Origin of the sequence: Glycomyces sp. MUSA5-2 (assembly GCF_037034145.1) — a bacterium.
GTDB classification, from domain to species: Bacteria; Actinomycetota; Actinomycetes; order Mycobacteriales; family Micromonosporaceae; genus Glycomyces; species Glycomyces artemisiae.
Window position 1 is genome coordinate 111815 of record NZ_JBAGKG010000005.1, and the last position, 57087, is coordinate 168901.

Annotated in this window: 49 protein-coding genes, 1 tRNA gene and 1 pseudogene (2 of these 51 only partly in view); 31 read left to right on the top strand and 20 right to left on the bottom strand. The window is 71.6% G+C overall.

Going from position 1 to position 57087, the window contains the following annotated elements; all coding sequences use genetic code 11:
• From WA640_RS16925 to WA640_RS16935, 3 genes are all read right to left on the bottom strand, one after another.
• Nucleotides 1-937: the 5' portion of a LutB/LldF family L-lactate oxidation iron-sulfur protein gene (locus WA640_RS16925; RefSeq protein WP_335989090.1), read on the bottom strand. It extends 482 nt beyond the left edge of the window; 937 of the gene's 1419 nt are visible here — the first part of the coding sequence; its start codon is at nt 935-937; its stop codon lies off the left edge, out of view.
• Entirely contained in the window at nt 934-1629 is a 696-nt protein-coding gene (locus tag WA640_RS16930) for a (Fe-S)-binding protein (RefSeq protein ID WP_335989091.1), read from the bottom strand. Before WA640_RS16930 ends, WA640_RS16925 begins: the two co-directional genes overlap by 4 nt.
• A 68-nt stretch (nt 1630-1697) precedes the next feature.
• Nucleotides 1698-2423: a GntR family transcriptional regulator gene (locus tag WA640_RS16935; RefSeq protein ID WP_335989093.1), complete on the bottom strand. Its 726-nt coding sequence runs from the start codon at nt 2421-2423 to the stop codon at nt 1698-1700.
• A 104-nt stretch (nt 2424-2527) separates the two neighbouring features.
• Between WA640_RS16935 and WA640_RS16940 the strand changes: the two genes are divergently transcribed.
• The 7 genes from WA640_RS16940 (at nt 2528) to WA640_RS16970 (ending at nt 8615) form a co-directional block, all read left to right on the top strand.
• Complete coding sequence (locus tag WA640_RS16940) at nt 2528-3514, top strand: aldo/keto reductase (RefSeq protein ID WP_335989094.1); 987 nt, start codon at nt 2528-2530, stop codon at nt 3512-3514.
• Entirely contained in the window at nt 3511-4362 is an 852-nt protein-coding gene (locus WA640_RS16945; protein WP_335989095.1) for an amidohydrolase family protein, read from the top strand. The genes WA640_RS16940 and WA640_RS16945 overlap by 4 nt, the downstream gene beginning before the upstream one ends.
• A complete protein-coding gene (locus tag WA640_RS16950; RefSeq protein WP_335989096.1) occupies nt 4359-5189 on the top strand; it encodes a fumarylacetoacetate hydrolase family protein in 831 nt (276 codons plus the stop codon). Before WA640_RS16945 ends, WA640_RS16950 begins: the two co-directional genes overlap by 4 nt.
• The gene (locus WA640_RS16955) at nt 5186-6475 is read left to right on the top strand and encodes an enolase C-terminal domain-like protein (RefSeq protein ID WP_335989098.1); all 1290 of its coding nucleotides are present in this window, start codon (nt 5186-5188) and stop codon (nt 6473-6475) included. Before WA640_RS16950 ends, WA640_RS16955 begins: the two co-directional genes overlap by 4 nt.
• Nucleotides 6472-7212, top strand: coding sequence for an SDR family NAD(P)-dependent oxidoreductase (locus WA640_RS16960; protein ID WP_106362896.1), 741 nt, complete (start codon nt 6472-6474; stop codon nt 7210-7212). The genes WA640_RS16955 and WA640_RS16960 overlap by 4 nt, the downstream gene beginning before the upstream one ends.
• Before the next feature lie 66 nt (nt 7213-7278).
• Complete coding sequence (locus WA640_RS16965; protein WP_335989100.1) at nt 7279-7842, top strand: EF-hand domain-containing protein; 564 nt, start codon at nt 7279-7281, stop codon at nt 7840-7842.
• Nucleotides 7843-7892: 50 nt separating this feature from the next.
• Complete coding sequence (locus tag WA640_RS16970) at nt 7893-8615, top strand: maleylpyruvate isomerase family mycothiol-dependent enzyme (RefSeq protein WP_335989102.1); 723 nt, start codon at nt 7893-7895, stop codon at nt 8613-8615.
• On the opposite strand, the gene WA640_RS16975 is transcribed toward WA640_RS16970, so the two are convergent.
• Nucleotides 8593-9174: a TetR/AcrR family transcriptional regulator gene (locus WA640_RS16975; protein ID WP_335989103.1), complete on the bottom strand. Its 582-nt coding sequence runs from the start codon at nt 9172-9174 to the stop codon at nt 8593-8595. The two genes, WA640_RS16970 and WA640_RS16975, sit on opposite strands and share 23 nt — an antisense overlap.
• Nucleotides 9175-9290: 116 nt before the next feature.
• Here WA640_RS16975 and WA640_RS16980 point away from each other — a divergent pair, with 116 nt between their 5' ends.
• Together WA640_RS16980 and WA640_RS16985 are read left to right on the top strand one after the other, a co-directional pair.
• Nucleotides 9291-10205, top strand: a complete 915-nt coding sequence (locus tag WA640_RS16980; protein ID WP_335989104.1) for an oxidoreductase — start codon at nt 9291-9293, stop codon at nt 10203-10205.
• A gap of 165 nt (nt 10206-10370) precedes the next feature.
• The gene (locus WA640_RS16985) at nt 10371-11471 is read left to right on the top strand and encodes a phosphatase PAP2 family protein (protein ID WP_335989107.1); all 1101 of its coding nucleotides are present in this window, start codon (nt 10371-10373) and stop codon (nt 11469-11471) included.
• Here WA640_RS16985 and purM read toward each other — a convergent pair.
• From purM to WA640_RS17000, 3 genes are all read right to left on the bottom strand, one after another.
• Entirely contained in the window at nt 11437-12528 is a 1092-nt protein-coding gene (gene purM / locus WA640_RS16990) for a phosphoribosylformylglycinamidine cyclo-ligase (protein WP_106362890.1), read from the bottom strand. The genes WA640_RS16985 and purM overlap by 35 nt on opposite strands.
• Nucleotides 12525-14060, bottom strand: coding sequence for an amidophosphoribosyltransferase (gene purF / locus WA640_RS16995; RefSeq protein WP_106362889.1), 1536 nt, complete (start codon nt 14058-14060; stop codon nt 12525-12527). Before purF ends, purM begins: the two co-directional genes overlap by 4 nt.
• Nucleotides 14061-14476: 416 nt before the next feature.
• A complete protein-coding gene (locus WA640_RS17000; protein WP_335989109.1) occupies nt 14477-16540 on the bottom strand; it encodes a carboxypeptidase regulatory-like domain-containing protein in 2064 nt (687 codons plus the stop codon).
• Between the two features lie 233 nt (nt 16541-16773).
• Here WA640_RS17000 and WA640_RS17005 point away from each other — a divergent pair, with 233 nt between their 5' ends.
• Nucleotides 16774-17148, top strand: coding sequence for a sterol carrier family protein (locus tag WA640_RS17005; protein ID WP_442904779.1), 375 nt, complete (start codon nt 16774-16776; stop codon nt 17146-17148).
• 45 nt (nt 17149-17193) lie between these two features.
• Here WA640_RS17005 and purL read toward each other — a convergent pair whose 3' ends face one another.
• The 4 genes from purL to purB form a co-directional block, all read right to left on the bottom strand.
• On the bottom strand, nt 17194-19467 hold the full coding sequence (gene purL, locus WA640_RS17010) for a phosphoribosylformylglycinamidine synthase subunit PurL (RefSeq protein ID WP_335989114.1): 2274 nt from the start codon (nt 19465-19467) through the stop codon (nt 17194-17196).
• Nucleotides 19464-20147 (bottom strand): phosphoribosylformylglycinamidine synthase subunit PurQ, encoded by a 684-nt coding sequence (gene purQ / locus WA640_RS17015; RefSeq protein WP_106362885.1) that lies wholly within the window; start codon nt 20145-20147, stop codon nt 19464-19466. The genes purL and purQ overlap by 4 nt, the downstream gene beginning before the upstream one ends.
• Complete coding sequence (gene purS / locus WA640_RS17020; RefSeq protein WP_106362884.1) at nt 20144-20389, bottom strand: phosphoribosylformylglycinamidine synthase subunit PurS; 246 nt, start codon at nt 20387-20389, stop codon at nt 20144-20146. The genes purQ and purS overlap by 4 nt, the downstream gene beginning before the upstream one ends.
• 104 nt (nt 20390-20493) lie before the next feature.
• Nucleotides 20494-21939: an adenylosuccinate lyase gene (purB, locus tag WA640_RS17025; protein WP_442904769.1), complete on the bottom strand. Its 1446-nt coding sequence runs from the start codon at nt 21937-21939 to the stop codon at nt 20494-20496.
• 158 nt (nt 21940-22097) lie between these two features.
• On the opposite strand from purB, the gene purD reads away from it, so the two are divergent.
• The gene (purD, locus tag WA640_RS17030; RefSeq protein WP_106362882.1) at nt 22098-23318 is read left to right on the top strand and encodes a phosphoribosylamine--glycine ligase; all 1221 of its coding nucleotides are present in this window, start codon (nt 22098-22100) and stop codon (nt 23316-23318) included.
• A 151-nt stretch (nt 23319-23469) separates the two neighbouring features.
• Here the strand turns inward: purD and WA640_RS17035 are convergent, their stop codons facing one another.
• Nucleotides 23470-24684 carry an arginine deiminase gene (locus WA640_RS17035; RefSeq protein ID WP_106362881.1) on the bottom strand — a complete coding sequence of 405 codons (1215 nt, stop codon included), beginning with the start codon at nt 24682-24684 and terminating at the stop codon, nt 23470-23472.
• 91 nt (nt 24685-24775) lie between these two features.
• On the opposite strand from WA640_RS17035, the gene WA640_RS17040 reads away from it, so the two are divergent.
• Nucleotides 24776-25237 (top strand): hypothetical protein, encoded by a 462-nt coding sequence (locus WA640_RS17040; protein ID WP_335989119.1) that lies wholly within the window; start codon nt 24776-24778, stop codon nt 25235-25237.
• A 15-nt stretch (nt 25238-25252) separates the two neighbouring features.
• On the opposite strand, the gene WA640_RS17045 is transcribed toward WA640_RS17040, so the two are convergent.
• Nucleotides 25253-27142: a hypothetical protein gene (locus tag WA640_RS17045; RefSeq protein WP_335989120.1), complete on the bottom strand. Its 1890-nt coding sequence runs from the start codon at nt 27140-27142 to the stop codon at nt 25253-25255.
• 212 nt (nt 27143-27354) lie between these two features.
• Here WA640_RS17045 and WA640_RS17050 point away from each other — a divergent pair, with 212 nt between their 5' ends.
• The 3 genes from WA640_RS17050 to WA640_RS17060 all read left to right on the top strand — a co-directional run bounded on the left by WA640_RS17050 (nt 27355) and on the right by WA640_RS17060 (nt 31329).
• Nucleotides 27355-28263, top strand: coding sequence for a hypothetical protein (locus WA640_RS17050; RefSeq protein WP_106362878.1), 909 nt, complete (start codon nt 27355-27357; stop codon nt 28261-28263).
• A gap of 652 nt (nt 28264-28915) precedes the next feature.
• Nucleotides 28916-29887: a serine hydrolase gene (locus WA640_RS17055; RefSeq protein WP_335989123.1), complete on the top strand. Its 972-nt coding sequence runs from the start codon at nt 28916-28918 to the stop codon at nt 29885-29887.
• 83 nt (nt 29888-29970) lie between these two features.
• Nucleotides 29971-31329, top strand: coding sequence for an FAD-binding oxidoreductase (locus WA640_RS17060; RefSeq protein ID WP_335989124.1), 1359 nt, complete (start codon nt 29971-29973; stop codon nt 31327-31329).
• A gap of 380 nt (nt 31330-31709) precedes the next feature.
• On the opposite strand, the gene WA640_RS17065 is transcribed toward WA640_RS17060, so the two are convergent.
• Entirely contained in the window at nt 31710-32564 is an 855-nt protein-coding gene (locus tag WA640_RS17065; RefSeq protein ID WP_335989128.1) for an aminotransferase class IV, read from the bottom strand.
• 63 nt (nt 32565-32627) lie between these two features.
• On the opposite strand from WA640_RS17065, the gene WA640_RS17070 reads away from it, so the two are divergent.
• The 6 genes from WA640_RS17070 (at nt 32628) to WA640_RS17095 (ending at nt 36918) form a co-directional block, all read left to right on the top strand.
• A complete protein-coding gene (locus WA640_RS17070; RefSeq protein WP_106362874.1) occupies nt 32628-33068 on the top strand; it encodes a Fur family transcriptional regulator in 441 nt (146 codons plus the stop codon).
• Nucleotides 33065-34126 carry a CAF17-like 4Fe-4S cluster assembly/insertion protein YgfZ gene (gene ygfZ, locus WA640_RS17075; RefSeq protein WP_335989129.1) on the top strand — a complete coding sequence of 354 codons (1062 nt, stop codon included), beginning with the start codon at nt 33065-33067 and terminating at the stop codon, nt 34124-34126. The genes WA640_RS17070 and ygfZ overlap by 4 nt, the downstream gene beginning before the upstream one ends.
• Nucleotides 34127-34147: 21 nt before the next feature.
• On the top strand, nt 34148-35128 hold the full coding sequence (locus WA640_RS17080; protein WP_335989130.1) for an asparaginase: 981 nt from the start codon (nt 34148-34150) through the stop codon (nt 35126-35128).
• 84 nt (nt 35129-35212) lie between these two features.
• Nucleotides 35213-35295, top strand: a tRNA-Leu gene (locus WA640_RS17085).
• A gap of 150 nt (nt 35296-35445) precedes the next feature.
• On the top strand, nt 35446-36066 hold the full coding sequence (locus WA640_RS17090) for a bacterial proteasome activator family protein (RefSeq protein WP_335989132.1): 621 nt from the start codon (nt 35446-35448) through the stop codon (nt 36064-36066).
• A 168-nt stretch (nt 36067-36234) separates the two neighbouring features.
• A complete protein-coding gene (locus WA640_RS17095) occupies nt 36235-36918 on the top strand; it encodes a lysophospholipid acyltransferase family protein (protein ID WP_335989133.1) in 684 nt (227 codons plus the stop codon).
• A 6-nt stretch (nt 36919-36924) separates the two neighbouring features.
• Here WA640_RS17095 and WA640_RS17100 read toward each other — a convergent pair whose 3' ends face one another.
• The 4 genes from WA640_RS17100 to WA640_RS17115 all read right to left on the bottom strand — a co-directional run bounded on the left by WA640_RS17100 (nt 36925) and on the right by WA640_RS17115 (nt 40999).
• A complete protein-coding gene (locus WA640_RS17100) occupies nt 36925-37836 on the bottom strand; it encodes a peptidylprolyl isomerase (RefSeq protein ID WP_335989135.1) in 912 nt (303 codons plus the stop codon).
• On the bottom strand, nt 37785-39140 hold the full coding sequence (locus tag WA640_RS17105; RefSeq protein ID WP_335989138.1) for an MFS transporter: 1356 nt from the start codon (nt 39138-39140) through the stop codon (nt 37785-37787). The genes WA640_RS17100 and WA640_RS17105 overlap by 52 nt, the downstream gene beginning before the upstream one ends.
• A gap of 82 nt (nt 39141-39222) precedes the next feature.
• Nucleotides 39223-40293, bottom strand: coding sequence for an inositol-3-phosphate synthase (locus tag WA640_RS17110; RefSeq protein WP_106362868.1), 1071 nt, complete (start codon nt 40291-40293; stop codon nt 39223-39225).
• Nucleotides 40286-40999 (bottom strand): PadR family transcriptional regulator, encoded by a 714-nt coding sequence (locus tag WA640_RS17115; RefSeq protein WP_335989140.1) that lies wholly within the window; start codon nt 40997-40999, stop codon nt 40286-40288. The genes WA640_RS17110 and WA640_RS17115 overlap by 8 nt, the downstream gene beginning before the upstream one ends.
• A gap of 334 nt (nt 41000-41333) precedes the next feature.
• On the opposite strand from WA640_RS17115, the gene WA640_RS17120 reads away from it, so the two are divergent.
• Nucleotides 41334-44624, top strand: coding sequence for a transglycosylase domain-containing protein (locus WA640_RS17120; protein ID WP_335989142.1), 3291 nt, complete (start codon nt 41334-41336; stop codon nt 44622-44624).
• Between the two features lie 60 nt (nt 44625-44684).
• Complete coding sequence (locus tag WA640_RS17125) at nt 44685-46256, top strand: glycosyltransferase family 87 protein (protein ID WP_335989144.1); 1572 nt, start codon at nt 44685-44687, stop codon at nt 46254-46256.
• Here WA640_RS17125 and WA640_RS17130 read toward each other — a convergent pair.
• Nucleotides 46147-47580, bottom strand: a complete 1434-nt coding sequence (locus tag WA640_RS17130; RefSeq protein ID WP_335989146.1) for a CCA tRNA nucleotidyltransferase — start codon at nt 47578-47580, stop codon at nt 46147-46149. The two genes, WA640_RS17125 and WA640_RS17130, sit on opposite strands and share 110 nt — an antisense overlap.
• Nucleotides 47581-47610: 30 nt before the next feature.
• Here WA640_RS17130 and murJ point away from each other — a divergent pair, with 30 nt between their 5' ends.
• The 6 genes from murJ to trxA all read left to right on the top strand — a co-directional run bounded on the left by murJ (nt 47611) and on the right by trxA (nt 54130).
• Nucleotides 47611-49443, top strand: a complete 1833-nt coding sequence (gene murJ, locus WA640_RS17135) for a murein biosynthesis integral membrane protein MurJ (RefSeq protein WP_335989148.1) — start codon at nt 47611-47613, stop codon at nt 49441-49443.
• A gap of 158 nt (nt 49444-49601) precedes the next feature.
• The gene (locus tag WA640_RS17140) at nt 49602-51095 is read left to right on the top strand and encodes a protein kinase domain-containing protein (protein WP_335989149.1); all 1494 of its coding nucleotides are present in this window, start codon (nt 49602-49604) and stop codon (nt 51093-51095) included.
• Between the two features lie 5 nt (nt 51096-51100).
• Nucleotides 51101-51805 (top strand): RNA polymerase sigma factor SigM, encoded by a 705-nt coding sequence (gene sigM / locus WA640_RS17145; RefSeq protein WP_335989151.1) that lies wholly within the window; start codon nt 51101-51103, stop codon nt 51803-51805.
• Nucleotides 51802-52608 carry a hypothetical protein gene (locus tag WA640_RS17150; RefSeq protein ID WP_335989153.1) on the top strand — a complete coding sequence of 269 codons (807 nt, stop codon included), beginning with the start codon at nt 51802-51804 and terminating at the stop codon, nt 52606-52608. The genes sigM and WA640_RS17150 overlap by 4 nt, the downstream gene beginning before the upstream one ends.
• 216 nt (nt 52609-52824) lie before the next feature.
• Complete coding sequence (gene trxB / locus WA640_RS17155) at nt 52825-53772, top strand: thioredoxin-disulfide reductase (RefSeq protein WP_106362860.1); 948 nt, start codon at nt 52825-52827, stop codon at nt 53770-53772.
• A gap of 43 nt (nt 53773-53815) precedes the next feature.
• Nucleotides 53816-54130: a thioredoxin gene (gene trxA, locus WA640_RS17160; RefSeq protein ID WP_106362859.1), complete on the top strand. Its 315-nt coding sequence runs from the start codon at nt 53816-53818 to the stop codon at nt 54128-54130.
• 52 nt (nt 54131-54182) lie between these two features.
• On the opposite strand, the gene WA640_RS17165 is transcribed toward trxA, so the two are convergent.
• Entirely contained in the window at nt 54183-54875 is a 693-nt protein-coding gene (locus WA640_RS17165) for a GNAT family N-acetyltransferase (protein ID WP_442904770.1), read from the bottom strand.
• Between the two features lie 202 nt (nt 54876-55077).
• Here WA640_RS17165 and WA640_RS17170 point away from each other — a divergent pair.
• Together WA640_RS17170 and WA640_RS17175 are read left to right on the top strand one after the other, a co-directional pair.
• Nucleotides 55078-56362, top strand: a pseudogene (locus tag WA640_RS17170) (aminotransferase-like domain-containing protein); the annotation flags it as partial.
• Nucleotides 56363-56375: 13 nt separating this feature from the next.
• A protein-coding gene (locus WA640_RS17175; RefSeq protein WP_442904780.1) for a D-alanine--D-alanine ligase family protein crosses the window boundary here: on the top strand, nt 56376-57087 show its 5' portion. Its footprint extends 200 nt past the window's final position; 712 of the gene's 912 nt are visible here — the first part of the coding sequence; it begins with the start codon at nt 56376-56378; its stop codon lies beyond the right edge, outside the window.

Below are 57087 nucleotides of genomic sequence, written 5' to 3' on the forward strand. Positions count from 1 at the left end.
CCTCGTCGGCGAGGACCCCGGTGCGGCCGTTGTCGAGCAGGATGACGTGCACGTCCTGCGGGCCGTCGCCCTCGCGGACCCCGGTCCACACCGACGTGTACGGGTTCATGCGCTCCCCTGTGGACGAGCGCGGCAGCAGCTGCATGAACACTTCGAGGTCGCTGAAGCTCGGCAGCAGCTTCTCGATGCCGACGATGCTCACCAGCGTCCGCGGCATCGTCAGGCACATGCGGCCGTTGCCCTCCGACTCCACGACCACGAGCGACCCCGTCTCGGCCACCGCGAAGTTCGCACCCGAAACGGCCACAGTGGAGGAGAGGAACCGGCGCCGCAAGTGCAGCCGGGCGGCCTCGGCCAGCGCCGCCGGGTCGTCGGTCAACCCCGCTGGCGCGTCCCCCATCCTCTGTTCGAAGATGTCCCGGATCTGCGTGCGGTTGTAGTGGATCGCGGGCACCAGGATGTGGCTGGGCTTGTCCTCGGCGAGCTGCACGATGAGCTCGGCGAGGTCGGTCTCGAACGCCTTGAGCCCTTCGACCGCGAAATGCTCGTTGAGCTCGATCTCCTGCGTCGCCATGGACTTGACCTTGACGACCTCCTCGGCGCCCGCCTCGCGCACGATCCGCGCGGCGATCTCGTTGGCCTCCTTCGCGTCCCGCGCCCAGTGGACGGTGGCGCCCGCGGCGGTCGCGTTCTTTTCGAACTCGACGGCGAGTTCGGGGAGACGCCGCTGCACGTCGGCCTTCACGGCGGCCGCGGTGTCGCGCAGGCGCTCCCAGTCGTCGAGCTCCCCGGCGACCTTGGCGCGCTTGGCGCGGATGGTGCCGGTGGCGTGGGCGAGGTTGGCGCGCAGCTGCGGCATGCCGAGGGCGACCTTGGCGGCCTTGGGGAACGGCGCGTCGGCGGGGATGAGGGAGGCGGCGGGGACGATGTCGCTCATGCGGTGCTCGCGAGGATCTCGGCGTAGTGGATGGGCTTGGGCCCGCCGCTCCTTGAGATGCCGCCGCCGATGTGCGTCAGGCACGAGTTGTCTGCGGCCGCAAGGTATTCGGCGCCGGTGGCGGCCGCGTTGCGGCACTTGTCGGCGAGCATCGCGGAGGACACCTCCGAGTTCTTGAGGGCGAAGGTCCCGCCGAAGCCGCAGCACTGGTCGGCGGCGGGCAGGTCGACCAGGTCGATGCCGCCGACGGCCCGCAGGAGTCGCAGCGGCTTGTCGCCCAGGCCGAGCGCGCGGGTGCCGTGGCAGGTCGGGTGGTAGGTGACCGAGTGGGGGAAGTGCGCGCCGACGTCCTCGACCCCGGCGACGTCGACGAGGAACTCCGCCAGCTCGTGGACGCGCTGCCCGATGTCCGAGCCGGTGAGGTGCGGGTACTGGTCGCGGGCCATGGCGGCGCAGGAGCCGGAGGGGGTGACGATCGCGTCGTAGCCGCCGAAGACCTCGTCGAAGGACCGGGCGAGCCGGGCCGCGTCGTTCTTGTAGCCGGAGTTGGCGTGCATCTGGCCGCAGCAGGTCTGCGCGGCGGGGAAGTCGACCTCGTAGCCGAGCCGCTCCAGGATGCGCACGACCGCTTTCGGGGCTTCGGGGAAGAGGGCGTCGTTGACGCAGGTGATGAACAGCGCTACGCGCTTCATCGCGCGGTCACCTCTTCTCTTCGGCGCCGGGCCCGGCTCTCACTCCGGGACCGGCTGGTCGGCAGTCGTCATCGGTTCGCTTTGGCGCGCTTCGGGTTCGGCGCGGCGTCGGCTTCCGCCGCGGTGAAGGCGGCGGCGTGCCGCACTCTGGATCGCTCCAGGTGGCGGCGCATCGCCGCTTCTGCGGCAAGCGGTTGCTGAGCAATGATAGCCTCCGCGACCGCGAGGTGCTCGGCCTCGGTCTCGCCGATCGACTCGGGCTCCATGTACGCCCGGTGGAGGTGCAGGTGCGCGTCGAGCCGCCGGATCGCCTTGGCGAGGACGGGACTGCCGCTGCACTGCGCGACCGACGCGTGGAACTTCGCGTCCGCCTCGGTGAACGCCAGCTGGCTCAGCTTCGCGTCGGAGTGGTACTCGGGGGTGCGCGCCAGGGCGCGGAGCGCCTTTCCGTCGCCGACCATGTTGTGCGGGTTCGCGACGCGCTCCGCCGCCCGGCTCGCGGCGAGCGGCTCCATGAGCAGCCGCAGGTCGAACAGGTCGTTGAACTCCTCGGTCGTGAGCAGCGGCGTCACCGAGTACCCGCTCAGCGGCCGCCGCTCGACCAGCCCCTCGGCCTCCAGACGGGCCAGGGCCTCGCGGAGCGGGGTCTGCGAGATCGCCATCTGCCTTGCGAGACCGTCGATGCTGAGCTTCGCCCCCGGCGGCAGGACGCTCTGCATGATGCGCGAGTTCAACTCGTCGTAGGTCTTGTCGGCGAGCGTCTGCCGCTGCGGTCGCACCTGTACTTCTCCCATAATCGTAGATCCTATAGGATATAGGGGACACCTCGCGGATACGCGCCGCAGCATCACCCCGACGCGAATCCGATATCCTATAGGATATGCGATTTGGAGACCTCGTGAGCGCTCACCACTCCGCGCCGCCGGTTCGGCGGCTGGGTTCCACCGATGTCACCGTCACCGCCGTCGGCCTGGGCTGCGCCCCGCTCGGCGGTCTGTTCGCCCCGGTCGACCCCGCGGTCGCGACCGCCACCGTCGACGCCGCCTGGGAGGGCGGGATCCGCCACTTCGACACCGCGCCCCACTACGGGGCCGGGCTCTCCGAGCAGCGCGTGGGCGCCGCGCTCGCGCCCCGGGACCGGGACGGGTACGCCCTCTCCACGAAGCTCGGCCGGGTCCTGGTCGACCACGAGGGCCAATGGGACCTGTGGGCCGAGCCGAACGGCAAGCGCGCCGAGTTCGACTTCTCCTATCGCGGCGCGTTCGCGTCCTACCGCTCCTCGCTCGAACGGCTCGGCTTGGGCCGCATCGACATCGGGCTCATCCACGACGCCGACGACCACCGCAAGGAGGCCGTCGAGGGCACCTACCGGGCGCTCGCCGAGCTGCGCGCGAGCGGCGAGGTCGGCGCGGTCGGCATCGGCATGAACTCGACCGACGCGGCCGCGGAGATCATCGAGGCGACCGAGCTCGACGTCGCGCTCATCGCCGGGCGGTACACGCTCCTCGACCAGTCGGCGCTCGACCGGCTCTACCCGCTGTGCCTCGACCGCGGCGTCTCCGTGATCGCCGCGGGGGTCTTCAACTCCGGCATCCTCGCCGACCCGAAACCCGGCGCCACGTTCAACTACGCCGCGGCCGACCCGCGCATGGTCGCGAAGGCCCAGGCCGTCGCCGGGATCTGCGACCGCCACGGCGTCCCGCTGCGGGCCGCCGCGCTCCAGTTCACGGCCGCCCACCCCGCCGTCGCGTCGATCCTCGTCGGCGCGCGCAACCCCTCAGAGGTCGACGACGCCCTCGCCATGTACGCCCATCCGATCCCCGGCGCGCTGTGGCACGACCTCAAGGCCGCCGGGCTCCTGGCCGAGGAGGCACCCGTCCCATGACGGCCCCGCTCGTCATCGATGCGCACCACCACGTCTGGACCGCCGACTACCCGTGGCTCGCGAGCAAACCCGAGTTCGCTCCGATCCGGCGCGACTACGGCGTCGCCGACCTGCGCGCCAACCTGAAGGCCGCCGGCGTCGACCGGACCGTCCTCGTCGAGGCCGGATGGGGGCACCCGTCCGAGACCGTCGAGTTCCTGCACCTCGCGGGCGCGGTCGAGGAGATCGCCGGCGTCGTCGGCCACATCGACCTGCTCGACCCCGCCTTGTCGAACACCCTGCTGCGGTACGACAACCACCCGCGCGCCCGGTACCTCGTCGGGCTCCGCGACCAGGTCCAGGAGCGCCCCGAAGCGGACTTCCTCGCAAAACCCGAGGCGATCCAGGCGCTCAAGACTCTCGCGCAGCACGTCCCCACCTTCGACCTCGTCGTCCGCGTCGACCAGCTCCCGGCCGCCGCCGAAGCCGCGGCGGCCGTCCCCGACCTGGTGTTCGTCCTCGACCACCTCGGCAAGCCGCAGGTGCGCGACGGCGACGCCGGGCTCCGCGCCTGGCGCGCGGCCGTGGCGCCGCTCGCCAAGCGCCCCAACGTGTCCGCGAAGCTCTCCGGCCTGGTCACCGAGGCCGACTGGCACCGGTGGACCCCCGCGGACCTGCGCCCGTTCGTGCAGACCGCGCTCGAACTGTTCGGCCCCGACCGGCTCATGTTCGGGTCCGACTGGCCCGTCTGCGAACTGGCCTCCACGTACACGCGGGTCAAGGACGCCCTCACCGAGGTCCTCGGCCGCACCGACCCCGACGTCTTCGGCGGCACCGCCGCCAAGGTCTACCAGCTAGGAGAGCAATGAAGTACCTGCGCATCGGACAGCCCGGCTACGAGACCCCCGTGGCGCTCCACGAGGGCAAGTACTACGACCTCTCCGGCCCCATCGGCGACATCGACGGCGAATTCCTGGCCCGCGGCGGCATCTCCACCGTGGCCGGGTTCCCGGAGATCGACGTCGCGGGGCGGCGGATCGCGCCGCCGATCGCGAAGCCGAACGCGATCGTGTGCATCGGCATGAACTACGCCGCGCACTGCGCCGAGTCCGGCGCCGAGCCCCCGGCCGAGCCCGTCGTGTTCTACAAGCACCCCAACACGATCGTGGGCGCGAACGACGACGTGCAGATCCCCCGCGGCTCGGTGAAGACCGACTGGGAGGTGGAGCTCGGCGTCGTCATCGGCAAGCCCGCGTCCTATCTGGAGTCCGAGGAGGCGGCGCTCGACGTCATCGCCGGGTTCGTCGTCGCCAACGACCTGTCCGAGCGCGAGTTCCAGATCGAGCGCTCCGGCGGCCAGTTCTCCAAGGGCAAGGCCTGCCCGACGTTCACGCCGCTGGGCCCGTGGCTCGTCACCCCCGACGAGATCGCGGACGTGCAGGGGCTCCGCCTGTGGTCCAAGGTGAACGGCGAGGCCCGCCAGGACTCGAACTCGAAGGACATGATCTTCTCGGTGGCCCGCATCATCCACCACATGTCGCAGTTCATGGCCTTCGACGCCGGAGACCTCCTCCTCACCGGCACCCCCGAGGGCGTCGCGCTCTCCGGCCGCTTCCCCTACCTCAAGGCCGGGGACGTCGTGGAGGTCGGCATCGAGGGCCTCGGCTCCACGAAGAACCCGACGGTGCAGGCGTGATCACGGCCGTGGACGTCGTGGACGTCCGCTTCCCCACGTCGCACAGCCTCGACGGCTCCGATGCGATGAACCCCGACCCGGACTACTCGGCCGCGTACGTGGTGCTCCACGCCGACGACGGCCGGGAGGGCCACGGGTTCACGTTCACGATCGGGCGCGGCAACGACCTGTGCTGCGCCGCGATCGAGACGCTCAGCGAGTACGTGGTGGGCACCGACGTCCACGGCCCCGCCGACCTCGGCGACCTGTACCGGCGGCTCACCCACGACTCGCAGATCCGTTGGCTCGGACCGGAGAAGGGCGTCATGCACCTCGCGGCCGCGGCCCTGGTGAACGCCGCTTGGGACCTCGCCTCCCGCCGCGCCGGGCTCCCGCTGTGGAAGTACCTGTCCTCCCTCACGCCGGAGGAGATCGTCGGCTGCGTCGACTGGCGGTACCTCTCCGACGCGCTCACCCCCGAAGCGGCCCTCGACCTCCTGCGCGCCGCCGAACCCGGCAAGGCCGAGCGGATCGCCGAGATCGAGGCGCACGGCTACCCCGCCTACACCACCTCCCCGGGCTGGCTCGGCTACGACGACGAGAAGGTCGTGGCGCTAGCCCGCGAAGCGGTCGCCCAGGGCTACAAGCAGATCAAGCTGAAAGTCGGCGCCGACCTTGACGACGACCGGCGCCGTTTCGCCGCGGCCCGCGCCGCCGTCGGGCCCGGCATCCGCATCGCGGTCGACGCGAACCAGCGCTGGGACGTCGACCAGGCCGTGGACTGGACGAAGGCCCTCGCCGAGTTCGACCCGTGGTGGATCGAGGAGCCCACGAGCCCCGACGACGTCCTCGGCCACGCCGCGATCCGCGAGCGCGTGGCGCCCATCAAGGTCGCCACCGGCGAGCACGTCCACAACCGGGTCATGTTCAAGCAGCTCCTGCAAGCGGGCGCGATCGACTTCCTCCAGATGGACGCCGCGCGGGTCGCCGGGGTCAACGAGAACCTCGCGATCCTCCTGCTCGCCAAGCACTTCGACGTGCCGGTGTGCCCGCACGCGGGCGGCGTGGGCCTGTGCGAGCTCGTCTGCCACCTCTCGATGTTCGACTACACCTCGGTGAGCGCCACCATGGAGGACCGGGTCATCGAGTACGTCGACCACCTCCACGAGCACTTCACCGCCCCCACGGTCATCCGGGACGGCCGCTACGCCGCCCCGGCCGCGCCGGGGTTCTCCGCAGAAATGAAATGGGAGAGCCTCCAGCGCTTCGCCTACCCGAACGGTCCTGAATGGAGAGAGCACGCATGAGCGGTTTCGAAGGACTCACCGTCGTGGTCACCGGCGGCGCCTCCGGCATCGGCGCGGCGGCCGCCGACGCCTTCGCCGAGCGCGGCGCGAACGTCGCCGTCCTCGACCTCAACGAGAGCCCGAAGCACTGGTCCCACCAGTGCGACGTCGCCGACGACAACCAGGTCCGCCTGGCCGTGGCCGCCGTCGCGGAGCGCTTCGGCCGCATCGACGTCCTCGTCAACAACGCCGGGATCGGCGCGGTCGGCACCGTCGAGGAGAACTCCGACAAGCAGTGGTTCCGCGTCCTCGACGTGAACCTCCTCGGCATGGTCCGCCTCTCGCGCGCCTGCCTCCCGCACCTGCGCGAGTCCCCCTCGCCCGCGATCGTGAACACCGCCTCGATCTGCGCCACCGCCGGACTCGTCAACCGCGCCCTCTACTCCGCGTCCAAGGGCGCCGTCCTGTCGCTCACCCTCGCGATGGCCGCCGACCATGTGGCCGAAGGCATCCGCGTCAACTGCGTCAACCCCGGCACCGCCGACACCCCGTGGGTCCAGCGCCTCCTCGACCAGGCCGACGACCCCGCCGGAGAGCGCGCCCGCCTCGAAGCCCGCCAGCCCACCGGCCGCCTCGTCTCAGCCGAAGAGGTCGCGAGCGCGATCGTCTACCTCGCCGACCCGGTCAACAAGGCCCTCACCGGCGCCAGCCTCGCCGTCGACGGCGGCACCCAGGGCCTGCGCATCGTCAAGGCCTGACACGACTTCACGGCGCCGCGGCGCGGGATACCCGCCGCGGCGCCCCGCTCCTGCGATGCTGCACGCATGACCGAGGACATGCTCACCGCGAAGATCGCCCACGGCTTCGACCACCTGGACGCCAACGGCGACGGACGCCTGGACCAGCACGACCACATCGAGCTCGGCCGCCGCACCGCCGCCGAACTCGGCCACACCCCGGGCTCCCCCGAGGAGTCCTGGATCGTCTCGGCGTACATGGACATCTGGAACGGCCTCCACCGCCCCCACCTCGCCGACGGCGTCGAGGCCATCGACAAGGCCACGTTCATCGCCTCCACCCGCACCCTCGCCGACGACCCGGCCGCCGCCGACGCCACCGTCGGCCACCTCGCCCGCACCTTCCACGCCATCGCCGACGCCGACGCCAGCGGCGACGTCGGGCCCGGCGAGTTCGCGGCGTTCTCCCGCGCCCACTTCCCGAACCTCCCGGCCGACGAGGTCGACAAGGCGTTCGCGCACCTCGACCGCGACGGCGACGGCACCCTCTCCATCGACGAGTTCGTGCGCGCCGTCGTCGAGTACTGGTCCAGCACCGACCCCGACGCGCCCGGCAACTGGTTCATGGGCCGCCCGGTCTACGAGCGCTGACCGGACGCTCCCGTTCCGGCCCGCACCGGGGCCGCCGATAGGGTGGAGGTATGGACGGTGCTTCATATCTGCGGTGCTTCCGGCGCGAGATGGACGCGTTCCGCACCTGCGTCGCCGAGGGCGACCTCGGCGCGCCCATCGCCTACCGCGAGGAGTTCGCCGAACCGGTCGACCTCGCCGGACTCGCACGCGCCGTAGGGCACTCGAACCTGTTCACCGCCGCGTGCGTGACCGAGTGGACCGGCGGCGACACGCCCCCCGACGGGGCGCCGCCGCTGGCCCCGCAGGACCGCGGCGAGCTCCTGCGGTGGCTCGAAGGCACCGCCGAACTCCTCGTCATGTCCCTCGACGTCGACCCCGAGACCCCCGCGTGGGGCCACTTCACGCCCCCGAACGCCGGGTACTGGCAGCGGTCCATCGCCGTCGAGACCATGCTCCACCGCTGGGACGCCCAGCAGACCGTCGACGTGCCCGCCCCCCTCGACCCGGCCCTCGCCGCCGCGGGCGTCTCCGAGGTCCTCGACGTCCTGGCGCCCAAGATGGTCGGCGTCGGCAAGGCCTGGCCCCCGGACGCGTGCGTCAAGTTCACCGCCTCCGACACCGGCGACTGGTGGATCTACGGCCCCGGCGACCCCGTCGCCGAGGTCACCGGCACCGCCGGGGAGCTCCTCCTCATGCTGTGGGGGCGCCTCACCAAGGACGACCCGGCCCTCGAATGGGACGGCGACCGGTCCGCGGCGCTCTCGGTCCTCAAGGGGCCGTTGACGTATTGACCGCCCCCGCGCGGAACCCGGCGAGCATCAGCTCGAACCAGCGGTCGCGCACCGCGGGCGGCTGGTCCACCGGCACGGTGATGAAGAACAGGTAGCAGTCCTCGATCCCCAGGTCGGGCCGCACGGTGCCCTCGGCCTTCGCCGCGTCCAGCAGCCGCGCCATCGCGGCCTCGCCGCGGCGGCGCTCCTCCGCCTCGTGGACGTCGGCGCCGAGCGAGCGGGCCGCGGCCTTCATCGCGAGGTTCCCCGCCGCGTCCTCCATGACGATCCGCGCGAACGCGGTGAACTCGGCGATGGCGCTGGCGCCCGCGTCGATCCGGTCGGCGGCGGCCTCCGCGGCGCTCGTCAACGCGCCGAAGCACTCCGCGAGGACGGCGACGACGAGGTCCTGCTTGGTGGGGAAGTGCCGGTAGAGGGTGCCGACGGCCACGCCGGCGTCCTCGGCGATGGCCTCCATCGGGACCTCGGGACCGCGGGCCATGATCTGGCGCGTCGCGGCCTCCATGATCCTCGCGCGGTTCCGTGCGGCGTCGGCGCGCAGCGGCCGCTGGTCCGGCATGCGGTCTCCTCTCCCCGCGGAGCATCATAGTCGGTCCTGCGGAGTTGCCATAACCTGAATCGTGCTTCATTATATGATGAAGCAAGGTTCATCTTACCGGAGCGAAGGGCTGGACCATGACGCACGACTGGAGCACCGCCGACATCCCCGACCAGTCCGGACGGGTCTACCTCGTCACGGGCGCGAACTCGGGGCTGGGCCTGGAGACCGCGCGGGCCGTGGCCCGCCGCGGGGCGCGGGTCGTCATGACGGTGCGGAACACCGCCGCGGGCGAGGCCGCGGCCGGGGCGATCCGCGACGACGTGCCGGGCGCGGACCTGGAGGTGCGCCGCCTCGACCTCGCCGACCTGGACTCGGTGCGCGCGTTCGCGGACGGCTTCGACTCCCCGCTCGACGTCCTCGTCAACAACGCGGGCATCATGGCGCCGCCGTTCTCGCTCAGCCCGCAGGGCCACGAGATCCAGTTCGCCACCAACCACCTCGGGCACTTCGCGCTCACCGGGCTCCTGCTCGACCGGCTCCAGGGCCCGGACCCGCGCGTGGTCACCGTCTCCTCGCTCGCGCACGGCCACGGCCGCATCCACTTCGACGACCCGGTCGGCGAGCGCCGCCGCAGCCCCGTCGCCTACTACTCGCAGTCGAAGCTCGCGAACCTCCTCTTCGGACTCGAACTCGACCGCCGCCTGCGCGCCGCGGGCAGCCCGGTCAAGAGCCTCATGGCCCACCCGGGGTTCTCCTCGACCGGCCTGCTTCGCAGCATGAACGCGCAGTGGCGCTTCATCGCGAACCTGCTCGTGCCGTTCACGACGCAGCCCCCGGCCGCGGGCGCCCTCCCGCAGCTGCGCGCCGCCACGGCCCCGGACGCCGAAGGCGGCCAGTACTTCGGCCCCGACGGCAGGAAGGAGCGCACCGGCGCACCGGTCCTCGTCCGCGCCGTGAAGGAGGCGTACGACACAGCGACGGCGTGCCGCCTGTGGACGGTCTCGGAGGAGCTGACGGGGGTCCGCTTCGGCCTCCCGGCGCCCGCGTGAGGTCCCGCCGCTACGCTGTCGGAACGTGACCGGTATCGCTGAGTATCGGTGCAGCTCATCGGTGTTGCGTCGCAAACCACACCATATATACCGACCTGATAACAAATTCGGTCCAGTTCGGGTGTGGCGGCATCAAAATTCACTTTGACCGGCGAACATCCGTATATGTCTTCTGAATCGAACCGGTCGACTACCGCGCGCAGGAGCGACAACATCACCGACCGCGGCGTCACCGTCTCCGACGGCGCCCTGGTGCGGCAGATCATCACGCCCCTGCGCCGGTACATCCCCGTGGGCTGGTTCGACTGGGAACCGTACGGGAAGCGGCCGACGAGCTGGTGGCCCGACCTCCTCATGTTCCTGGCGTTCCTGGGCCTGGCGTTCTTCGTGTCGTACCCGTCGTGGCTGGTGCGCCTCGACTGGGAGGTGCGGCTGTGGGCGGTGGACGCGAACGACGTGGAGTGGCTGCGGGACCTCGCGAAGGCGGGCGCCGAGTTCGGGCAGGCCCGCACCGTCGCGACGGTAACGCTGCTCATCGCGATCTGGTGCGCGCTGCGGTCCCGGTCGATCCGGCCGCTGCTGATGTACGTGCTGTCGTTCATCACCCTGGCGAGCATCCTCGGCATGAAGCACCTGCTGGGCCGACCGCTGTCGCAGCACCCGTTCGCGCTCCAGGAGGTCTCGCCGGAGGGGCCGCTGCTGTTCACCTACCACCCGGAGGGCGGCGGCGGCATCCCCGACGCGACCGCGTTCCCCTCGGGCCACGCGGTGAACTCGATCCTGCTGTTCGGGCTCATCGTGATGCTCGTCGGCGGGATCCTGCCGCGGTGGGCGCGGCTGACCCTGCTCATCGCGCCGCCGGTGATCGTGTTCTCCTCGCAGGTGTTCCTGGGCCAGCACTGGCTCTCGGACGAGCCCGCCGGGTTCCTCTTGGGGCTCATCATCATCCGCTGCGCCAAGCGCGTCCCGTGGGCGACGATCCCGCTCGGCCCGGTCGCGGTGTTCGACCCGGCGACGCGGCGCACCATCCTCATCTCGGTGCTCTTGATCCTCGGGGTCATGCTGACGCCGACGCTGCACCTGATCCCGGCGCTCATCTCGGCGGCCGTGCTGCCGACGCTGGGCCTGCTGTGGCTGTGGCTGAGCATCAAGGCGAAGCAGCACCGCGAGGCGGTCGCCGCGGCGTCCGCGGACGCGGAGGAGCCGGGCCCCGACGGGGACCCGGAGATCCCTAGCCAGCCGTCAGATAGTCACCGGCGAGTCTGACGCCGGAGCCGCCGCCGGTGACCTCGCCGATCGTCCACGCCTCGACGTGGCGGGCGGTGAGGACGGCGAGCGACCGGTCGACCTGGTCGGGCGCGACGATGGCGACCATGCCGACGCCCATGTTGAAGGTGCGCTCCATCTCTTCGAGGGAGACGCCGCCGGTGCGCTGGACGACGTCGAACACAGGGTTCGGCGTCCAGGTGCCGCGGTCGACCTCGATCTGGAGGCCCTCGGGGAGCGACCGGACGAGGTTCCCGGCGAGCCCGCCGCCGGTGATGTGCGCGAACGCGTGGACGTCGCACTCCTTGGCGAGTTCGAGGCAGTCCTTCGCGTAGATGTGCGTGGGGGTGAGCAGCTCCTCGCCGAGGGTCCGCTGGTTGCGCTCGGCGGTGGCGAACTCGGGGATGACGGCGCCGAGGTCGAGGCCGCCGACGCCGAACAGGGCCTGGCGCACGAGCGAGAAGCCGTTGGAGTGGAGGCCGGAGGCGCGCATGGCGATCGCGACGTCGCCGGGCTTGACGCGCTCGGGGCCGAGCAGCTCGTCGGCCTCGACGACGCCGACGCCGGTGGCGGAGATGTCGTAGTCGTCGGGCTTCATGACCCCGGGGTGCTCGGCGATCTCGCCGCCGATGAGGGAGCAGCCCGCGTAGCGGCAGCCGTCGGCGATCCCGGCGCCGATGTCGGCGATCTTCTCGGGCACGACCTGCCCGGTCGCGATGTAGTCGAGGAGGAACAGCGGCTCGGCGCCGCACACGACGAGGTCGTCGACGACCATCGCGACGAGGTCGATGCCGACGGTGTCGTGGATGTCGAGCTTCTGCGCGATGACGAGCTTGGTGCCGACGCCGTCGGTGGAGGAGGCCAGCAGCGGCTTCTTGTACTTCTCGGTGTCGAGCGCGAACAGGCCGGCGAACCCGCCGATGCCGCCGACGACCTCGGGACGGGTGGTCTTGCGGATCGAGGGCTTGAGCGCCTCGACGGCCCGGTCCCCGGCGTCGATGTCGACGCCCGCGGACTGGTAGGAGATCGTCTTCTGAGTGGTGGTGCCGCTGCTCACGCTGTGGTCCCTTCCCGCACTTGCGTGCTCGCTTCGGTGGTTCGCTTGGTTTGGGCAGTGGGTGAATGAGACGCGGCGGACTGGGGCTGCGGTTCCATGAGGTGCTTGCCGATGAGGTCGGCGGCGGGCAGCTCGATCGGGTAGTTCCCGTCGAAGCAGGCCATGCAGAGGCGGGACGCGGGCTGCTCGGTGGCGCGGACCAGGCCGTCCATCGAGACGTACCCGAGGGAGTCGGCGCCGATCTGGGCGCGGATCCCGTCGACGTCGAGCGACCCGGCGATGAGCTCGGCGCGGGTGGCGAAGTCGATGCCGTAGAAGCACGGCCATTCGACCGGCGGCGCGGAGATGCGGATGTGGACCTCGACGGCGCCCGCCTCGCGGAGCATCCGCACGAGCGCGCGCTGGGTGTTGCCGCGCACGATCGTGTCGTCGACGATGACCAGGCGCTTGCCCTTGATCTGGTCGACGAGCGGGTTGAGCTTGAGGCGGATGCCGAGCTGGCGCAGGGACTGCGAGGGCTGGATGAAGGTGCGGCCCACGTACTGGTTCTTGGTGAAGCCCTGCCCGTAGGGGATGCCGGACTGCTCGGCGAAGCCGATCGCGGCCGGGATGCCCGACTCGGGGACGCCGATGACGAGGTCGGCGTCGACGGGGTGCTCCTTGGCGAGGGTGCGGCCGATCTCGACGCGGGTGGCGTAGACGTTGCGCCCGGCGAGCTTCGTGTCGGGGCGCGCGAGGTACACGTACTCGAACAGGCAGCCCTTGGGCTCGGGGTTCGCGAAGCGGGTGGAGCGCAGGCCGTGCTCGTCGACGGTGATGAGCTCGCCGGGCTCGACCTCGCGCACGAAGTGGGCGCCGATGGTGTCGAGGGCGGCGGTCTCGGAGGCGACGGCCCAGCCGGAGGCGAGGCGGCCGAGGACGAGCGGGTGGACGCCCTGCGGGTCGCGGGCGGCGTAGAGGGTGTTCTCGTCCATGAAGACGAGGCAGAACGCGCCGCGCAGCTGCGGGAGGACCCGCTCGGCGGCCGAGGCGACGGACTCGTCGGGGTGGGCGGCGAGGAGCGCGGTGATGAGGTGCGTGTCGGAGGTGGTGGTCCCCATGTCGATGCCGAGCCGGTCGACCTCCTTGAGGAGGTCGGCGGTGTTCACGAGGTTCCCGTTGTGCGCCAAAGCGATCGCGGTGCCCGTGGAGGTGGACCGGATCGTCGGCTGGGAGTTCTCCCAGGTGGGGGCGCCGGTGGTGGAGTACCGGGCGTGGCCGATGGCGAGGTGGCCCTGGAGGGGCGCGAGGGTGGACTCGTCGAAGACCTGGGCGACGAGCCCGAGGTCCTTGTAGACGACGGTGCGGGCGCCGTCGGAGACGGCGATGCCCGCGGCCTCCTGGCCGCGGTGCTGGAGCGCGTAGAGCCCGAAGTAGGTGAGTTTGGAGACCTCTTCCCCTGGGGCCCAGATGCCGACGACGCCGCAGGCGTCGCGGGGGCCGGGATTGTCGGGATCGAGTTCCGTGGTGAGTCGACCGTCACCTCGGGCCACTGCTAACTCCTCAGTCGGCTGGCAGAATCGCCGCCCGGTTCGCCCGAGCCGCAGGTGCCAGTCTATCGGACCTGCGGCGCGGCGCCACTGTCCAACGAGCGCGGGTGTGTGCCGTGCCCCTCCCCGACTAGGTGAAACTCCGCGCATTTCCGCCCACCGGGGCCGGTTTCACCGCCGGGGCAGGCGAACGCAGGCGGTGGCCCGGCGCGGGCGAGGCACGGGCGCGGGCAAGACTCGGACGCAGGGAGCGGGGCGCGCTCCACCCGGAGGGTGGGTGGGCTAGTAGTAGTTCCATCCCTAGCCCCCACCCACCCCGGGGAACATAGCGGCCAGCATTGCGCGGGGGTCCGACAGGAATCGGCCCCCGCGGCGCTCGTGTCACCCGATCGGGGCTGCGATCGTGACCGGGCTCTCGGCTACCAGGAGCGGGGCCGGTCGTCCCATTCGCCCCAGCTGCGGCGCTCGGTGCGGCGCGAGTCGGGGTCGTCGGGGTCGCGGTCCGCCTCGCTGCCGTAGGACGGCGCCGAGGGCTGGGACTGGTTGCCGTACTGGGGCATCGGGCGGGTCCCGGCGGGCGGGGCCGAGGGCTCCGACGGGGCGTACGGGTCGCGGCGCATGGACTGGCCGTACCCGGTCGGCTCCTGCGGGGCGCTCGGCGCGCCGTGCGCGCCGTAGCCCTGCGGCTGGCTCGGGCCGCCCTGGCCGCCGCCGAAGCCCTGCCCGGGCTGCCCGTAGTTCTGGGACTGGCCGTAGCCCTGCGGCTGGCTCGGCTGGGCCGGGCCGCCGCCGAAGTTCTGCGAGCCGGGCCCGTACTGGGGCGCGCTCGGGCCGCCGTGGCGGGGCTCCGACGGCGCGCCGGGCACCAGGCCCGGGTTCTGCGGCTCGAACATGCCGCCGCCGGACGGCGGCGGGGTCGGCGCCGAGTAGGGCCGCGTCGCACCGGGGTCGGAGAACGAGCCGGTCGGCGCCGCGCCCGGGTGCGGGCGGGTCGCACCGGGGTCGGAGAACGCGCCCGTCGGGGACGGGTGGGGCCGGGTCGCGCCCGGGTCCGCGCCGAACGCCCCCGTGGGCGAGGGGTGCGGGCGGGTGGCCGCGTCGGCGCCGAACGACCCGTGCGGGGCCGCGGGCGGGTTCGACAGGTTCGCCTGCGGCATGATCTGCGTCGCGTCGGACGCGCCGGGGCCGCCGGGCTGCTTCACGACCGGGAGGATCGTCGTCCCGTCGGGACCGACCGGGCCGGGCCCGGCGGGCGGGGCGCCGAAGCCGCCCTGCGGCATGACCTGCGTGGAGTCCGAGCCGCCACCGTACGCGGGGCCGAACGCGGTCGGGGCCGCGGCCGCGCCGTCGACGAGGCCGCCGGGGTGGATCATCGTCGGCGCCTCGGAGCCGGGCGCGGGCCCGGCCTGGTAGACGCCGGGCGAGCCGACCTGGGCGGCGGTGGGCTTGTGCTCGGGCGGGCCGTCGGGCGCGAAGCTCTCGCCGTCGTCGTCGTCCTTGTCCTTGCCGCCGCGCAGCAGGAACACGATGCCGACGATGCCGCCGATCACCAGGAGCGCGCCGATGATGATGAGGAACAGGAGCGTGCCGGAGATCCCGCCGCCGTCTTCGTCCTTGGTCTCGCTCGGCTCGGGGGACGGGGCGGCCTCGGTGGTCGGGGCCGCGGAGGACGTCTCCTCCTCCTGCACCTGGGCGAGCGTCACGTTCCGGTTGAAGTCCCCGGACTCGACGGTGAACTCCTCGACCTTCTCCTCGAAGCCCTCCTTGGTGATGGTGAGGGTCATGTCGCCGGCCTTGATCGGGTTGCCGCCGCCGGTGAACTCGAAGCCGCCGTCGCCGCCGGTCTCGGTGTCGCGCTCGTTGCCCTCGCCGTCCTTGAGGACGACCTTCGCGCCCTCGACGGGCTCGCCGTTCGAGGTGACCTTGCCGCTGATCTTGTTGACCGAGTTCTGGGCGTTGCCCGTGACGGTGACGTTCGTGGAGGTGTCGCCGCCGTTGTACTTGACCTTGAACTGCCCCATCTCCTGCTGGCCCGCGGGGAGGTCGGAGTCCGGGTAGGGGTTGATCAGGAAGGTGATGTTGCGGGTCTGCCCCATCGGGACGTCCTCGCACTTGACCGAGGTGTCGCCGGTGATCGTGCACCCGCCGCCGTCCTGCACGGTGATGTACGCGTAGTCGCCGATCCCTTCGAGCTCCGCGGACACGTCCGCGTCCTTGCCCATCGGGTCGTTGTGCGCGGCGGCCAGCGTCACCGACACCGAGGCGGGCGCGCCGCCGATGTCGATGAACGGGTTCTGGCTGTTGATCGTCGCCGTGAACTGCCCCTGGGCCATCGCGGCCTGCGGGAACGCGAGGACGCCGAGCAGCAGGACGCCGCCCGCCGCGGCGAGGCCGGCGAGGCGCGAGGCCAGAGCACCCCGTCGCCTGCGCGGGGACCGCGGGGCGCTACCCTGGGTCCCGCTCGGTGCGGCCGCTACGGTCATCTACATCCCCTCCTGGGCATGTGCTTTCGGGCCCGGCCCGCGGATCTCGCAGCGGGCAGGCACGACGAACCCACGGAAGCGGGCCGTCGTCGCCACTATGCCTGGTCTCATTTCGGTTACGGGACCGGGGTGCGGGCGGTGCCGCGGGCGACGGTCCAGCGGCGATCATCGCCGTTCGGCAACGTGCCGTAACGGGCAGTCTAACGTGACCGGGAGGTCTCTCCGTGGACGCTGTGGCCGACGCCATCGCCGCGATCGACAACGACGAGGCCCCCGACAAGGAGACCCTGAAAGCGGCGGTGCGGGAGCTGCTGCGCGCGCTCGCCGCCAAAGCCCCAGGACACTCCGTGGAAGTGCGCGTCCCGCCGTACGGCGCGGTGCAGTGCGTCGAGGGCCCCCGCCACCGGCGCGGCACGCCCCCGAACGTCGTCGAATGCCACCCGGTCGTGTTCGTCGAACTCGCCGCCGGCCGCCTCGCCTTCGCCGACGCCGTCGCCGCGGGCCGCGTCTCCGCCTCCGGCCAGCGCGCCGACCTCACCGAGGTCCTCCCCCTGACCGGCCCCCGCGGCGAACCGCTCGACGCACGAGAAGCAGACGCAGACGAGTAGGGCCCCCGGCGAACGCCGAGGGCCCTATTCCTTACTTCTGTGTCCTTACTCTCCCAGGCGGGCGCCGATGCGGCCCTTGAAGGCCGCGTCGATCTCGTCGCGGGAGAGGTCGAAGTGGTCGCGCAGGTGCAGGCCGTCGGTGTTCGCGTCGGCCACGCCCAGCGGCGTGATCGGCAGGCCGCGGGACTCGCACGCCGAGCGCACGGCGAGCTCCTGGCCCCGCGGGATCACCACGAGCACCCGCCCGGACGACTCCGAGAACAGGTACGTGAACGGGTCGGCGCCCTCCGGCAGGAGGATCTGCGCGCCCATGCCGGAGAACGAGATCGCCTCGACCAGCGCCTGCGCCAGCCCGCCCTCGGACAGGTCGTGCGCGGCAGCGAGCTGCTCGGTCTCGGCCAGGCGCGACAGCAGGTCCGCGAGCTTCATCTCGTGGTCCAGGTCGACCTTCGGCGGCACGCCGCCGAGGTGCCCGTGCTTGACCGCGGCCCACTCCGAGCCCGACAGCTCCTCCTCGGTGGTGCCGATGAGCGCGATCGTGTCGCCGGTGCGGCCCAGGCCGAGCGGGATCCGCCGGGCCACGTCCTCGATCACGCCGAGCACGCCGATGACGGGCGTCGGGTGGATCGCCTCGCGGCCGGTCTGGTTGTAGAACGAGACGTTGCCGCCGGTGACGGGGATGCCGAGCTTCTGGCATCCGTCGGCGATCCCGGTGACGGCCCGCTCGAACTGCCACATGACGTGCGGGTCCTCGGGGGACCCGAAGTTCAGGCAGTCGGAGACGGCGATCGGGGTCGCGCCGGTGACGGCGACGTTCCGGTACGCCTCGGCCAGCGCGAGCTGCGCCCCGTGGTACGGGTCGAGGCGCGCGAAGCGCCCGTTGCCGTCGAGGGAGATCGCGATGCCGACGCCGGTGCGCTCGTCGAGGCGGACGACGCCCGCGTCGTGCGGCGTGCCCAGGACCGTGTTCCCGAACACCGACGAGTCGTACTGCTCGGTGATCCAGGACTTGTCGCACAGGTTCGGGCTGGCGGCCATGTCGAGGACGGTCTGTCGGATCTCCTCGTCGGTGGCCGGGCGCGGCAGGGTCTCGGCGCGGTCGACCGCGATGAGCCCCAGGTCGTTCGGCTCGGCGAGGGGCCGATTGTAGACCGGGCCCTCGTCGGCGAGGGACTTCGGCGGGACGTCGACGACGGTCTGGCCGTGGAAGTCCACGACGAGGCGGCCGGTGTCGGTGACGGTGCCGATCGCGGTGGCGAGGAGCCCCCAGCGGTGGGCGCGCGCGAGTACTTCCTCGGCCTTGGCCGGGTCGACGATGAGGAGCATCCGCTCCTGCGACTCGGAGGCGAGGATGTCGTGCGGCTCCATGCCCTTGGCGCGCAAGGGGACGAGTTCGAGGTCGACGTGCATGCCGCCGTCGCCGGCGGCCGCGGTCTCGCTGAGCGCGCAGGTGAGCCCGGCGCCGCCGAGGTCCTGGACGCCGACGACGAGCTGCGCGTCGAACAGCTCCAGGCACACCTCGATGAGGAGCTTCTCGGTGAACGGGTCGCCGACCTGCACCGACGGCCGGGCGTCGTCCTCGCCGGACTCGGAGAACGTCGCGGAGGCGAGGACGGACACGCCGCCGATGCCGTCGCGGCCGGTCTTCGCGCCGAGGAGGATCACGACGTTCCCGGTGCCGGAGGCCTGCATCGACTGGAGGCGCGAGCGGGGCATGACGCCGACGCTGAGCGCGTTGACGAGCGGGTTGCCCTGGTAGCACGGGTCGAAGTAGGTCTCGCCGCCGATGTTCGGCAGGCCCACGCAGTTGCCGTAGTGGCCGATGCCGTCGACGACGCCCGGGAGGACCCGGGTGGTGTCGGGGTGGTCGATGGCGCCGAAGCGCAGCGAGTCCATGACGGCGATCGGGCGGGCGCCCATCGCGATGATGTCGCGGATGATGCCGCCGACGCCGGTGGCCGCGCCCTGCTTGGGCTCGACGTACGACGGGTGGTTGTGCGACTCGACCTTGAACGTGACGGCGATGTTCTCGTCGATGGCGACGACGCCGGCGTTCTCGCCGATCCCGGCCAGCAGGCGCGGGGTCCGCGGGTTCTTCTGCCCGAACTGGCGCAGGTGCACCTTGCTCGACTTGTACGAGCAGTGCTCGGACCACATGATCGAGTACATGGCGAGCTCGGACTGGGTGGGGCGGCGGCCCAGGATCTCGCGGATCCGCTGGTACTCGTCGTCCTTGAGGCCCAGTTCGGCCCACGGCTGCTTCTCGTCGGGGGTCGCCGAGGCGACCCCGACGGTGTCCACTGCCACGTAGCTGGTCATCGGCTCGCTCCCTCGCTGAGGTGGGCCAGGACGGAGGCGACGATGCCGAGGCCGTCGGTCGACGGCCCGGTCAGCGCCTCCACGGCGTGCTCGGGGTGGGGCATGAGGCCGACGACGTTCCCGGCCTCGTTCGCCACCCCGGCGATGTCGCGCATCGAGCCGTTCGGGTTGTCGAGGTACCGGAAGACGACCCTGCCGTCGCCCTCCAGCCGGTCCAGGACCGCCTCGTCGGCGACGTACCGGCCCTCGCCGTGCTTGGCGGGGAGGACGATCTCGGCCTCGGGCGCGAACGCGTTCGTCCACGCGGTCCGGGTCGTCTCCACGCGCAGGCGCGCGGGCCGGTTGCGGTAGCGCAGGTGGGCGTTGCGCACCAGCGCGCCGGGCAGCAGGTGCGACTCGCACAGGACCTGGAAGCCGTTGCAGACGCCGAGGACGGGCATCCCCTGGGCGGCCGCGGCCTTCACGGTGTCCATCACCTGGCTGAAGCGGGCGATCGCGCCGCAGCGCAGCGCGTCGCCGTAGGAGAACCCGCCGGGCAGGAACACGGCGTCGACGCCGTGGATCTGGGCGTCGTCGTGCCACAGCGCGACCGGCTCGCCCCCGGCCAGGTACACCGCGCGGGCGGCGTCCCGGTCGTCGAGGGAGCCGGGGAAGGTGACGACCCCGACGCGCGCGCTCATGCGCCCTCGATGGAGATGGCGAACGACTCGATCACGGGGTTGGCCAGGAGCTGGTCGGCGATGACGCGCGACTGCTCCTCGACGTTCCGGGCGTTCTCGTCGAACTCGATCTCGACGCGCTTGCCGATCCGCACCGACGACACGTCGGTGACGCCGAGGCGGGGCAGCGCCCCGAGGACGGCCTCGCCCTGGGGGTCGAGGATTTCGGACTTCAGCATCACGTCGACCACTACACGGGCCACGGTCGCACTCCTGTCGGTCACATGGACGGAACAGGACCAGCATATTCACGGGCACTGACCTGGGCCAGCGCCGCGCTGCGGGACCGGGGCCAGGTCACAGCCCGTCAGAGGATCGAGCCGGGCCGGTACGCGGCCGCCTCGGGGTGCGCTTTCGCCGCTTCGGCCACCCTTTCGGCGACACGGTCGACCTGATCGCCTGCGGCGCCGGTGAATTCACCCGTATTCGCGACGAGCGCGGCGAGCCCGTCCCGGTCGAGCGGGAGGCGCGGGTCGGCGGCGAGGCGGTCGAAGAGGTCGTTCTCGCGCTGGCCGTCCTCGCGCATGGCGCGGGCGACGGCGACGGCGTGCTCCTTGATGGCCTCGTGGGCGTCCTCGCGGCCGGCGCCCTGCCTGAGGGCCTCCATGAGGACCTTTGTGGAGGTCAGGAAGGGGAGGTAGCGGTCGAGTTCGGCGCCGATGACGGCGGGGTAGGCCCCGAAGTTGTCGAGGACTGTGAGGAACGTCTCATAGAGCCCGTCGACGGCGAAGCAGAGGTCGGGGAGGGCGACGCGGCGGACGACCGAGCAGGAGACGTCCCCTTCGTTCCACTGGTCCCCGGCGAGTTCGCCGAGCATTGCGGCGTAGCCGCGGGCGACGACGGCGAGGCCGTTGACGCGCTCGGAGGAGCGGGTGTTCATCTTGTGCGGCATGGCGGAGGACCCGACCTGGCCGGGCATGAAGCCCTCGGTGGCGAGCTCGGCGCCGGCCATGAGCCGGATGGTGAGCGCGGCGGAGGAGGGGGCGGCGACGGCCTGGACGAGCGCGGTGCCGACCTCGTAGTCGAGGGACCTGGGGTAGACCTGGCCGACGGAGTCCATGACGCGCTCGAACCCGAGGTGGGCGGCGATGCGCCGTTCGAGCTCGGCGAGCTTCGCGGTGTCGCCGCCGAACAGGTCGAGCATGTCCTGGGCGGTGCCGACGGGGCCTTTGATGCCGCGCAGCGGGTACCGCTTGAGCAGGTCCTCGATGCGGTCGTGGGCGGCGAGGAGCTCCTCGGCCCAGGTCGCGAACCGCTTCCCGAGGGTGGTGGCCTGGGCGGGGACGTTGTGGCTGCGTCCGGCCATGACGAGGTCGCGGTACTGCTGCGCGCGGGCGGCGAGGCGCACGAGCGCGGCGACGATGCGGCCCTGCACGAGTTCGAGGGACTCGCGGACCTGCATCTGCTCGACGTTCTCGGTGAGGTCGCGGCTGGTCATGCCCTTGTGGATGTGCTGGTGGCCGGCCAGGTCGGAGAACTCCTCGATGCGGGCCTTGACGTCGTGCTTGGTGACGCGCTCGCGCTCGGCGATCGAGGCGAGGTCGACCTGGTCGAGAACGCGCTCGTAGTCGGCGATCACGCCGTCGGGGACGGTGACGCCGAGGTCGTGCTGGGCTTGGAGCACGGCGATCCACAGGCGCCGCTCGGCCTTGATCTTCCCGACGGGGTCCCAGATGTCGCGCATCGGCGCGGAGGCATAACGCTCGGCGAGCACATTCGCAGTCACGGGGCAATGATGGCACTGTTCATGCATGCATGAACAGTGAGGAAGCCTGGTCAGGGCCCTGACCACACCATGGCCGGGCGAGTTTTGGTTCACGCATGCGCGATCGTGCGAAGCAAGACGCCCAGTAACCGGAACCACTCGGCGTGGCGGTTAACCAGCACGTATCCACCCCGTAAACTGGCCGTGTGCGAGTACTCCTGATCGGCTCCGGCGGCCGCGAGCACGCCCTCGCGGCGGCCCTGGCCGCGGACGAATCCGTCACCAAGCTCATCTGCGCTCCGGGGAACCCCGGCATGGCCGCGCTCGGCGAGTGCGTGCCGGTGAACCAGACCGACCCCGCCGCGGTGGCGTCCCTGGCGGTGACCTGCGCGGCCGACCTCGTGATCGTGGGGCCGGAGGCCCCGCTCGTCGCGGGCGTCGCCGACGCGGTCCGCGCGAAGGGCATCCCCGTGTACGGACCGGGCGGCGAGGCCGCCCGCATCGAGGGCTCGAAGGCGTTCGCGAAGGAGGTCATGGCCGCCGCGGGCGTCCCGACCGCCGCCGCGCGCGCCTGCCGCACCCGCGAGGAGGCCGAGGCGGCGCTCGACGAGTTCGGCGCGCCGTACGTCGTCAAGGACGACGGCCTCGCCGCCGGGAAGGGCGTCGTCGTCACCGAGGACCGCGAGCAGGCGCTCGCGCACGCCATGGACTGCGAGCGCGTGGTCATCGAGGAGTACCTCGACGGCCCGGAGGTGTCGCTGTTCGTCATCGCCGACGGCACGACCGCGAAGCCGATGCTGCCCGCGCAGGACTTCAAGCGCATCGGCGACGGCGGCACCGGCCCGAACACCGGCGGCATGGGCGCGTACACGCCGCTGCCGTGGGCCCCGGACGACCTGGTCGCCGAGGTCATGGAGCGCGTCGCCGAGCCGACCCTCGCCGAGCTCGCCGGGCGCGGCATCCCGTTCGTCGGGACCCTGTACTGCGGCCTCGCGCTGACTTCCAAGGGCCTCAAGGTCGTCGAGTTCAACGCCCGTTTCGGCGACCCGGAGATCCAGGCGGTCCTGGCGCTCCTGGAGACCCCGCTCGGGGAGCTCCTGTACGCGGCCGCGACCGGGAAGCTCGCCGACTTCGGCTCCCTGTGGTGGCGCGAGGGCGCCGCCGTGTGCGTCGTCGTCGCCAACGAGGGCTACCCGGGCACCACGGTCACCGGCCGCCCCCTCTTCGGCGCCGACGCCGACGGCATCCTCCACGCCGGCACCGCCCTCGACGCCTCCGGCCAGCTCATCGCCACCGGCGGCCGCGTCCTCGGCTGCGTCGGCACCGGCCGCTCCGTCGCCGAAGCCCGCCAGGAGGCCTACGCCCTCACCGAAGGCGTCAAACTCGAAGGCGGCTACTACCGCAAGGACATCGCCGCGAACATCTAACGCGTGCATCCCTCACCTCCGCCTCCTTGTCGGAGGCGGGTGATACAGGTTCTTGAGAAGGGGGCCTCGGTCAGGGACATTTCCGAAATAACGGATTTGTCCCTGACCGAGGTCCCCTTTCAAGCCAACGTATCCCGAGCCTCCGACAGCGTCAGGCTGCGAGCGGGGCTCGGGTTGTGGGGCAGGACATGCACCTGGGGCCTCCTCGGCCGGAGCCGAGTTCGGAGCCGGGGATGGTGAGGACTTTGACGCCGGCGCGTTCGAGGCGGGCGTTGGTGACGGTGTTGCGCTCGTAGGCGACCGCGACGCCGGGGGCGAGGGCGAGGGTGTTGTTGCCGTCGTCCCACTGCTCGCGCTCGGCGGTGACGACGTCGCGCTCGCCGGTGTGGATCGTCTCGATGGCGTCGACGCCGATGGCCTCGGCGGCGGCGTCGAGGAAGCGGCGGGGGCCCTGGATGGCGATGCGGTCGCCGTCGGGGGTGATCGTGTACGACTCCAGGCGCTGCGCGGCGGGCGCGTAGATGACCATGCGGTCGCGGTCGACCATGGTGCACACGGTGTCGAGGTGCATGGTGGCGCGGCGCTGCGCGATCGGGACGGCCAGGACCGTGCCGATGGTGCCGCGTTCGAAGACCTTGCGCGCCAGGCGCTCCACGCCCGCGGGGGTGGTGCGCTCGCCGACGCCGACGGCGAGGACGCCGGGGGCGAGGGCGAGGACGTCGCCGCCTTCGAGGTGCTCCAGGGACGGGTCGTAGAGCTTCGGCACGTCGGCGAAGCGCGGGTGGTGGTGGTAGACGATCCCGGTCAGCGTGGTCTCGCGGCGGCGCGCGGGCATCGCGAGGCTGGTGACGGCGACGGCGTCGCCGATCCACACCGCCGAGTCGCGGGTGAACATCGTGTTCGGGAGCGGGTCGACGACGAACTCGACGGCGCGCATCATCCGGTGCCGCAGGCTGCTTGAGGGCCCGAACTCCTCTTTCGTCAAGCCCTCCACGAGGACCGCGGCGAGGCGCTCGGGGTCGAGGCCCGACAGGAACGCGGCGAGCTCGCGGCCGAGGGTCTGCCCCAGGCGCGGGTCGGCGGCGACGCCGACGGTGACGGCCTCGCGGGCCTCGTCGAGCGCGAGGCACTCGCGCAGCAGGTCGGCCAGGTACAGGACCTCGACGCCGTGCTCGGTGAGGACCCCGGCGAACCGGTCGTGCTCCTCCTGGGCGCGCTCGACCCACGGGACCCCGTCGAACAGGAGCGCGCCGTTGTTGCGCGGCGTCAGGCGCCGCAGCTCTCCCCCGGGCCGGTGGAGCACGACGCTGCGCAGGCGCCCCACTTCCGAGTCGACTCCGTACGCGGGCGCGGCATCTGCACTCATGACCCGAGGGTAGACGCGCCGGGGACGAAGATCAACTTTTCTCAGTTAACATGGACAGACTGAGCGTAACCACTACCCCCGGGACGCCCAATTGACGCAACTCGAACTGGTCATCCCGCTCCGCGGCTCGGCGCCCGGACGCGATGGCAGGAGACTCGACGCGGCGCTGTCCACGTGGCGCACCGCGGTCGCGGCGAGCGCCGACGCGTGCCTGCTGCTCGCCGCCGACACGCGCGTCGTCGCGACCTCGCGCCCCGCCAGGCAGATCCTCGGGCTCGGCCCCGACATCGACATCGTCATGCCGCGCTTCCTCGATGCGGGCCTGCGGTTCCTGGACTTCACGGCCGGGGCGCACCCGCTCGTGGACGCCGAACTCGCCCGGCTCGCGCCCGTGCAGGCGCTCCAGACCGACGCCCTCGAACGCAGCCTCATGCGCATCGAGCGCCGCGGCGTCCACCGCACGTTCGACGTGACCGCCTCGCCCCTGCACTCCCCGCCGCGCCTCGACGCGATCGGGGCGCTCGCGTTCCTCACCCCGATCGGTCCGGCGTGAAAGGCCAAGGCCCGCTTACGGGTTGAGGTCGTAGACCACCGCGGTGTCGGTGCGCTCGACGTCGACGCCGAACGGCTCGGCCTCGGTGTCCAGGCCCGAGCCGGGGAGGACCACGACGGTCTCGATCCCCGCGTCCCGCAGGGCCGCGATCGAGTCGTCGCTGGGGAAGGCCTCGGCCATCGACTTGATCCCTGCCTGCTCGTCAGGAGTGAACGCGGCGACGCCGTTGGCGGTCTCCACGAACCCGTCGAGCGTCCAGTACTGGACCTTCGTGTCGCCGCCGCCCGCGGGCAGGAAGAGCACCGGGCCGTCCAGCGAGGACATGTCGACGGGCGCGTCGGGAACCTCCACATAGGGCGCGGCCGTGAGGCCCTCCCACAGGACCAGTGCGACGGGTGCGAACAGCAGCGCGTGGACCCGCCTGGGGGCCTTGACCTTCAGGCGCTTGTCGACCCGGGCGCGGTGCGCCACGTCGTCGGCCTCGTCGGCGATCCGGGTGATCGTGCCCGCGGCGAGGACCGCGAGGATCAGCGTCAGGTAGATGACCAGGCGCCCCGGCGTGCGGATCGCCTCCCAGCCCGGCGCGTACTCGTACAGCAGCGCCCACGCCCACGAGCCGTGGTCGAGGAAGTTGGGGCCCATGGCGAACGCGAACACCGCGAAGCCGCCGAGGGCCAGCCAGAACCGCTGCCAGCCCGTCCAGCACGACCAGATCAGGCCCGCGATCGCCAAGGCCGCCAACGTGAAGCCCACGAGGAGCGCCTGCTCGGGCGCCCACGTCAGGTCCGCGCGCGCCGCCTCGTGCGCCGCGCCCCACAGGCGCGACTCCTCCGGGGAGATGATGAACGACTGCCAGGTCGGGCTGAACCACGAGATGTAGTCGACGTCGCGGATCGACTCGGGGTAGGCGCGGGCGACCACCGCATGCTTGTCGGCGATCCACAGCACCCCGAGGCTGAACACGACGCCGCCGGCGCCGTCCGCGGCGAGCGTCTGCCACTTCAGGCGCGGGCGCATGATGAGCCAGTTCAGGCCCACGACCACGCCGACGCCGAGCAGCAGGTACACGAACGGGATGCCGAGCCCGGCGCCGATCGAGAACTGCCACAGGGCCGTCAGCCACCCGGCGACGATCCACCCGGGCCGCTGCTTCTCCGCTTTGAAGCCGTGCCGCAGCGACCAGCCGTGCCCGCGCGCGAGCATCGCGAGGGCGAGCGCGATCCCGCCGCACGACAGCACCTGGAGGTGCCCGGCCTGGCCGAGCTTCCACGGCGCGTAGGCGAACGCGGCCGCGGCGACGGCCGACCCGGCGACGCGGGCGCCGAGCTGGCGCAGGAGCGCGTACGCGCCGAGGAACGCGAGCGCGAACGACGCGATGTAGAGGACGTTGTACACCACGAGGGCGCTCGTCGGACCGGTGATGAACAGCGCGAACGGCGCGTAGCCCAGGAGCGTGTCGGTGAACAGGTAGGCGTCGGTGAGGGGCCAGAAGCTGTTGGTGTCCCAGATCCCGGCAGGGTTGTCGCGCAGGGCGTGGCCGACCCAGCCGAGGATGTAGGTGAGGAGCAGCGGGTCCCCGGTGTCGTGGGGGATCACGTCGTCGAGGTCCTTGGCGAGCGGCCAGGTCATGGCGACGGCGAGGAGGGCGCTGCACAGCGCGGCGAGGGTCCATTCGCTGCGGGCGGCGCGCGCGGCGAGCCGCCCGGCGGCGCGCAGGCGTCCGGGGGGCGGGCCGGGCGCGGCGGCGGGGGTCTCGCCGGAGGCGAAGCGCTGCCAGCGCTCGTGCTCGCCGGTGTTCGCGTCCTCGGCCTTCGGCTCGTCGCCGGCCGCGGCCACGGCTGCTGCGCCGTCGTCGGGCTCGCGCCCGGGGTCCGAATCGGTGGAGTCGGGCTCGGTGATCACCATGGGGTTCCCGCGGTCTCGCTCGGTGCTGTCTGGGCACATCCTACGGACGGTCGCGGCACAGTGATCGGGCGCATGAGGACCGTCCGCGAATCGGGTGCGGCCGGGGCCGTCACCTTTCCGCCGCCCGGTCGTTGAACGGGGTTGAGACCTGATTCCCGCGGTGGATCCGGGTCCGCACACCCAGACGGAATCGCGGTTGGAGAGACGCAGGCATGGGAAGACACAAGACGAAGCTCGGTCAGCAGTCCCGGGCCCAGACGCGTCCTCCGCTGCCGTACCCGGTGAACGACGGGCGGGTCAACCCGGTGGTCCAGGCGGCGATGGACCGGCGCTCGCAGCGGCGGCGCTCGCGTCTCGCCGCGCTGTCGGCGGCCGCGGTGATCGCCGCGGGCGGTGCGGCCGGGGTGAGCATGGCGACGGCCGAGGAGCCGGAGGCGGGCACGGGCAGCGAGATCGTCTTCAGCGGCGACTGCGGCACGCTGGGCCTGCTGTCGGCGTCGTCGATCCCCGACGCGTCTGAACTGACGGTGGAGCAGGGCTCGCAGGTGCGGTACACGAACGAGCTGGGCGCCGACGCCGAGCTGTACGTGGGCGACGAGGTCTACGACATCGCGAACGGCTCGACGCAGGTGTTCGAGATGAACCGGTCGGCCGAGGTCGCGATGGTCCCCTCGTGCCACGGCCTGTTCGCCGAGTACGACTCCGCGCAGGTGCATGTCGTCGAAGCCCAGTCGGATGAGAACGACGAGTCGGGCACCGAGACGGAGGAGCCCGACGAGCACGCCCTCCCGGCCCCCGACGCCGAGGACGGCTCCGAGGAGGACGCCGGGGGCGAGGCGCCCGCGGGCGACGACGCCGCGGCGCAGCAGGGCCCGGAGGACGAGGCGCCCGCGCAGGACGAGTCGCCGGCCCCCGTCGAGGACGAGGTGAACGCGTTCGGCGACCCGGGTTCCGACGACGGGGCGTTCGACCCGGCCGCTGAGGACGAGGTCGTCGCGGTCGACCCGAAGGCGGTGGCGGACGGCGCGAACGGCCTGCTGGCCCTGGTCGCGATCATCTGCCTGGTGGGGGTGGCCGCCGCGGTGGCGCGCACCCTCCTGAAGCAGCGGGCGGCGGTATGAGCACCGCCGTCCTGTTGAAGGCCCCGGCGCCGCAGTCGGCCGCCGCGGCGGGTCCCGTGCACGGCTCTCCGGCTTGGACCGGGGGCCGGGTGCGGAACCGCCGCGAGCGGCAGCGGGCGGCCCGGTGTTTCACCGGCCCCGAACCGGCCCGCCGCACGCGGCGGCCGGAGCTGTCGAAGACGGTCGCGGCGGCGAGCCGCCAGAGCGCGCCGTCTTCGATCGCGCCGCCCTCCGGGCGGCCGGGGCACGGCACGGTGGAGTCTCCGTGAGGCACTGCGGCTCGGGCTCTCGATGATGGTCATTTCCTCCCCAGGTCCCACACCGATCGCCCGGACCAGTGCCTCACGGCCCCGCCGGTCCGCGGACAATTGAGACTCGCGCGAAGCGCCCGCCGGAAACCGGCGGGCGCTTCGTCGTGCGGTGTCCGTTTCTGTTGGTGCCGATGCGTTCCCAGTGACGAGGGACGCTGGTCGTTGCGGGTGCGGCGAGAGACAATGGGAGGTCAGGCCCCCTGCGGCCGGACGCACGCACCGATGCGCAACCGTTACGGAACTCGGGTTCGGCCCCGCTTGTGTGCGCGTCGGTCGCTGCTTTAGCGTGGGCCGCAGCAATTCGTCCGCATCCCCCGCTTTCCGAAGTCAGGTTCCCAGCTGTGACCTCCAAACACGCCTCATCGCGGCGGCTCTGGCCCTACCTCGCCGTCCCTGGGCTCGCCGTGCTCGTCGCCGCAGTGGTGTTCATCGTCGGATCCGGCCGCGACGACGGCGGGTCCGGCGGCTCCTCCGACGAGAGCCTGCCCGGCTCGCAGGCCGACGACCTGTCGAGCTCCTCGCTCCAGCCGTCGGACGAGGAGCTGCGCGAGGCCGCGCAGGAGCAGCTCCAGACGCAGCTCGACGACGCCGTCGCCGCGTACCTCGCGGAGGAGGACGACGAGAACTTCTACGCCGCGGTCGCCGTGGACGACGGCGAGTTCCGCCTCGACTACGACGGCGAGACGCAGTACGACACGGCGTCGGTGGTGAAGGTCGAGATCCTCACGATGATGCTCAAGGAGTACGGGACGCTCGACCAGGTCCCGGACTGGCTGCTGGACCGCGCGGAGCTGATGATCCGCGAGTCCGACAACGACGCGACGAACGACGTCCTCTACGGCGGGACGTTCGACGACGGGCACGCGGCGATCGCCCAGGCGCACATCGACTTCGGCCTGGAGCACACGAACCCGAACGAGACCGAGCAGTGGGGGAAGACCCAGACGACCGCGCTCGACCAGCTGCGGGTCCTGGAGATCGCGCTGTACGAGGACGCGGGCGTCCTCGACGCCGAGCAGACCGAGTACGCGCGCTCGCTCATGGGCGACCTCGCGGACTTCCAGCAGTGGGGCGTCTCCGCGGCCGCCGCGGACGGCGAGACCGTGTGGATGAAGAACGGCTGGGACACCCGCGACGCCATGGGCGGGGAGTGGGTCGTCAACTCCATCGGCGTCGTCGCCGGGGACACCGAGCACCCCATCGAGATCGCGATCCTCACCGGCGGCTCGTCCTCCCAGGAGGAGGGCATCGAGCGGGTCGAGGCGCTCGCCGAGATCGTGCGCACGGTCGTCGACACCGACCCGTACGCCTAGCCCGGCATCGTAGATCCTATTTCCTATAGGATCTACGATCTGTCGCGGATCGGCGCGGCCGCGCAGTGCGCGACAATCGGGGCATGAGCGATCTCATCCCCCTTCTGGAAGCCGCGGGCCTGGAGCCCGTCACCGACCCCGACGTGCTGGCCGCCCACTCGGTGGACCACGCCGGGCTCGTCCCGGCCGGGCGGGCGGCCGCGCTCGTGCGTGCCCGCTCGACCGAGGAGGTGAGCGCGGCGGTGCGCGTCTGCGCGGAGCTCGCGGTTCCCGTGGTGCCGCAAGGGGCCCGGACGGGGCTCGCGGGCGCGGCGACGGCGGTCGACGGGGCGCTGCTGCTCGACGTCTCGGGCATGGACCGGATCATCGAGATCGACCCGGTGGACCGCCTCGCGGTCGTCCAGCCCGGGGTCCTCAACGCGGCGATCTCCACGGCCGCAAAGGAGTTCGGGCTGCGGTACAGCCCCGACCCGGGGTCGTGGCAGATCTCCACGATCGGCGGGAACATCGCGACCGCCGCGGGCGGCATGTGCTGCGTCAAGTACGGGACGACCCCGGAGTACGTGCTGGGCCTGGAGGTCGTGCTCGCCTCCGGCGAGGTGATGCGGTGCGGGCGGCGCACCGCGAAGGGCGTCGCCGGGTACGACCTGGTGCGCCTGTTCTGCGGGTCCGAGGGGACCCTCGGGATCATCACGGAGGCGATGGTGAAGCTCGCACCCGTTCCGGCGCAGCGGCTCACGCTCGCCGCGGTGTTCGCCACGACCGCCGACGCGGGCCGCGCGGTCACCGCGATCATGGCCGCCGGGAAGCAGCCGAGCCTCCTGGAGCTCATCGACAACGTCCACCTGCGGGCCCTCGAAGCGCTGCGCCCCATGGGACTGCCGACGGAGGCCGCGGCGCTGCTGCTGGTCGCCGCCGACGCCGACCCCGACGCGGAGCTCGCCGCGATCGAGGCGCTGTGCACCGAGTCCGGGGCGACCGAGGTGTACCGGGCCACCGACGCCGAGGAGGCGGACGCGCTCCTCGAATCGCGGCGCAGCGCCTACCACGCCATGGAGAAGCTGGGCACGGTCCTGGTCGACGACGTCGCGGTCCCGCGGGCGCGGCTCGCCGACGCCCTCGACGGCGTGCAGGCCGCGGCCGAGCGGCACGGGGTCGTCATCGGCGTCATCGCCCATGCGGGCGACGGGAACCTGCACCCGAACATCATCGTCCACCCCGAGGAGCCGGGGTCGCTCGAAGCGGGGCGGGCGGCGTTCGACGACATCCTGGAGATGGCGCTCGCCATGGGCGGCACCGTGACCGGCGAGCACGGGGTGGGAATGCTCAAGCGCGAGTGGCTGGAACGGGAGGTCGACCCGGTGAACCTGGCGGTGCAGCGGCGGCTGAAAGCGGCGCTCGACCCGCTCGGCATCCTCAATCCCGGGAAGGTCCTCGGCTGAAGCGGCGGCAGTGCGGCGGATGGCGCCGGGACGAATGCGGGCGGCGTTCCCGCAGGCGGCACCGCGTTCGGTGCGAGTGTGTTTGGCGCCGATGCGGTTTCGTGTCGGTCCTGTGACACGGTAATGGGGCCGCAGCGCTTGCCCATTCGCTGCGGCCCCGATAAAGTGGAGGAGCTCCACTTTTCATTGGCACCGGTAGGGCTGTGCCCGATTGCCCTTACCGGCTTAGTGCCCCCGGATTGTTCCGTGCCTCCCGGAAGACTGCCCATGTCCCTCCGATTGGCTTGTCGGCGTGACCGGAACACTCATTACTATGAGGACCGTCTCTGAACGGGACCTGTGGCGAGCCTGGGAAGAACCTGGGAAACGATGCCGAACCGTTACGAAGGCACCTCGAAACCCGCGAGTTTGTCCAGCTCAGCGGTGATGTCCGGGCGCTGCGCGACCGGTTCCCCGTCGATCTGAGTGATGAAGGCCACACCTCGGACCGAGGAGGAGAGCCACGCGGCCTCGGCGTTCTTCAAGTCCCCCAACGAGATCAGCTTCTCGCCGGTCTTCAGGCCCGCCTTCGGGGCCTGCTCAAGCAGGTACGCGCTGGTGGTCCCCGGGAGGATCCCCGCCGACGTCGGCGTCGTGAAGAGCGTGTCCCCTTCGAGCCACAGGAGCGAGGAGGTGGGGCCTTCGAGCGCGAACCCGTCGGCCGACACCCACAGGGCGTCGTCCGCGCCCTGGGCCTTCGCCCAGCGGGTCACCGCCATCATCGACGCGTACGACAGCGCCTTCACCCCGCCTAGAAGCCACGGGGCGTCGCCCCGCGCATCGGCATTCACCCCCAGGGTCGCCGAGACGATCCGCAGGCCGTCGCGCCGCGGCAGGATCCGCTCCCGCGGCACCGGGTCGACCGTGGCGTAGACCGTGGGCGGGCCGCCGGCCTCGCGGCCGCGTGTCGCGACCAGGCGCAGCGCGCCCTCCCCCTCGGCGCGCTCGCGCCACGCGACCAGGGCCTGCTCGGCCAGCTCGGCGAGCTCGGCCTTCGCGGGCAGCTCGAACTCCATGCGGCGCGCGGAGTTCGCCATCCGGTCGAGGTGCTCGGAGAGCAGGAACGCGGCGCCGCCGCGGACGTTGATCGTCTCGAAGACGCCGTCGCCCCGGAGGACCCCGAGGTCGTCGGCGCACAGGAGCGGCGCGTCGGAGTCGACGACGCCGCGGTGCAGTACTGCGGTTACTAGTGCCATCCGCTCATTGTGCTCCCCGCCGGGGAGCGATCCGGTGAGCGCCCGGCGCAGTACCATGCAGTCATGCCCACCGAAGCCGAGGCCGAGACCGAACTGGCGGCGGTGCTGCGCTCCAAGGGCCTGCGCATGACCGCGCAGCGCCAGCTCGTCCTGGAGGCGGTCCGCGCGCTCGGGCACGCGACCCCCGAGCGGATCCACGAGCGCATCCGCGGCCAGGTCGAAGGCGTGAACATCACCACCGTCTACCGCACCCTGGACCTCCTCGAAGAGCTCCAGCTGGTCTCGCACACCCACCTCTCCCACGGCGCCCCCACCTACCACCTGTCCGGCGACCGCGGCCACGCCCACCTGGTGTGCCACCGCTGCGGCCGGATCACCGAAGTCGACCCGTCGAAGTTCGCGGGAGTCCGCAGGGAGGTCGCCGACGCCACCGGGTTCGTCATGGACGTCGGCCACGTCGCCCTGTTCGGCACCTGCGCCGACTGCCTGGAGAAGCACGCATGAGCACCATCGGACCGTCCCCGCTCCTGACCCTCCCCGGCGCCGTCGCCACCGCCGACGGCCGCACCGCCTGGCACTACGGCGGGCCGCTGCGCGAGCAGCGCGAGGCGGTCGAGTCGGGCGCGATCTTCGACCGCTCCGACCGCGACGTCATCTCCGTCAAGGGCGAGCCGCGCCTGTCGTGGCTGCACTCGCTGTCGACCCAGCACCTGACGAGCCTCAAGCCGCACCAGGGCACCGAGACGCTCATCCTCTCCCCGACCGGCCGCGTCGAGCACCACGCCAACGTCTACGACGACGGCGAGACCACCTGGCTCGACACCGAGCCCGGCCGCGGCGAAGCGCTCCTGAAGTACCTGGAGCTCATGAAGTTCCGCACCGAGGTCGACATCGCCGACGCCTCCGGCGAATGGGTCCTGTTCAGCTACACCGACAACGTGAGCCCTGAGGACGAAGCGCCCGTCGTCCAGCCCGTGCCGATCGCGAAGTTCGCGTCCAAGGACCTCCTCGCCGTCCCCACCTCCGTCTACCCCGGCGCCGCCCACAAAGGCGGCGAGGTCTGGACCCGCCGCACCGACGCGCTCGGCGTCCGCACCTTCGACGTCCTCGTCCGCCGCGAGCAGTTCGCGGCCGAAGCAGAAGGCGCCGACCCGAAGTCGTACGCCGGCACCTGGGCCTGGAACGCCCTCCGCGTCGCCGCGAAGCTCCCCGCGTTCGGCACCGACACCGACGAGAAGACCGTCCCCCACGAGGTCCCGCACTGGCTCGCCGCCGCCGTCCACCTCGACAAGGGCTGCTACCGCGGCCAGGAGACCGTCGCGAAGGTCCACCACCTCGGGCAGCCGCCGCGGCGCCTCGTCATGCTCCACCTCGACGGCACCGACGAGCACCCGCCCGCCCACGGCACCCCGATCACCCTGGACGGCAAGGAAGTCGGCGCCATCGGCACCGCCGTCCAGCACTACGAGCTCGGCCAGATCGCGCTCGCCGAGGTGAAACGGTCGGCCGTCGCGAACGAGGACGTGCGCCTCATCACGGGCGATCAGGCCGCGAGCCTCTAGCCGCCCGGCTAGCCTCGCAGTATGAGTGCTTCGTACCGAGGCGGCGAACCCGTCGCCCAAGTCGTCAGGTCCGGATTCGCCGAGAGCTTCCACCGGGGCAGCGTGGCCGTGACCGACCCCGCGGGAAGCCTCGCCGCCGCGATCGGCGACGCCGCCTCCCCCGTGTTCCCCCGCTCCTCCAACAAGCCCATGCAGGCCCTCGCGATGCTCCGCGCCGGCTGGGAGCCGCGCAGCGAGGCCGACCTCGCCATCGCCTCCGCCAGCCACCGCGGCGAGCCGTTCCACATCGAACGCGTCCGCTCCGTCCTCGCCGCGGCCGGGCTCACCGAGGACCACCTCCAGTGCCCGCCCGACCTGCCCGGCAACCTCGACGCGCGCAACGCCGTCGTCGCCCTCGAAGGCCCCGAACCCAAACGCGTGTACATGAACTGCTCCGGCAAGCACGCCGGGATGCTCGCCGCCTGCGCCGCCGCCGGATGGGACACCGCCACCTACCGCGACCCCGAGCACCCCCTCCAACGGCTCATCGTCGAAACGGTCGAAGACCTCACCGGCGAGACCGTCGACCACATCGGCGTCGACGGCTGCGGCGCGCCCGTCCTCGCCGTCTCCCTCCACGGCATCGCCCGCGCCTTCGCCCGCTTCGTCGAAGCCCCCGAAGGCACGAACGAGCGCCGCGTCGCCGACGCCATGCGCGCCCACCCCCACCTCATCGACGGCACCCGCGGACCCGACCAGCGGTCCATGGCCGCCGTCCCCGGCCTCCTCGCCAAAGGCGGCGCCGAAGGCTTCCACGTCGTCGCCGCCCCCGGCGTCGGCGCCGTCGCGGTCAAGATCGACGACGGCGGCGGACGCGCCTCCATGCCCGTCGCCCTCCGCGCCCTCACCACCATCGCCGGGCTCGACGTCCCGCAGGCCGCCAAACCCGAGATCGACGCCCTCACCGGGCCGGAGATCCTCGGCGGCGGGCAGCCGGTCGGCCGCGTCCGCACACTCCTGTAGTGGCCCCGGCCTCAACGGAGCCAATACCCCGTTGAGCGGGACTCCTCGCGCAAGGTACTATCGTCGCGTTGCAAGTCCCGACACGCGCGAGTGGCGGAATGGCAGACGCGCTGGCTTCAGGTGCCAGTGTCCGCAAGGACGTGGGGGTTCAAGTCCCCCCTCGCGCACAGGCAAAGGCCCGATGGTTTCGACCAGAGGGCCTTTTCGCTTATCCCCGAGCCGGGACGGCGAGCGGGAACACCCCCAGGGGCTTCCGCGTTAGGCTCGAAGCAAGGGAACGGAACCACCATCGACACGACTGTGGGGTCAATGCGACCATGAGCGACGCGAACACCGAGCCGGACCGGGACGAGCAGGAGAACGAGGACGACCTCCTCATCGTCGACGCCGAAGGCAACCCGGTCGCCACCGCGAAATCCGCCGCGCCCGCCGAAGGCGAGGACGCCGACGGCGACCCCTACGAGTCCGACCCGACCCGGCTCGTCCACGAGCCCGCCAAGGTCATGCGCGTCGGCTCCATGATCAAGCAGCTCCTCGAAGAGGTCCGCGCGGCCGAACTCGACGAGAAGGGCCGCCAGCGCCTGCGCGACATCCACGCCCGGTCCATCGCCGAGCTGGAGACCGGGCTCGCGCCCGAGCTGCGCGACGAGCTCGAACGCCTGTCGCTGCCGTTCGGGCAGGACGAGGTCCCCACCGAGGCGGAGCTGCGCATCGCGCAGGCCCAGCTCGTGGGCTGGCTCGAAGGGCTGTTCCACGGCATCCAGGCGGCGCTGGTCGCGCAGCAGATGGCCGCGCGGCTCCAGCTCGACCAGATGCGCGGCGGCGAGCTGAAGGCGCTGCCCGCCGGGAACGACCTTCCGCCGCAGCTGAGGGCGGTCATGGCGGAGAGGGCCGCGCGCGGTGACGACCGCGACCACCCGCCCGGCCAGTACCTCTAGGTACGGGGAATGCCTTAGACTCGGCCCTGCCTTCCTGGCGGGGCCGTCGGCGTCTTCGGGCGCGGTCTTCTGGGGATGCGGCGGCTCGCGGGTTTCGCCTTCGGCGGTTCGCGAGCCATAATTGTGCCGACCCGTCCCAAGGGTGAGACCACTGGAGAGCTGAACACGGTGCTGTACAGGACGCTGCAATGGACGGCCGCCCCGGCCGTCAAACTGATCTACAGGCCATGGATCGACGGGAAAGAGAACATCCCCGAGACCGGGCCGGTGATCCTGGCGTCGAACCACCTCTCCGTGGCCGACCACTACTTCCTGGGCCTGACCACCAAGCGGCACATCGCGACCATGGCGAAGATCGAGTACTTCACGGGCGCGGGCGTCAAGGGCAAGATCATCTCCTCCACGGTGAAGGCCCTCGGGCAGGTGGCGGTGGACCGCTCGGGCGGGCGCAAGAGCGCCTCGGCCCTGGAGCCGTCCCTGGAAGTGCTCGAAGAGGGGCGCGTGTTCGCGATCTTCCCGGAGGGGACGCGCTCGCCCGACGGCCGCCTCTACCGCGGCAAGCCCGGGGTGGCGCGGCTCGCGCTCGCGTCGGGGGCGCCGGTGGTGCCTGTCGGGCTGATCGGGACGGAGAAGGTGCTGCCGATCGGGGAGTCGCGGCCGCGGGTCGCGCCGGTCGGGGTGCGGGTGGGCAAGCCGCTGGACTTCACCCGCTACAAGGGCATGGAGAACGACCGCGTCGTGATCCGCGCGGTGACCGACGAGGTCATGGACGCGATCCGGCGGCTCACCGGCCAGGAGTACGTCGACAAGTACGCGAAGCGCAACAGCCCCGGCAAGGACAACGACGACTAGGCGCCGCTAGGGCGTCGTCGCGGCGTCGGTCGGGGTCGCGGTCCCGCTCGGCGTGGCCGTCCCCGAGGGGGTGCCGGTGCCCGGCGGGGTGGTGAGTTCGCCCACGGTGTCGGGGCCGCTGGGGAGGTCCGACAGCTCGGTGACGGTGATCGACCAGATCTCGACCGGGAGGGGCGGGGGCCCGTCGGATTCGACGGTCTCGGAGAGCGCCGCGATCTCGTCGAGGACTTCGAAGCCGTCGACGATCCCGCCGATGACGCTCACGCCCGCGGTCGGCACGGCTGCGCCGCGGATGAGCGCGAACGCCGAGCCGGCGCGGCCGCGGTCGTCGGTGACGAGCGCGAGGACGTCGGCGACGTCGTTGCCCGCCATGCCGGTCTCGGCCTGGAAGCGCCAGCCCGGTCCGTACGAGTCCTCGGACTCCGGGTCGGCGCCGGGGGAGCCGCAGCGCAGGATCGCGGTCGGGTCGATCGCCTGCGTGGTGAGCCGGTCGCATTCGTGGTTCGCGTAGAAGCCGGTCTCGGCGAGGTAGGAGAACGCGTCGACGCCGCACGGCGCGAGGTCGCCCCACAGCATGACCGCGATCTCCCCGTAGTTGGTCTGGACGACCGCGAGGGACCGCTCCGGCGGGGCCGACGCCTCCAGCGGGTCGGCGCCGCTCCCGGCGTCGTCGGCCTCGGTCACCTTGCAGCGCTCCGAGATCACCTCGCCGGTGTCGCCGCCTTCGCCGCCGTCGTCGCGGAACGCGAGCCATGCGACCGCGGCGATCGACCCGGCGGTGAGGAGCACCGCGCCCAGCCCGGCGAGGCCGCGCTTCCACCCCGACCCGCGCTCCCAGGGGGGCGTGGACTTGAAGGGGCTGGAGGCTACCGGCTCGTGCTCGGTCGCGGCTGGGTCTGCGGGGCGGCTGGGCTCCATGACTCAGCATCGTACGGGGCGTCGTCTCGCGCGAGGTAGGCGTATCCGACGCAGATCAGACCGTAGGAGATGGCGACGCCGACGAGCGTTCCGGGCGCGTAGCCGTCGGTCGGGACGACGAGCGCGGCGGCGAAGAGCCCGGCGAGGTACCCGACGTTGTAGACGGTGTCGTTGACGCTGAACACCCGGCCGCGGTAGGCGTCCTCGATGCCGCGCTGGATGCTCGTGTCCACGGTGATCTTCACGCCCTGCGACGCGATGTTGATGAGCAGCACCGCGACCGCGAACATGACCGGGCGCATCGTCCCGGCGAGGGCCGCGGCGACGACCGCGCACAGGGCCATGAGGACGACGACCCAGTTCTTCGGGCCCCACACGCGGGTCGCGCGCGGGGTAACGATCGCGGCGGCGAGGACGCCGACGTTCCCGAGGACCGCGAGGACCAGCAGCCACGAGATCGTGGTGGTGCGGGCCGGGTCGGACTCGACGTCCCAGAAGAAGCCCATGAACAGGGCGATCGCGATGATGAACACGATGCCGTACAGGAACCGGTGCAGCCCTTGGACGGCCATCGCCAGCGCGGGGCCGCGGCGGGTGCCGAGGTGCTTGAATCCGGCGACCATCCCGGCGGTGGTGGCGGCGAGGCCGCGCCACAGGCCGCCCGCGGGGGCCTCGTCCTCGGTCGGGCCGAGCCCTTCGCGTCGGAACGCGGCCCACACGATGCACGCGGACACGAGGTACCCGGCCCCGGCGGCGAGCGCGAGCATCGAGTAGGAGACGCCGGAGTCGATGAGCTTCGCGATGCCGGTGGTCGCCAGGCCGAGGCCGTAGGCGAGGGCGCCGAGCGTGGAGGCGACGGAGTTCGCGGTGACGAGGTCCTGGGGCGGGACGACCTGCGGGTGGGCGGCGCCGAGCCCGGCGAGCACGAACCGGTTGGCGGCCAGGACGACCATGGCGCACAGGACCCACGACCAGTTGAAGCCGCCGGGGAGGGTCAGGCAGATGACGATCATGAGGGCGGCGCGCACGAGGTTCGCGCCGCCGATGAGGTTGCGGCGGCTGAACCGGTCGAGGACCGTGCCGACATAGGGGCCGAGCAGGGAGTACGGGCCGAGGAGGAGTGCGACGGCGGCGGCGTACCTGAACGGGTCGCCGGCCTCGCCGAGCGCGGGGTTGAAGAACACCGAGAGCGCCAGGGACGCCTGGAACATGCCGTCGGCGGCCTGGGAGGTGAGGCGCACGGCCAGCAGGTGCCGGAAACGGCGGTTGCCTGCGAGGTTGCGGACGTGCCGGTCGGTGCGCATTGTCCGAGGATAACTCTGAGGAATGCCAAGGGGGACCTCGATTTTGTAATCGGGGTCCCCCTTGGGGAGGCGTTCGCGGTGCTTAAAGCCCTGCGATGAAGTTCTCGACGGAGATGCGGGCCTCTTCGTCGGAGAACTGCTTGGCCGGGGACTTCATGAAGTACGAGGAGGCCGACTCCACGGGGCCGCCGTGGCCGCGGTCCATCGCGATCTTCGCGGCGCGCACCGCGTCGATGATGACGCCCGCGGAGTTCGGGGAGTCCCACACTTCGAGCTTCAGCTCCGCGTTCAGCGGCACGTCGCCGAAGGTGGTGCCCTCCAGGCGGATGTACGCCCACTTGCGGTCGGTCAGCCACGGCACGTGGTCCGACGGGCCGATGTGGACGTCCGCGCCGAGCATCTCGTGCGGGATCTGCGAGGTCACCGACTGCGTCTTCGAGATCTTCTTCGACTTCAGGCGGGTCCGCTCCAGCATGTTCATGAAGTCCATGTTGCCGCCGAAGTTCAGCTGGTACGTGCGGTCCAGGCGCACGCCGCGGTCCTCGAACAGCTTCGCGAGCACGCGGTGCACGATGGTCGCGCCCACCTGCGACTTGATGTCGTCGCCGACGATGGGGATCCCGGCGTCGGTGAACTTCTGGGCCCATTCGGGGTCGGAGGCGATGAACACGGGGAGGGCGTTCACGAACGCGCAGCCCGCGTCGATCGAGGCCTGCGCGTAGAACTTCGCGGCGGTCTCGGAGCCGACCGGCAGGTAGCAGACCACGACGTCCGCCTTGGCGTCCTTGAGCGCCTTGACCACGTCGACCGGCGCCTCGGAGGACTCGGTGACCATCTCCGTGTAGTACTGGCCCAGGCCGTCGTGCGTCGGACCGCGCAGGACCTGGACGCCGGTCGGGGGCACCTCGGCGAACTGGATGGTGTTGTTCTCCGAGGCGTTGATCGCGCTGGAGAGGTCCTGGCCGACCTTCTTCGCGTCGACGTCGAACGCGGCGACGAACTCGATGTCGTTCACGTGGTAGTCGCCGAACTGGACGTGCATGAGGCCGGGCACCCGGTCCTCGGGAGCGGCGTCGCGGTAGTACTCGACGCCTTGGACCAGCGAAGAGGCGCAGTTGCCCACGCCGACAATGGCTACGCGCAGCTTACCCATCGCGCATGCCTCCTTTGTCTTGTTTATTTGGGTCTCCGGCGCTCGCAGCCGGATCGGGTGTTCCCTGTTCCGGGAGGGCGCTGGGCCCTCCCGTCCCGGCGACGGGATCGCCGAAGTCGTTGCGCCGCCGCGGGCCGCGGCCCTCCTCGGTGGCGATGAGCTCGTTGAGCCACCGCACCTCGCGCTCGGCCGTCTCCAGGCCGTGGCGCTGGAGTTCGAGCCCGTAGGCGTCGAGCCGCTCGGCGGTGCGGGCGAGCGCCTCGCGGATCCGCTCGCGGCGCTCCTCGACGCGGCGCCGGCGCGCTTCGAGGATGCGCAGGCGCGTGGCCGGGTCGGTGCGGGAGAAGAACGCGAAGTGGACCCCGAACAGGGCCTCGTCCGCGGACTCGGGGCCCGCGTCGGCCATGAGCTGGGCGAAGTGCTCCTTGCCCTCGGGTGTGAGCCGGTAGACCTTTCGGGCCCTGCGGCCGCTGAGCAGGGGTTTCTCTGCTCCGGCGCGGGTCGCGGCGGTCTTCTCGGATGTGACGCCCGCCGGCGCCTCCTCGACGATGAGCCCGCGCAGGCGCATTCTTTTGAGGGTCGGGTAGAGCGACCCGTAGCTGAACGCCGCCCGGATGGCTCCCAGCAGGGCCAGCAGCCGTTTGCGCAGCTCATAGCCGTGCATCGGGGATTCATGCAAGAGCCCCAGAATGGCCAGCTCCAACATCTCGTCCCTCCTCTCACACGGCGATCTAACTGCTCGATGTATCGGGCCGATACATCAGGATAACCATAGCGGCAGGTGCAAATCACGTCAAGCTACGGGTCCGCGCCCTGTTCAGGGGCACTTCGATCCGATAAGCTCGTGCGCACGACGCGGTCTAGCAGAGTCTTCTCAGATTCGGTGTGCGAGACTGCGAGACGACCGGCCACCCCCCATGCCGGAAGTAGACCTATGCGAACGCCGGTCCGCCGGAGCGCCCCCGGGCGCCACCCTTCCGGCGCGCACCGGGCCGACCGGCAAGCCCCGCTGGGGTTACACAGCACGTGGATGGTTGAGCATGAGCGACAACGGTTACCGCCCCGCCCCGCCGCCCGAGGAGGGGCGGCCGCAGGGCCGGGCCTCCGGGCAGGCGCGCGGCTACGGCGCCGCCCCCGGGGGCGGTTCCCGCGAACCCGACTACGGGTGGGGAGGCGGACGCCAGCAAGGCGCCCCGCAAGGCCAGGGCCAGCCGCCGCGGCGCCCGCAGCAGGGCTACGGCACCCCGCCCGGGGGCCAGGCGCCCGTCGGCCGCGGCTCCGCGTCCGTCGGAGGCGCGCGCCCGACCGGCTCCGCCTCCGTCGGCTCCGCCCGCCCGACCGGCTCGGCGTCGGTCGGCGGCGCCGGACGCGCCTCGGTCGGCTCCGCCTCCGTGGGCGGCGCGGGCCGCGCGTCCGTCGGCTCCGCCTCGGTCGGGTCCGCCTCGGTGGGCTCGGCGTCCGTGGGCACCGCCCGCATCAACCTCGACGACGCCGACTCCCGCACCGGCCGCGCCGGGAACGGCGGCCGCCGCCGCGCCGGCAACGGCCCCCTGAACAAGGACGACCTCGAAGGCACCAAGAAGAAGCGCAAACGGCTCGGCCGCAAGATGCTCGCGGCCATGATCGCGATGGGCATCCTGTTCGTCGCGAGCGTCACCGTCATCGCCACCTACTTCTTCCAGAACACCCCGCCCCTCGAAGACGTCTTCCGCAAGGGCGAGTCCTCCGCGTTCTTCTACGCCGACGGCACCCAGGCGGGCGCCTACGGCGACACCCTCCGCCTCCAGATCGACCCGGGCCAGGCCCCCGAGACCGTCACCGACGCGCTGGTCGCCCTTGAGGACCGCAAGTTCTGGGAGCACGGCGGCGTCGACTACATCCGCACCATGGGCGCGCTCGTCAACAACCTCACCGGCGGCGACACCCAGGGCGCCTCAACCATCACCCAGCAGTACGCGGGCATGGTCCTCGAAGCGCGCGACGAGATCTCGTACGACCGCAAGGCCCGCGAAGCGGCCCTTGCGATCAAGATGGAGTCCGAGTACGACAAGGACGAGATCATCACCGCCTACCTGAACATGGCCTACTTCGGCCGGGGGGCGTACGGCATCAAGGCCGCCGCGAAGAACTACTTCAACGTCGAGCTCGACCAGCTGACCTACGGCCAGGCCGCCTACATCGTCATGCAGGTCAAGTCGCCCAACGGCTACTACGACCCCTACTACGAGGGGGAGTACGACGAAGGCGCGGCGAAGGCCCGCTGGGAGTTCACCATGGACGCCCTGGTGGAGACCGGCCAGATCAAGCAGGCCGACCGCGACGCGGAGACCTACGAGGCCGTCATCGAGTCCACGGCCACCGACTTCAACGCCTCCGGCTCCTGGGGCGGCAACACCGACGTCGGCTTCATCATCAACGAACTCGACGGGTACGTCTTCGACGAGCTCGAAGCGCGCTACGGCATCACCAGGGACATGCTCAAGGGCGTCGAGGGCAGCAACGCCGACGGCGGCTACTCGATCACGCTCACCATCGACCCGGCGATCCAGTCCTCGCTCAAGAGCACCGGCTCGCGCGGCGCCATCAAAGTGAAGACGAACGACGACGGCCAGCCGGTCGACGAGAACGGCGAGGTCGTCACCGACGTCAACCAGGCCGAGCGCGACCTCACCGATGAGGGGTACGCGCAGTTCGAGAACAGCAACGACCAGGCCGCGCTGTTCGACTACAAGGAGTACATGATGTCGGCCATGGTCGCGATCGACCCTGAGACCGGCGCGATCCTCGGCTACTACGGCGGCGACGACGGCTTCGGCGTCGACAAGGCCGGCGCGGAGTCCCCGCACCCGCCCTCGTCGACGTTCAAGATGGTCACCGCCGCCACCGCGATGCAGGAGGGCGACTCCGTCGACTCCTGGTTCAACGCCTCCTCGCCGCGCCAGTTCGACTCGCTGACCCTCGACGACACCGAGCAGTGCATCGGCGGCGGCACCTACCCGGACTGCACCCTGCGCAACGGCAGCCAGAACTCCAAGGTCGAGATGACGCTGACCGACTCGGTCCGCGAATCGAAGAACACCCCGATGTACTCGATCGCCGAGGAGTACGGCGCCAGCACCATCCTCGACTACGCCGATCAGATGGGCCTGTCGGTCATGAACCAGGCCCGGACGATCGAGGACGAGACCGGCAAGGCGTGGGACGTCAGCATCAACTACCACATGACCGACAACGGCACCTACACCCAGCACGGGACCGCCGTCGACAGCGAGGGGAACCCCGTCGTCGACGCCTCCGGCAACTGGGACGTCAACGCGGGCATCCAGGTCGACGACAACTGCAACCCGATCGTGAACATCGACGGCAAGTTCATCTACGAAGAGAACCCGGTCGAGTGCACCATCGGGGGCAAGAACGAGACCGACCCGTTCTACAACCACATCGCGTTCGGCCAGTACCCGACGAGCGTGCGCGACATGGCCTCGATCTACGCGACCATCGCCAACAACGGCGTCTACAACGAATCGCACTTCGTCGCCAAGGTCGAGTACAAGGGCGAGGAAGTTCAGCCCAAGACCGAACTCAAGTCCGAGCAGGTCATCGACGAGGCGGTCGCCCGCAACCTCCAGTGGATCGGCTCCGAGATCGGCGGCTCGTCCGACGTCGACCAGCTGCCCCGCGACTACTTCGGCAAGACCGGTACCTGGGAGGCCGCTGGCAAGGACAAGGACGGGAACGACTACCCGGACTCGTACAACGCGCACGCGTGGTACGTCGGGGCGATCCCGCAGCTGTCCATCGCCGCGTGGGTCGGCAACGTGACCTCCGAGTCGGACCCGATCGCCGACGTCAACGGCGACAAGACGAACGTGTTCGGCTCCAACACCGCGTATCCGGTGTGGTTCACCGCGATGAGCCGCATCCTCGATGCGACGGACTGGGAGGAGATCGACTGGGACGGCAAGGTCGACGACCAGGGCAACGACCAGAGCTGGGACATCGAGAAGGCCGGCGGCCCGCTCGAAGGCGGCGCGTTCTGCGCCGAGAACGCCGACGACCCGCTGTGCGCGGGCCAGCAGGAGGACCAGGCGCAGGAGGAGTGCGAGGCCGACGGCGGCACCTGGGACGGCCAGGCGTGCCAGCCCGGCGAGGACGACGGCGATCCGGGCACGGACGATCCGACGACCGACCCGACCGGCGAGGAGTCGACGGACGAGGAGTGCACGGGCATGCCGTGGGACCCGCCCTCGTGCAACGAGGAGTCCACTTCGCCGACCGAGGAGGGCTCGCCCACCGACGACGGCCAGAGGAACGGCAATTTAGCGGGCTGAGCCGGGGACCCGTCCTCGGCCCGTAGCACCACCGCGGCGGCATGGGCCACAATAAGGCCCATGCCGCCGTCTGCATCCGCACCGAACCCCGCGCCGAACGACGCGCCGGCCCCCGCGAGGGCCGAGCGCCCCGCCGGGGACCCCCCGGCCGCGCCCACCCTCACCGACCGCGCCGCCCGGCTCGCGTCGGGCCTCATCGGCGGGCCGTTCGGCGACCACGCCGCCGACCCGCCCCGCCGCCGGTTCTGGATCCCGATCCGGGTCATCCTTCTCACCGGCCTGATCGCGTTCGCGGTCAACTGGATCCAGAAGTACCCGTGCTCGGCGGGCGGCTGGGTGGACTGGCAGCAGTACACGAACGCCTGCTACACCGACATCCGCGCGCTTTGGGGCGCGGAGAAGCTCAACGAGGGCGCCGTCCCCTACCGTGACCACCCGGTCGAATACCCGGTACTGACCGGATGGTTCATGGGCGTGCTCGGGCAGATCGCCTACCGGATCGGCTCCGTCGCCGGGACCGACGGCGGCCCGGTCTTCTGGCACCTCAACGCGATCGTGCTGTTCATCTGCGGCGCCGCCGCCATCGCGGTCCTCCACACCATCCGCCGCGACAACCGCCGCACCGACATCCCCGGCCCCAACCCGGATCCGGCGCTCGTCCACTCCCGGCCCTCGCGGCCCTGGGACGCGATGATGCTCGCCGCCGCGCCGGTCATCCTCGTGACCGCCACCGTCAACTGGGACCTGTTCGCCGTCGCCCTGTCGATGCCGTTCTTCCTGTACTGGCAGCGCGGCAGGCCCGTCATGGCCGGGCTGTTCCTCGGCCTCGCGGTGGCCGCGAAGTTCTACGCGCTCCTGTTCCTCGGCCCGCTCCTGATCCTGGCGCTGCGGCAGAAGAAGCTCCTGCCCGCGCTCCAGGCGACCGCCACCGCGGCGATCACGTGGGCCGTCATCAACGGGCCCGTCGCGTACCTGTGGCCCGACTCGTGGATGCGGTTCTTCGAGCTGAACTCCGAGCGGCCCGTCGACTGGGGCACCGGCTGGTACGTGCTCCGCGGGCTCACCGGCTGGGAGCGCCTGTGGGACTCCGAGTTCGTCAACGACCTGTACCTGGTGCTGTTCGCCCTGTCCTGCCTGGGGATCGCCGCGCTCGGGTACTTCGCGCAGCGGCGCACCGCGGGCGGGGAGTTCGGGCTCAAGACACCGTCCACTGAGGACGTGGTGCCGCGCCTGGCGCAGCTGTGCTTCCTCGTGGTCGCGACGTTCCTGCTGTTCGGGAAGGTCTGGTCGCAGCAGTACGTGCTGTGGCTGCTGCCGCTGGTCGTGCTCGCCCGCCCCAAGTGGGGCTTCTTCCTGGTGTGGCAGGCCGCGGAGCTGTTCTACTTCTTCTCGTTCTACGGCAAGATGCTCCAGGTGTCGGCCGAGGACGGCCGGGGCATCCCCGAGGGCCTGTTCCTCGCCGCCGCGGCGTCACGGTGGCTCGCGGTGGCGGTCATGTGCGCCCTCGTGGTGCAGGAGATCCTCATCCCGCGTCTGGACGCGGTGCGATCCCTTCCGAAGCGGCCCAGTCGAGGAGCGCCGCCTCGGCCTCCTCGCGAGGCAGCGGCCCCCGCTCCAGCCGAAGCTCTTTGAGGAACGCCCAGGCCCGGCCCACCTCGGGGCCGGGCTTGAGGCCCAGCAGCTCCATGATCGCGTTCCCGTCGAGGTCGGGGCGGACCGCGCGCAGGTCCTCCTCGGCCCGGATGCGGGCGATGCGGTCCTCGAACGCGTCGTAGTCGCGGCGCAGCCGCTCCGCCTTGCGGCGGTTGCGGGTCGTGCAGTCCGAGCGGACCATGACGTGGAGCCGGTCGAGCTGGTCGCCCGCGTCGGTGACGTACCGGCGCACCGCCGAATCGGTCCAGCCGCCCTCCTCGCCGTCCGCATAGCCGTAGAAGCGCAGGTGCAGCGAGATGAGCAGCGACACGGCCTGCACGTCGGCCTTCGGGAACTTCAGCTCGCGCATCCGCCTGCGCGCCAAGCGGGCCCCGGCCACGTCGTGGTGGTGGAAGGTAACGCCGCCGCCGGGGGCGACGTCCTTGGTCTCGGGCTTGCCGATGTCGTGGAGCAGCGCGGCGAGCCGCATGAGCAGGTCCGGGCCGTCCGTCTCCAGCGCGATGGCGTTGCGCAGCACCTGGAGCGAGTGCTCGTAGACGTCCTTGTGCTGGGCGTGCTCGTCGATCTCCATGCGCAGCGCGGGCAGCTCCGGCAGGAAGTACTCGGCGAGGCCGGTGTCGACGAGGATGCGCAGGCCCACCACCGGATCGGGCGCGAGCATGAGCTTCACGAACTCGTCGCGGACGCGCTCGGCGGTGATGCGCGAGAGCTCCCCCGCCATGCGGCGCATGGCGTCGAGGGTGCCCGCCTCGATGTCGAAGCCGAGCTGAGCGGCGAAACGCGCGGCGCGGAGCATCCGCAGCGGGTCGTCGGCGAACGACGACTCCGGGGACGCGGGCGTGCGGATCGTGCGGCGCGCGATGTCCGCGATGCCGCCGAACGGGTCGGCGAACACGTGCCCCGGCACCGAGACGGCCATGGCGTTCACGGTGAAGTCGCGCCGCTCCAAGTCGTCTTCGAGGCGGTCGCCGTAGCGCACGACCGGGTTGCGGCCGACGCGGTCGTAGGCGTCGGCGCGGAAGGTCGTCACCTCGACCTGCTCGCCGCGGAACATGCCGCCGACGGTCCCGAAGTCGGCGCCGGTGGTCCACACCGTCGAGCAGTGCGCGCGCAGGATCGCCTCGGTCGCCTCCGGGCGGGCGTCGGTGGTGAAGTCGAGGTCGCTCACGGGCCGGCGCAGCACCGCGTCGCGGACCGGGCCGCCGACCAGGTGCAGCTCGTGGCCGCCCCGCTCGAACAGCCGACCCAGTTCATCGGCTATCGGCGGGACCGTGATTTCCTTACCGCTACTGTTGTCAGACATCGCCGGGCAAGCTTAGCGGAGAGTGCGAGAATGGCCGAACCTAGCGCGAGACCGGGACCTGGCCCCGACTACTCGCCGTCTGGCCCCGCCCCGGGCCGCCACCCCCACGCGAACCAGCAGTTCGCCCGGCCCGTCGGCCCGCTCACCGGCAACGGCTACACCCCCGCTGGACCGCCCCCGCCCGCCCCGGCCCCCGCGCCGCAGCAGCCGGTCCAGGAGCCGCAGCCGAAGGGCCGGAACGTGGTCCGCTCCAGCCTCCTCATGGGCGCCGGGTCCCTCGTCTCGCGCATCACCGGGTTCGGGCGCACCGTCGTCATCTCCGCGGCGATCGGCGCCGGCCTCCTCGGCAACTCGTACACGACCGCCCAGTACTTCCCGCAGATGATCTACGAGCTCGTCCTCGGCGGCGTGTTCGCGAGCATCATCATGCCCCTGTTCGTCAAGGCCCACAAGAACGACCCCGACGGCGGCGACGCGTTCGCGCAGCGCCTGCTCACCCTCGCGGCCCTCGTCCTCGGCGCCGCCGCGCTCGTCGTCACCCTCTGCGCCCCGCTCATCGCCCGCGCCATGGCCGAGCCCTCCCAGTACGACCTCGTCACCGAGTTCTCGTACCTCATGCTCCCGGCGCTGCTCCTCTACGGCCTCTTCGCGGTCCTCTCCGGGGTCCTCAACTCCCGCGAGCACTTCGGCGCCCCCATGTGGGTGCCGATCATCAACAACCTCGTCGTCATCACCGTCGGCGCGGTGTTCTTCCTCGTCTTCACCCGCGACGCCGTCCCCGGCCCCGGCGGCGAGCTGTTCGCCACCGCCGACCAGGTCACGAACGGGATGATCCTGCTCCTCGGCGGCGGGACCACCGCGGGCGTGCTCATCCAGGTCCTGTGCCTCGCCCCCGCGCTCCGCAGGGCCGGGTTCCGGTGGCGGCTGCGGTTCGACTTCTCGGCGCTGCCGCTGCGCGACATCCGCCGCATGGCCGCGTGGACGCTCCTGTTCGTCGTCGCCAACCAGCTCGCCGTCATGGCCGTGATCAAGGTCGCGAACGCCGCGTCCGGGAACGCCGCCGACGACCAGTTCGTGCCCGGCACCACCGTCTACAACAACGCGTACCTGATGATGATGATGGCGCACGGGATCGTCGCGGTCTCCGTCATCACCGCGCTCATGCCGCGCATGACCCGCGCCGCCGACGACCGCCGCTGGTCCGAGCTCACCGAGCACCTCTCCTCCGGGATCCGCCTCGCGTCGTTCCTGCTCGTGCCCATCGCCGCCGCGTTCATCGCCCTCCACGAGCCGATCGCCCTCGCCATCTTCCAGTGGGGCGCCTACGACCACACCATGGCGGTCGCCACCGGGCAGGCGCTGCTCATGGTCGGCGTCGTCCTCATGCCGTTCTCGGTGTCCCAGTTGCAGATCTACGCGTTCTACGCGCAGACCGACACCAAGACGGTGGGCCTGTTCAACCTGCCGGTCATCGCGATCCGCATCGGCGGGTACCTCCTCGCGTTCGCGCTCCTGCCCCTCGAATGGGTCGTCGTCGGCCTCCTCGCCGCCAACGGCGTGTCCTACCTGGTCTCGCTCCTGCTGTCGATGAGCCTGCTGCGCAAGCGGGTCGGACTCCTCGGCATGCGCAAGACCCTGAACGGCCTGGTGCGAACCGGTGCGGCCGCACTGATCGCGGGCGGCGCCGCGTACGCCGGGTGGCTCGCGTGGCCCGACGTGTCCGGTTCCAAACTCGGGCAGCTCGGTGCGTCGATCGTCCTCGGGATCGCCCTGCTGGGCGTGTATCTCGCCGCCTGCCTGGTATTCCGCGTCACTGAAATGGCGTCGCTCCAGGCAACGGTGCGCGCAAGGCTGCGACGATGAGGCAAGTACGATCCATACGTGCACTCTGGCCTGAGGACCAGCGGCCTCGGATCACCGGAAGACCCTGCACCACCGCGCTGCACCCGCATTCCTGAAAGACCCGACCGGCCGGCACGGCCCCTCCGCGGGGCCGGTCTGAGAGGGGAGGACCCCGCACCATGAGTTCTGCCGAAGTGCCGTCCGTAGGCGACCTGCTCGCGGAGCGGTACCGCCTCGAAGAGCACGTCGGAGGCGCGAACGGCCACCGCCAGCTGTGGCGGGGCGTCGACGTCCTCCTGCACCGCTCCGTCGCGGTCGTCCTGCGCTCCCCCGGGGGCGAGGACGCGGCGCCGACGATGACGGCCGCGGTGGCGGCCTCCCGCACCCACGTCGACTCCATGGTCGACGTCTACGACGCGGTCGACGAGGGCCGCTTCGCCTACGTGGTGCGCGAATGGGTCAACGGCTCCTCGCTGCGCGGCGTCCTGGAGCAGCAGACCCTCGAAAGCGGGCACGCCCTCGAACTCGTCGCGTCCGTCGCCGACGCGGTCGCCGCCCTCCACGACGGCGGCGTCACCCACGCCGACCTCCAGCCCGGCTCGATCCTCCTCTCCGAGGACGACCGCGTCATGGTCACCGAGCCCCGCAACGAGCCCGGGAACACGCAGGTCGAGGACGTGCGCGCCCTCGGCGCGACCCTCTACGCGTGCCTCACCGGCGCCTGGCCGCGCGTCGTCCCCGCCGAGAACACCGGCCTCCCCGACGCCGCGACCGACGAGTGGGGCCGCGTCCTCGACGCCGACAAGGTCGTCCCGGGCCTGCCCCGCCGCCTCGCCTCGCTCACCGCGGACCTCCTCGACCACTCCCAGACCCCGCCCTCGGCCGCGGAGCTCGCGGTCGAACTGCGCGGCCTCGCCGAGACCGGCGGGGCCGAACCGGCCCCCGCGCAGGCCACGAGCGTCCTCGGCGCGATCAGCCTCGGCCGCCGCGGCGCCGCCGACGCGTCCACGCCGCCCGTCGGCATGAAGCGCCTCGCCGTCATCGCCGCGGTCGCGGCCGCCGTCATCTTCGCGGGCGTCGTCGGCTCGGCCATCATGTTCGGCGGCGGCGACGACCCCGCGGGCGCCGACGACCAGATCGCGGGCGAGGACACCGGCGCCGACCCGACCTCCGAGGACGACACCGAGATCGCCGCCCCCACCGAGGCGGAGATCACCGCCGACGACATCCGCGTCGTCGACCCGCCCGACGGCGACCGCAACCAGGGCGAGGGCGTCGAGGCCGCGTTCGACGGCAACGCCTCCACCGGCTGGTCCACGAACACCTACCGCAACGACCCCGCCTTCGGGAACCTCAAGCCCGGCATGGGCATCCTCATCGACCTCGGCGAGGCCCAGGAGGTCGCCTCCGTGCGGGTCCAGATGACCAGCGCGGGCGCCACCGTGGGCCTGCTCGCGGGCGACGAGGACCCCGGCGACTCCTCCGAGGGCGACCAGGCGATCGTCGACGGCTTCACCGAGCTCGCCCCCGCCGTCGAGGACGCCGACACGAACATCGAGATCCAGGCGGGCGGCCAGGCCACCCGGTACATCGTGGTGTGGGTGACCGAGCTGCCCCCGTCGTCCGGCGGGTACAAGCTCACGATCTCCGACATCAACGTGTTCGTCCGGTAGGCACCGTGCCCGGCCCCCTCCGCCCCCTGCCCGCCGACGGCCCTGCTTCCGACGGACCAGCTTCGGACGGCCCGTTCGGCGGTCCGATGGACGGGGTGGGCGACGCCGAGCTGCTGCGACGCCACGTCGGCGGCGACCGGGACGCGTTCGGGGAGCTGTTCCGCCGCCACCGGGGCCGCCTGTGGGCGGTCGCGGTCCGGACCCTCGCCGACCCCGAGGACGCCGCCGAGGCCCTCCAGGACGCCATGATCAAGGCGTACCAGGCGGCCGGGTCGTTCCGGGGCGGCTCCGCGGTCACCACGTGGCTGCACCGCATCGTCGTGAACGCGTGCCTCGACCGCATCCGCGCGGCCGGGCGCCGGCCCACGGTCCCGCTGCCCGAGGACGGGCGCGAACCGGTCCCGGCCTCGCCGCGCTCCGACGACCCGCAGCAGGCGGCCCTGCGCCTGAGCGTCCACCGGGCGCTCGCGGACCTGCCGTTCGAGCAGCGCGCCGTCCTCGTCTACATCGACATGCTCGGCTACCCGGTCGAGGAGGTCGCCGCGATCCTGAAGGTCCGCCCCGGCACCGTGAAGTCGCGCGCGTCGCGGGCCCGCAAGCGGCTCGCCGAGCGCCTGCCGGAGTTCGGCCCGGCCGGGAACCCGCCCGCCCAGCGCGGCGTCGAACCCGGAGCGGGCAGTCCCATGAGCCGAGAGGAGGGAAGCCGATGATCGGGCAGCCGCCCGGGGAGACCGGGGCCGAGGCCGGAACCGAGGCCGCGGTCGCGCGTGCGCTGCGGCAGGCCTCCGACGGCTACGGGGACCTCCCGGAGCAGGTCGCGCACCGCCTCGACCGCGTCCTGGACTCCCTCCCGTCCGCCGACACGCTCCGCAGCACCGCCCGCGAACCCGAACGCGAGGGCTTCTTCGCCTCGCTCGCCGAACGCCTGCGCCCCAAGCGGGTCCGGTACGCGATCGCCTCCGGCGCGGCCGCGGTCCTGGTCACCGTCGGCGCCGTCGCCGTGGGCCTCCAGGCGCTCACCGCCGACTCCGGGGAGAGCCCCAGCGCGGACCAGGTCTACGCCGAGGACGGCCCCCGGTCGGGCGACGACGACGCCGCGGGTGAGGCGGCGCCAGAGTCCTCCAGCGAGGACTCCCTCAGCGAGGAGGGCGGCGACTCGGCCGAGTCCGATGCGGAGATGGGCGTCCTCGACGTCGAGTCCTTCGCCTCAGGCACCGACTACTCCGCCTCGACCGACCTGCTCGCGGCCCTGCGCGGCCTCGGCGACCACACCGCCGACGGGGAGGTCCCGGCCGAGCTGGCCGACCTCGCCGCGGGCGGCGAGTTCTGGCGCGCCTGCGAGGACGCGATCGCCGAGGAGTACCAGAGCCTCCTCGTCGCCGTCGACTTCGCGCGGTACGAGTCGTCCCCGGCGATCATGGCGCTCCTGGTGTCGGATGAAGGCGAGACCGCGGTCGCGCTCACCCCGGCCTGCGCGGACGGCGTCATCGAGGCCCTCGCGATCCAGCCGTAGGGACGGCGCCCGCCGCGGCTGCGCTGTTCGCACTGCGCTTCTTGCACTGCGCTTTAGACGAAAGCCGCGGTGACGTTCCCCACGATCGGGGAATGCGCCTGTCACACGGCCGCCACGGGTCCGCCCGCTGGAATTTCGGGTCAATAGGATTGGTTGAAGCTGTCAGCACCAGGGGAGCCGTCCCTGGCGCGCCGAACGACCACAGGAGCGACACCGGTGAGCGAAATCCGCGACGTCATCATCATCGGCTCGGGCCCGGCCGGGTACACCGCCGCGCTGTACACCGCGCGCGCCAACATGCGCCCGCTCGTGTTCGAGGGCTTCCAGTTCGGCGGCGCCCTCATGCAGACCACCGAGGTCGAGAACTTCCCGGGCTTCCCCGAGGGCATCATGGGCCCCGAGCTCATGGACCAGTGGCGCAAGCAGGCCGAGCGCTTCGGCGCCGAGCTCGTCTCCGACGACGTCACCCGCGTCGACCTCACCGGCGAGATCAAGAAGGTCTGGGTCGGCGACGAGGAGCACCAGGCGAAGGCCGTCATCCTCGCGACCGGCTCGGCCTACCGGCCGCTGAACGTCCCCGGCGAGAACGAGCTCATGGGCCGCGGCGTGTCCGCGTGCGCCACCTGCGACGGGTTCTTCTTCCGCGACCAGGAGATCGCGGTGGTCGGCGGCGGCGACTCGGCGATGGAGGAGGCCACGTTCCTCACCAAGTTCGCCTCGAAGGTCACCATCGTGCACCGCCGCGACGAGTTCCGCGCCTCGAAGATCATGGCCGAGCGCGCGCTCGCCAACCCGAAGATCGAGGTCGCGTGGAACTCCGCGGTCGAGAAGATCAACGGCGAGGGCGGCAAGGTCGCCAGCGTCGACCTGGTCGACACCGTCACCGGCGCGACCCGGACCCTCCCGGCGACCGGCCTGTTCATCGCGATCGGCCACGACCCGCGCTCGGAGCTCTTCAAGGGCCAGGTCGAGCTCGACGAGTCCGGCTACGTCAAGGTCGCGGCCCCGTCGACGAAGACGAACCTGGAGGGCGTGTTCGCCGCGGGCGACCTCGTCGACCACACCTACCAGCAGGCGGTCACGGCCGCCGGCACCGGCTGCTCCGCCGCGCTCGACGCCGAGCGCTACATCGCGGCGCTCGAAGACGCCGCGGTCGCGGCCTGACACACCGACTTCTCCCTTCTTCACATCACACAGGAGGATGCCCATGGGCGCCATCAAAGCCGTCAACGACGAGCAGTTCCAGGCCGAGGTGCTGGAAGCCGACAAGCCCGTGCTGGTCGACTTCTGGGCCGAATGGTGCGGCCCCTGCAAGAAGGTCGCGCCGGTCCTCGAAGAGCTCGCGACGGAGATCGACTCGATCGAGATCCGCAAGCTCGACACCGACGCGAACCCGGAGACCACCCGCAAGTTCGGCGTCATGAGCGTGCCGACGATGATCCTGTTCAAGGACGGCCAGCCCGCCCAGCAGCTCATCGGCGCCCAGCCCAAGGCCGCGATCCGCAAGTTCCTGGGCCAGTAGCACTCCAACGATGAGGGGACCGAGCCCGCGGCTCGGTCCCCTCATCGTGTGCTCAGAGTTCGCCGTCGCGCTGGAAGCCGGGGCGGTCGATGCGGTTCCTGCCGGTGGTCGCCTCGCCGAAGAACTTGTCGAGCTCGACGTCGTCGAGTTTGAACCACTCCACCGAGTCGCCGGGGGCCCAGTGCTCCTCGGCCTCCACGCTGCGGTCGATCGCGGAGCGCAGCTCCAGGCGCAGGCGGGGGTAGCGGGGGTCGAAGCGGACGGTCTTGAAGCCCACGGACCGGTAGAAGTCCGCGGGCACCAGGCACGCCCCGGCCTCGCCGCGGGCGTCGCCGAAGGTCTCCAGGGCGTAGATGCCGCGGCGGGCCACGTCGGCGGCGACGGTCTGCACGAGCTGGCGCCCCAGGCCCGTCCCCGCGTACGCCGGGTTGACGTAGGCGGTCATGAGGAGGGCCGCGTCCGGTGAGACCGGGCCCGAGGGGAACTCCATGGAGCGGGGCACGAACTTCGGGGACGCGTAGGTGACGAACCCGGCGACCGCGTCGCCCTCGTAGGCGATCCGGCCGCAGCCGCCCCATTCGAGGAGCGTGTGGGACAGCCACGCCTCCTTCTCGGCGGCGGGCTCGCCGACGTCGCGCGCCGCCTCGGCGCACAGGGGCGAGAGCTCCCAGAAGACGCAGGCGCGGCAACGCCTCGGAACTTCGTCCAAGGAGTCGAGTGTGAGGTTGACCATGCGCCGATGCACCCGTCCAGCCTACGTCGGCGAGGGGTCCACATGACGGAAAACACGCGCGGTGTGCGGTCCCTGTGCTAGTAGAGTGGTTCGATCACTGTGCGCGAGCTGCGACGCTGTCGCGCCGCTTCCGGCGGGAGCCCGTAGGCTGGCGTCACACAGGACCCGCGACCACGGTTCGCGGGCGACGAGGACCATCAGAGGAGGTCTCCGCGTGTCCGGTACAACACTCGACGATTACACCGGTCGCTACGCATCCCGGGTTCACGGGATGGCACAGTCGGAGATCCGCGCACTGTTCTCGGTCGCCGCGCGCCCGGAGGTCGTCTCCCTCGCCGGGGGGAACCCGTACACCGCGGCCCTGCCCATGGACGAGCTCGGCGAGATGTTCACCCGCCTGCTCTCGCAGGTCGGCGCCGAAGCGCTCGGCTACTGCCCCGGCCAGGGGAGCGTCGCGCTCCGCGAGGCGCTCTGCGGGGTCCTCCAGCTGTCGGGCATCCGCGCCTCCGCCGACGACCTCGTCCTCACCACCGGCGCGCAGCAGGGCCTCGACCTGCTCGCCCGCACGTTCCTCGACCCGGGCGACATCGTGCTCGCCGAGGGCCCGACCTATGTGGGCGCGCTCGGCGCGTTCCAGGCGGCGCAGGCCGACGTCCGGCACCTGCCGATGGACGACGACGGGCTGATCCCCGCGGGCCTGGAGGAGTCGCTCGCCGCGCTCGAACGCGAAGGGCGCCGCGCGAAGTTCCTGTACACGATCCCGACGTACCAGAACCCGGCCGGCGTCACGATGACCGAGGAGCGGCGCGAGGAGATCCTCGCGATCGCCGAGCGGCACGGGCTCCTCGTCATCGAGGACGACCCGTACTCGATGATCGCCTTCGACGGCACGCCGCCCGCGCCGCTGCGCGCCCGCGCCGAGCGGGGCGTCATCTACCTCGGCACGGTCTCGAAGATCTTCGCCGCGGGCCTGCGCCTCGGCTGGGTCCTCGCGCCGCCCGCGGTGCGCGACAAGCTGCTCCTGGCGATCGAGGCGTCCATCCTGTGCCCCTCGGGGCTCACGCAGGAGGCCACGCTCCGCTTCCTCACGGAGATGGAGTGGCGCCAGCAGGTGAAGGTCTTCAACACGCTGTACCGGGACCGCCGGGACGCGCTCCTGACGGCGCTCGGCGACTACATGCCCGAGGGGATGACCTGGACCGTCCCCGGCGGCGGCCTGTTCATCTGGGCGACGCTGCCGGAGGGGCTCGACTCGAAGGCGATGCTCCCCCGCGCGCTCCAAGAGCGCGTCGCGTACGTCCCGGGCACCGGTTTCTACGCCGACGGCAACGGCCGCAGGGAGATGCGCTTGAACTTCTCGACCCAGACCGCGGAGGTCATCCGCGAGGGCGTGCGCCGACTGGCGGGCGTCGTCGCGAGCGACATCGAACTGCGCGACACGTTCGCGGGGGGCGGGGCATGAAGGAGGGCGCCGCAGCCGCGGACATCCGGGTCCTGATCCTCGCCGGGGGCATGTCCTACGAGCACGAGGTGTCCCTGAAGTCGGGGCGCCGGGCCGCCGACGCGCTCCAGCGGCTCGGGTACGTCTGCGACGTCCGGGACCTCGACGGCGACCTGCTGCCCGCGCTCCAGGAGTACCCGCCCGACGTGGTGCTGCCGCTTGTGCACGGCCAGCCCGGCGAGGACGGCTCGCTCCAGGCGGTGCTCGAACTCAGCGACATCCCGATCGTGGGCACCGGCTCGACGGGCGCGCGCCGCGCGTGGAACAAGATCACGGCCAAGGACCTGCTCCGCTCGGCCGGGATTCCCACGCCGGACTGGACGTCGATGCCGCGCCAGGCGTTCTCGGACTTCGGGGCGCGCAAGCTCCTCGACCGGATCGCCGCGAAGATGGGCCTGCCGCTCGTCGTCAAGCCGAACTCGGGCGGGTCGGGCCTCGGCGTGCACGCGGTGCACAAGGAGGACGACTTCCCGTCGGCGATGATGGGCTGCTTCTCCTACAGCGACACCGCGCTCATCGAGTCCTTCGTCGAGGGCCGCGACATCGCGGTCGGCGTGCTCGACCTCGGCGACGGGCCCGTGGCCCTGCCGCCGGTGGAGATCGCGCCGCTCCACGGCGACTACGACTACGCGGCCCGGTACAACCCCGGCGCGACCCGCTGGACGGTCCCCGCGGGCCTCAGCGAGCCCGTGGCGGCCCGCACGGCCGAACTGGCGCTGGAGG

What these genes read in the sequence shown, in the direction of transcription:
- WA640_RS17000 (WP_335989109.1), bottom strand. Translation starts at nt 16,540, where the DNA reads ATGACCGTAGCGGCCGCACCGAGCGGGACCCAGGGTAGCGCCCCGCGG.
- WA640_RS17120 (WP_335989142.1), top strand. Translation starts at nt 41,334, where the DNA reads ATGAGCGACAACGGTTACCGCCCCGCCCCGCCGCCCGAGGAGGGGCGG.
- WA640_RS17130 (WP_335989146.1), bottom strand. Translation starts at nt 47,580, where the DNA reads ATGTCTGACAACAGTAGCGGTAAGGAAATCACGGTCCCGCCGATAGCC.
- WA640_RS17125 (WP_335989144.1), top strand. Translation starts at nt 44,685, where the DNA reads ATGCCGCCGTCTGCATCCGCACCGAACCCCGCGCCGAACGACGCGCCG.
- WA640_RS16980 (WP_335989104.1), top strand. Translation starts at nt 9,291, where the DNA reads ATGACGCACGACTGGAGCACCGCCGACATCCCCGACCAGTCCGGACGG.
- WA640_RS17105 (WP_335989138.1), bottom strand. Translation starts at nt 39,140, where the DNA reads ATGCGCACCGACCGGCACGTCCGCAACCTCGCAGGCAACCGCCGTTTC.
- WA640_RS17150 (WP_335989153.1), top strand. Translation starts at nt 51,802, where the DNA reads ATGATCGGGCAGCCGCCCGGGGAGACCGGGGCCGAGGCCGGAACCGAG.
- WA640_RS17035 (WP_106362881.1), bottom strand. Translation starts at nt 24,684, where the DNA reads ATGAGTGCAGATGCCGCGCCCGCGTACGGAGTCGACTCGGAAGTGGGG.
- WA640_RS17100 (WP_335989135.1), bottom strand. Translation starts at nt 37,836, where the DNA reads ATGGAGCCCAGCCGCCCCGCAGACCCAGCCGCGACCGAGCACGAGCCG.
- WA640_RS16945 (WP_335989095.1), top strand. Translation starts at nt 3,511, where the DNA reads ATGACGGCCCCGCTCGTCATCGATGCGCACCACCACGTCTGGACCGCC.
- WA640_RS16985 (WP_335989107.1), top strand. Translation starts at nt 10,371, where the DNA reads ATGTCTTCTGAATCGAACCGGTCGACTACCGCGCGCAGGAGCGACAAC.
- purB (WP_442904769.1), bottom strand. Translation starts at nt 21,939, where the DNA reads ATGCATGAACAGTGCCATCATTGCCCCGTGACTGCGAATGTGCTCGCC.
- WA640_RS16930 (WP_335989091.1), bottom strand. Translation starts at nt 1,629, where the DNA reads ATGAAGCGCGTAGCGCTGTTCATCACCTGCGTCAACGACGCCCTCTTC.
- WA640_RS16935 (WP_335989093.1), bottom strand. Translation starts at nt 2,423, where the DNA reads ATGGGAGAAGTACAGGTGCGACCGCAGCGGCAGACGCTCGCCGACAAG.
- WA640_RS16975 (WP_335989103.1), bottom strand. Translation starts at nt 9,174, where the DNA reads ATGCCGGACCAGCGGCCGCTGCGCGCCGACGCCGCACGGAACCGCGCG.
- WA640_RS16965 (WP_335989100.1), top strand. Translation starts at nt 7,279, where the DNA reads ATGACCGAGGACATGCTCACCGCGAAGATCGCCCACGGCTTCGACCAC.
- WA640_RS17045 (WP_335989120.1), bottom strand. Translation starts at nt 27,142, where the DNA reads ATGGTGATCACCGAGCCCGACTCCACCGATTCGGACCCCGGGCGCGAG.
- purQ (WP_106362885.1), bottom strand. Translation starts at nt 20,147, where the DNA reads ATGAGCGCGCGCGTCGGGGTCGTCACCTTCCCCGGCTCCCTCGACGAC.
- WA640_RS17140 (WP_335989149.1), top strand. Translation starts at nt 49,602, where the DNA reads ATGAGTTCTGCCGAAGTGCCGTCCGTAGGCGACCTGCTCGCGGAGCGG.
- WA640_RS16970 (WP_335989102.1), top strand. Translation starts at nt 7,893, where the DNA reads ATGGACGGTGCTTCATATCTGCGGTGCTTCCGGCGCGAGATGGACGCG.
- WA640_RS17110 (WP_106362868.1), bottom strand. Translation starts at nt 40,293, where the DNA reads ATGGGTAAGCTGCGCGTAGCCATTGTCGGCGTGGGCAACTGCGCCTCT.
- purL (WP_335989114.1), bottom strand. Translation starts at nt 19,467, where the DNA reads ATGACCAGCTACGTGGCAGTGGACACCGTCGGGGTCGCCTCGGCGACC.
- WA640_RS17090 (WP_335989132.1), top strand. Translation starts at nt 35,446, where the DNA reads ATGAGCGACGCGAACACCGAGCCGGACCGGGACGAGCAGGAGAACGAG.
- murJ (WP_335989148.1), top strand. Translation starts at nt 47,611, where the DNA reads ATGGCCGAACCTAGCGCGAGACCGGGACCTGGCCCCGACTACTCGCCG.
- WA640_RS16960 (WP_106362896.1), top strand. Translation starts at nt 6,472, where the DNA reads ATGAGCGGTTTCGAAGGACTCACCGTCGTGGTCACCGGCGGCGCCTCC.
- WA640_RS16950 (WP_335989096.1), top strand. Translation starts at nt 4,359, where the DNA reads ATGAAGTACCTGCGCATCGGACAGCCCGGCTACGAGACCCCCGTGGCG.
- WA640_RS17065 (WP_335989128.1), bottom strand. Translation starts at nt 32,564, where the DNA reads ATGGCACTAGTAACCGCAGTACTGCACCGCGGCGTCGTCGACTCCGAC.
- WA640_RS17070 (WP_106362874.1), top strand. Translation starts at nt 32,628, where the DNA reads ATGCCCACCGAAGCCGAGGCCGAGACCGAACTGGCGGCGGTGCTGCGC.
- trxA (WP_106362859.1), top strand. Translation starts at nt 53,816, where the DNA reads ATGGGCGCCATCAAAGCCGTCAACGACGAGCAGTTCCAGGCCGAGGTG.
- WA640_RS17050 (WP_106362878.1), top strand. Translation starts at nt 27,355, where the DNA reads ATGGGAAGACACAAGACGAAGCTCGGTCAGCAGTCCCGGGCCCAGACG.
- ygfZ (WP_335989129.1), top strand. Translation starts at nt 33,065, where the DNA reads ATGAGCACCATCGGACCGTCCCCGCTCCTGACCCTCCCCGGCGCCGTC.
- WA640_RS17115 (WP_335989140.1), bottom strand. Translation starts at nt 40,999, where the DNA reads ATGTTGGAGCTGGCCATTCTGGGGCTCTTGCATGAATCCCCGATGCAC.
- WA640_RS17080 (WP_335989130.1), top strand. Translation starts at nt 34,148, where the DNA reads ATGAGTGCTTCGTACCGAGGCGGCGAACCCGTCGCCCAAGTCGTCAGG.
- WA640_RS17060 (WP_335989124.1), top strand. Translation starts at nt 29,971, where the DNA reads ATGAGCGATCTCATCCCCCTTCTGGAAGCCGCGGGCCTGGAGCCCGTC.